This window comes from Myxacorys chilensis, from assembly GCF_059505265.1.
This window is the reverse complement of record NZ_JCACKG010000230.1, coordinates 1-56,598: the sequence shown is the minus strand read 5'-3', so window position 1 is coordinate 56,598 and position 56,598 is coordinate 1. Positions and strand designations below refer to the sequence as shown.

The window sequence follows — 56,598 nt, the reverse complement described above, 5'->3', positions numbered from 1 at the left end:
TTTAATCAATTGATTGTTTAGGCTAAGCACAAGGCTACATTCTCATATTTGCCTGCATGAACACCGCTGACGCTAGACTAATGACCTTAGATTCTTGTATTGGAAAGGTTTACCTCGTGGGGGCGGGACCAGGTGATCCTGGCTTATTTACCCTCAAAGGAAAAGCTTTGTTAGAGTGTGCGGATGTGGTAGTGTACGACGCGCTAGTGAGTGCGCCAATTTTGGCCATGATCAATCCAACTGCTGAGCGGATTGATGCTGGAAAACGACGTGGACGCCACTCGATGGCGCAAGACGAAATTAACCAAGTTTTGATTGATAAGGCGCAAACTGCCGCGATCGTGGTTCGGCTTAAAGGTGGTGATCCGTTTATCTTTGGGCGGGGCGGCGAGGAGATGCAGGATCTCATCAGCGCTGGGGTTCCAGTCGAAGTTGTTCCGGGAATTACGTCTGGAATTGCGGCTCCTGCTTATGCTGGAATTCCGCTGACTCATCGGGCGTATAGTTCGTCGGTGACATTTGTGACGGGTCACGAAGAAGCCGGAAAATATCGTCCAGCGGTAAATTGGAGTGCGATCGCGCGTGGATCTGAAACGATTGTGATCTACATGGGCATTCACAACTTGCCTTACATCATCGAACAATTGGAGAGCGCAGGATTGGGGTTAGACACACCGATCGCGCTCGTGCGCTGGGGCACTCGTCCTGAACAGGAACAGTTGATTGGCACGTTGGCGACGATTGTTGAGCAAATGGAAGCGGCAGAGTTCGCGGCTCCTGCAATCGCGGTAATCGGCAATGTGGTCAATCTCCACGAAATCTTGTCAACTAGTCGCCCGAAATTTTTAGCAGCAAATGTCTTGAATTGTTGATATCTTGCGTTCTCGAATCTTCCGGATGGCTAGATCTTTGGGCTTTCTTCTCGCCTCAACCCTTAGGAGAAGCCCAAATGAATCTTTGAGCCAGAGATGTTTGCGCCTTAGCATCATTTCAGATGCATCGCTTAGCTGAATCTGATTAGCTTGATTTTGAGATTCTGGAATATTGATGCAGAAACTTGTAGTGATACACAAGATCGTCTCTCCACAATGGCTGCGATATCACTACTGCGATCTTAAAGAACTTGATCGATAGGGCTGCACTACCCGTTTTCTACGTATTGAAAATTCTGAAATATATATTAGGAGGGGACATATGGCAGTCCTCACAACGTTTTTGCGCCCTGCTCGGCTGTTTAGAGCTTGGCGGAACCGATCGCTCTTAATGACTTTAGTGCTGAGTTTTACGATTTTAGAACCTACGATCGCTCCAAGCTCTGCCCTGTCCGCGAATTCGACTACAAGTAATATTGCGGCGTTAAAACAATCAAATCAGCGTTGGATTGAAATTCGGCTCTCTACTCAGCGGCTCATAGCTTGGGAAGGGAAGACAATGGTTCATGCGGTAATTGTCTCTACGGGGAAAGCAGCGACTTCGACGCCTGTAGGTAGTTTCGAGATTCAATCGAAACATCGAATTGCTCGAATGCAGGGCGATGACTATGACATTCCAGATGTGCCCTACACCATGTATTACTCAGGAGGCTACGCGATTCACGGGGCTTACTGGCATCGCAGTTTTGGTACTCCTGTCAGTCATGGTTGTGTGAATGTTGCTCCAGATCATGCACAGTGGTTATTCAATTGGGCAAAGATTGGAACCTCAGTTGTTGTACGTCAGTGACGACTCTAAGTCATCTGATGTCGAACTCAGTTCCGCTGCCCTCGATACGACTCGTCGCACACCGCGTGAAAGAACCCGAATATTAGCGATCGCACCTCGCGACGGCGTGACCAAAATGATTCACATGTTGTATTGGCTCGGATTTGCAGAGGGAGGATTTGTTAACTATGAGGGCGGTTTTTTTCGACTTTAACGAAATCGCCCTGTCGTTATGATGAAAACAGTCTGACGTGCTAAACGCTCGGAGAAACCTTATGACTCCTCAATCAAATCTCATCACTGATGCCGAGTCCGATCAAGACGTTGAAGACATTCCGCCTCTGCCGCCGTGCGATCTCTATAGCGATGAACCCGAAATGGAATCCGACTTGCATCTTCGGCAAATGGTCTTGCTGATTAGCTGCCTAGAGTGGTTATGGCGCGATCGCACTGATTACTTTGTCGGGGGAAACCTCACCGTTTATTACAGTCAGAAGCGAATTAAAACTCGCGACTTTCGAGGACCTGATTTCTTTGTCGTGCAAGGCATTGAGCCGCGATCGCGTAAAAGTTGGACGGTTTGGGAAGAAGACGGCAGATACCCAGATGTGATTGTCGAGATTCTGTCAGAATCAACCGCAGAAGTTGATCGAACGACCAAGAAGAAGTTGTATCAAAATACCTTCCGAACGCTTGAGTATTTCTGGTTTGATCCAGAAACGTTTGAATTTGCAGGGTTTTCTCTCAACCGGAGTGGTTATCAACCGATTCAGCCAAGTTCTCAAGGTCAATTGTGGAGTGAGCAACTGCAACTCTTTCTGGGAGTACATCAAGGTAAGCTTCGGTTTTTCGCGCCGACAGGTGAGTTAGTTCCAACTCCCGAAGAAGCCGCTTTATCTGAGCAGCAACAGCGCTTAGCCGCAGAGCGACGTGCCGAGCAAGAAGCTCAACGGGCGGAGCGACTCGCCGCGAAACTTCGAGGGTTGAATATTGATCCAGAAAATGTTTAAACCGCAAAGCTGTTTCCACCCTTGTTGCAGGAAGTCTCAGGAACCAGAACGCCTAACTTTAGAACCTGACTTCAGAATGAGTCTTCATCCGTTGCATTCACTATCAATATCTGCTGCATCGTCACAGGAATTCATTTCAAAATTTGCTTGATGGACTGCAAAGCGGCGTCCTCGGTTTCTCTCAAAAGCTTTAGCGTAATGGTTTTATCGTTGGGACTATGATAGTTCGGTTCATAGCCTCGATTGAAGAACAGCACCGGAACATTCTGTGACTTAAAGGAAGCATGGTCGCTGCTGCCAAGACGGAGGGCAGGATTCTTCATCATCGTCTCATCGACTTTGGTAAATGATTTCAACGATAACGATCCGTCCATTTGTAGGGTTGGATTCACAGCAACCATATCAAAGTTGAGCATTCCTTTCAGGTTTGAGAGAAACTGAGGAGTCGCTCGATTGACAAAGGCCTGCGATCCTTGCAGTCCGTCTTCTTCCCCATCAAAGGCGATAAACCAGATTTGGCGTGAGAGCGACGATTGGCTATGTCCAAAGGATGGCGAAAGTTGGCGCGCGATCGCTAACACAACTGCCGTTCCTGAAGCGTTATCATTCGCTCCTGGTGAGCCGGGAACCGAGTCATAGTGTGCGCCTAAAATCAATTTGGGTTGTGTGACGCCAGGTAAATGAGCAATGACGTTCCGCGCCACGGCATCTTTCTGAGTATTGACGGTTAAGGTCGCGCTCTGGGCTGCGGTTCGAGCGCGTTCTATCAGCGGATCTCCTGCGGCTCCAGACAGTCCTAACACCGGAATGGCGGGTTCGCTCGTCAGTGTGCCGTGCACGTTCTTGAGTTCATTATTGACGATCACGATTGCGATCGCGCCTGCGTCCGCCGCATGTTTGACTTTCTCAGAAAACGTCATGCCGCCGCGACGGGCAATTGCGATCGCGCCTTTGACCGGAACGCTAGCAAAATCATTCGGCTGTCCATTGTTTGGAATAGCAACCAATCGCCCACTGATTTGGCCTGCAATCGAGCCGTTGTAGGCCCATCCTTCTAGAGCCTGACCGCCAATCTCTAAACTTGAGCCTAGATCCCTAAATTTAGGATACGTGAACGTCTGAATGTCCGTTTCATACCCTGCTTTGTGATACTGGTCGATCAGATATTGACTCGCCTTCTCAGTTGCCAACGTTCCTGCTACTCGCGCACCTAAACTCACTAGGGCTTGCACATCGGTCAATGGATCGATCGGATCGGGAGGCGTTGCTTGAGCGTTGGATGCGGTTCCTTTGAAGTTGTGCCCGGCGCTAATCACAATTGCCCCTGCAATTAAAATCGATAATCCTAAAGCGAAGTAACGTTTCAAGAGCTTCTTGAGGCTTAACGCTCGACTCATATCCTGCCCGACTCCCAGTTTGTTCATCTCACTGTAGCGGGATCAACAGCAGATCTCTAGTTAAACAACCGCTAAGGCTTCCTTTTAGCTATTCCTTTTCGATAGTTTAAAGATGCTGTGATCTCACTTCCTCCAATAGAGTTTCCAGATACAACACTTAGGTTCGTAATTTCTTCAACGAAGTTCCCGCTTGCAGTAATGGAGTTCTCCGATACAACACTTGAGTTCGCCATTCCTTCAATAGAGTTTCCGCGTGCAGCAATAGAGTTCGATGAGCGATCGACACTCCTGCAAGATCAACGAAACATCTTCTCAAGTCGTCCTACAATGAGTCTTGGGAATACACGCGCAGTACTGTTTAAGATGACGAATACTTACACCGTCGAGATTTTACATAAGGGGCAAACCCACACGATTGAAGTTCCAGACGATCGCACCATTTTAGAGGTTGCCAACGAAGATCACGGCTTGAATTTGCCGAGTTCTTGTACAGCAGGCGTCTGCACGACCTGTGCCGCACTGCTTTTAGAAGGAACAGTCGATCAATCTGATGGGATGGGCGTCAGCGCGGATTTGCAGGAGAAAGGATATGCGTTGCTTTGTGTAGCGTATCCGCGATCGCCGATCAAACTCGAAACGAATCAAGAAGACACCGTGTATCAACTCCAGTTTGGACAGGGTTAACCGGGATTGCACTGTCCATGACAACTCACTTGATCACCGCAGAAATTGATCTTAAAACTGTTGCAACTGACTTAAACAGAGCGATCGAATCAGAGTTGCGAATATACGGAGAGCCGTTACGATGGGCAATCACAGACGTTGATGCAGATCAAATTGCCAAAGTTGAAGCGGTTGTAACTCGTGACTAATCCCTATACTGTTGCTCTGATCGTTCCTACTGGCATTGGCGCGTCCATTGGTGGATATGCGGGCGATGCTTTACCGCTTGCAAAAGCGATCGCGTCAACGTGCGATCGCCTGATTACTCATCCAAACGTACTCAACGGCGCACAGCTTTACTGGAACCTACCCAACGCCGTCTATGTAGAAGGGTTTGGACTCGATCAGGTCGCGGCGGGACGCTGGGGCTTACGTCCGGTTCGTCAAAATCGAATTGGCATCGTGTTCGATCAAGGAATTGAGCCTGACTTGAGAGTGCGCCATCTACAAGTTGCAGACGCGGCGAGAGCAACATTAGGGTTAACCCTGACCGACTATGTAGTGAGCGATCAGCCGCTCAATGTTGAGCTTAGAACCGCCATATCCGGGGCAACCTGGGGAACGATTCAGCATCCCGATAGTTTGCTGCGAGCGGCAGATCAGTTAATCCATCATGCGGGAGCAGACGCGATCGCAGTTGTGGCACGGTTTCCAGATGATACGAGCAGCGACGCTTTGCAAGATTATCGTCATGGTCAAGGCGTCGATCCGTTAGCTGGGGCCGAAGCCGTGATCAGCCATCTCATTGTGCGAACCTTTCACGTCCCCTGCGCTCATGCACCTGCCCTTTCACCGTTGCCGCTCGACCCCCATTTGTCACCCAAGTCAGCCGCTGAAGAATTAGGCTATACCTTCTTGCCGTGTGTTTTAGTCGGCTTGAGCCGTGCGCCTCAGTTTGTGACGGGCAATCCTGATCGTCACGATATTTGGGCAAATGAAATCGATGCGATCGTGGTTCCAGAATCAGCCTGTGGCGGCAGTGCCGTGATCAGCCTCAATGGATCTAACACTCGAATCATTGCTGTGCGAGAGAATCTGACAAAAATGCAGGTTCCGCCCGAAGCTCTCGGCATCAATGCCACAATTGTGAATTCTTATTTAGAAGCGATCGGCGTGATGATGTGCGATCGCGCGGGCGTCAATCCATCTGCGATCGCCTCTACGATCTCGCCTTTGGCTGCTCTCACCACAGAAGGGGCAAACTTCAAAGAAAATGCTTCACAAGCTCTCAGCAATCGCATCAAAAACTGAGTGCAGCAATCAAAGCGTGGGCAATGTCAGAGCGATCGCCAAACCTAGAGTGATAAAAGAGAGTTGTGCCGCCTCAGCTATCTGTTGGGATAGTACTTGAGTCTGTCAAGGTGGATGGTTGATGTCAATGACACCGATCGTTTTCTAAAAAGCGACTAGCTAACTCGTTATATATCAACATTCTGTCCGTTTCAGATGCTCCTGCCCCCAGCTACAGAGAGGTTCCAACACGGGAATAATACTTCTTCCATAAGCTGTGAATGAGTACTCAACTCTTGGAGGTATGTCTGATTGAACGTTTCGATTAACGATTTCATCTTTCTCCAGTTCTCGAAGCTGTTGTATCAGCATCTTCTCAGTAATCTCAGGAATTAAGCGTTTAAGTTCACTAAAACGTTTTGCTCCATCTTTCAAATGCCATAAAATCAAGAGTTTCCATTTGCCACCCAAAACCTTTAGTGTAGTTTGCACGAACACGGTGCCTTCAGGGTGCTCGACTGCCACTTGTCTTTCCTCCTCGTCAACTCACCAGACTTACAAAAAAGTAAGTACTTCCCAAAAAGAAAGCGGAAGCCTATCCTACTGTAAACGTGTAGTCACAACGAAGGAAACCCAGAATGCAGATTGAAGGTGCAATTGCATTAGTTACAGGAGCAAATGGCGGGATCGGCAAGTACTATGTTGAGGCGCTACGAGCGGCAGGCGTCTCTCGGATCTATGCAGGTGCCAGAAATCCAAACGCTCTTGCTAACCTAGCAGCAATTGACTCACAACGAATTATCCCGATTTCGCTGGATATTACCGATGAGCAATCCGTAAGTGCTGCTGCTAGCGAGTGCAAAGACGTTAATCTGTTGATTAATAATGCTGGAATTGGGCTTCTCAAAGGATTCATTTCTGCCACTGACCTTTCCAGTGCGAGAGCAGAAATCGAGGTCAATTATTTTGGCACCCTGACAATGTGCCGTGCCTTTGCTCCCGTCTTGAAAGCAAACGGTGGAGGCGCGATCGTCAATATGCTGAGTATTTTAGGGAAAGTTAATCTTCCCATGAATGCTTCCTATAGTGCTTCCAAAGCAGCAGCACTCTTGATGACACAAGGCATTCGGGCTGAATTAGCAGCACAAGGTACACTGGTTACGGGTGTGATGCCTGGAACAGTAGATACTGAAGTCAGCAAAAACTTTCCTCCGCCTAAAGTTTCGCCAGAAGTTGTCGCACAGGAAGCTTTGCAAGCCGTGATCGACGGAGTTGAGGATATTTATCCTGGAGAACAAGCCAAGGAGATGGCGGCACAGCTACTCGGAGATCCAAAAGCACTTGAAAAAGCAATGGCGATGATGTTGCCTAACTCAACACAAGGGTAAAGACAGGAGAATGAAGATTGGTATCGTGGGCTGTTGCAAGCCAGTTGTTTTCAAACCTTGGACTGAAAGCACTGCGAGGTTAAGTGACCTGAGAATAAATAAGTCTTGAAAAGATTGGTACAGAGATAAGGGAATCAAATCGAAACCTGTATTCCTGCCCTATAGCCTTTCTGACTCTTAAGCTATACTGTGAGGCTCGTTCCCCCTTAATATTAAATTCTCGTGGCTGAACAAAATTCTGACACGCCCGAAGCAGAGCCTCTGACCCGACTGCAAGTTCTCATTGCAATGGGTGTCACGGCAGTTGTTTTATTATTTATTGCCAAAGCATGGATTTACTTTGGCTCTGTTACCTTAATCCCCGTTAAATTTTCTTTTGAAGCCGTTCTTCAAGGTATTGCCCTTGGTTTAGCCATTACTGTTGCAAGTTCTATTACCTATCGCATTTGGGGTGCTTATCGTCGCAGTGCAGATTACTATCTAGAGTTAATTCTCAAGCCGCTCCTATTTCCCGATCTGATTTGGCTTGGCTTACTGCCCGGACTGAGTGAAGAACTGATTTTTCGAGGCGTCATGCTGCCCGAGTTTGGGTTGAACCTCGAAGGCATTCTAATTTCAAGCTTGTGCTTTGGCGTGCTGCACATGAATGGTCTGAAACAATGGGCATACATCGTTTGGGCAACCATCATTGGCATTGCGCTAGGCTATAGCGCCGTTTGGACGGGAAACCTACTAGTGCCGATTGTGGCGCACGTCTGCACTAACTTTGTTGCAGGATGCGTCTGGAAATTCAGTGATTAGCGCAAAGTGCAATACAGCCATAGCAGATGTCAGGCTTGGAGTTAAACCCTTTCCTTAAAACGCCTTCACAGCATCGTGGGCAAAGCAGAGATGGCAGATGCAACCCCAACCCACAGCACAAACCGCTCAAGATCAAATTCGTCGAGGGCATTTCTGATCTCGAACATGACGCTAATCATCGCGACCAAAACGCAGGGCAGGATGAGTGTGTAGCTGAGGGTGGGCATAGATGTATCCTCGATTGCATTGTTAATTGCATTGTTGCCATGATGCGATATACCCCGCTCATGAAAACTCTCTCGCAAGTCGAGTGTTTTTTGCCGTCTCTAGTCAATTTTTCCATCCTCATTTTGAACATCCTCATTTTGGAAAAGTAAGGACGCTGCGATCGCGATTTGGCTGAAGGGCGTGTTTCCTTTAATATGATGCATTCCGCTGATCGCTCTTGGCAGCATGGGCAGACTGACGACGGTCTGTTGAGGAAAAAGCTGAGGATCGAATGCGTGTTCTGGCTCGAATCGATTATTCACAATGTAGCGCTGAGAAATACCCATCCCTTTCAATGATTCGGTTAATCGTTGTGTTTCTGCCAAAATCGCTGATCGCGCCTGACAAACGCCGATAAATTCTGTATATTGTGGGTCTTGTAATTTCTTCTGAGCCTGCATCACGCGCTGTCGCAATGTTCTTAAGCGCCCCATCAGTTCGGTTCGTCCTAAAACATTTTGGTATTTAATCCAAAGCTTGAAAATCCAAGCCAACCAATCGCCTAATGCAGTGGGCATCTCCAGAAAGCGCAGCAGATGACCCGTTGGAGCAGTATCTAAAATTACGAGGTCTTGCGATCCCGATTCAAGCAGTTCCATCACTGCGATCAGCGACAGCATTTCATCAATTCCGGGTAAGGATTGAGAGACAATTCTGCGCCATGCTTCCGGGCTATAAGCAACTCGTAACGTTGTGTCGGCAGTATTTGATTCGCCGCTCATCATCTCGGCAAGCTCCCACAAATAGTCTTCTCGAAACTGATCGAGGACTTGCTTCGCGTCCATTTCTTGACCACTGAGATTGGCGGTGATGTCAGTGGCGTTATGTTCAAGATGCGTTCCCAACGCATCGCCTAAGGAGTGAGCCGGATCAATCGAGATGACGCGAATCTTTTTATCAGGGTGTCGTTGTGCCATACCAAGCGCGATCGCAGCCGCTACGGTCGTTTTACCCACGCCTCCCTTTCCACCCGTCAAAATCAGCTTCCGTCCTTCTAAGATAAAATCGCTGAATCCCGGCGGAATCGCTTCTGGTAGGCGAGTTTGAACTTCGATAGAGACCCGTTGAGCGTGAGCCACTTGAATTTGACTCATCACCCGATCGAGCGCTTCCTTGCCAATCGGTTCTTGAGCCTGTTGAGGAACAAGCAACGTAGCAGGAACAGTGAATTCTAGAAATTTTTCAATCAGCTTCTGTTGGTCGCTGTAGATATCTGTATCGCTTGAGTTATCTGAAACTTGGTTGATTAAAAGTCCGCCAACTGGAATGTTGAGGACGTTGAGCGCGCTGAGAAAGCGTTGGGTTTCGAGCAGACTCATCCACTCCGCGATCGCCACCACGAGACACGCTGTTCTTGTCTCGTCTTGCAATAATTGCCGACCGTCGCCTAAATCAGACTTCATCTCCAGCAAAAAGTGATCAACCTCATCCGGGGTGTAGCGACCTCTAAAAGACTGGCTAATCACTTGATGCTTTTGTTGAAACAGTTCTAGCGCAGACAGAAATTCGTCCAAAAAATCCATCAGACCAAAAAGCGCCAGCGTATGACCACTTGGAGCCATATCAACCACAATGCGATCGACGACATTTTCTCTTAGCAAACGCTGAATCTCTAGCACGCCCATTAGTTCATCGAGTCCGGGCCAACTCAAATCCCAAACGGGCGATAAATCTCCTTTCTCAACAAAGCTGCCCCGCTCAACCAGCAACTCTAGAATTGAGCCATACTTTGCTTTAAAGTCCTGCAAAAGGTCTGCTGCCGCGATCGCTCTAATGAACAAATTCGGCAAATCCTCAAGCGTGCGAGCCGTGTTGCTCACCTCGACTTGCAAAACATCGCCAATTGAATGAGCCGGATCGGTTGAAAGCAGCAGAATGCGTTCAGTAGGAAATTGCTGCGCCCAATGCCGCGCGAACCCACACGCGATCGTCGTTTTACCCACTCCACCTTTACCACTAAACATGGCCAATTGCAGCGCATCCAACGGCTTCACAGCGCAATCCACCGTCTCAAATCGTTCATTCCTCATGGTCTCATCCCTCCTTGCGTTAGCGTTGCCGTCAGGCGCGTTCTGCCTGCAAAGCCCATTACCCCAGGTATCCCTGTTTCAGAACTTCGCCTTTGGGCACACTGCTGGATGTAGTCTTCCCCATCTCGCGAAGAGGCTACACCAACGCACCCTCTGTGGTAAGGCAATGAGTGAATTATTTAAAGGCTTTGAGCAACTGATAGAACTGGCGAAAGCTTTAGAAGAAAAGGCTGAGAAGGGCGACCTGAAGGCGAATATTCAAATCAATAGCCGCAGTCTCAGTAGTATTCCACGTCAAGGCAGCATTCCTAACGGAGTCGGGGTCGGTCGAGGAACCCCCCATTCTGGCAGTTCTGAATCCGATCCAATCGTTACGCCTCCGCCTAAAGACAATGCAACTGCTTCTTTAAAGGATTTGGGCGGACTAGGCGATGTGTTGAGGGAATTGCGAGAACTGGTCGAACTTCCGTTAAAGCGTCCTGATTTACTAGCAAAACTCGGATTAGAACCCGTTCGAGGCGTACTGTTGATGGGACCTCCCGGAACCGGAAAGACCTTGACCGCGCGATCGCTCTCCCAAGAATTAGGCGTGAATTACATTGCGATCGCAGGCCCCGAAATTATGGGCAAGTACTACGGGGAAGCTGAAACCCGTCTGCGCAATGTGTTCGAAAAGGCGGCAAAAGCGGCTCCCTGTATTATATTTATCGACGAAATTGATAGCCTCGCTCCCGATCGCTCCAAAGTCGAGGGCGAAGTCGAAAAACGGGTCGTCGCTCAACTGCTGACCTTGATGGATGGGTTCGCCCAATCGACGGGCGTAATTGTGCTCGCAGCGACGAATCGCCCGGATCATCTCGATCCAGCGTTGCGCCGTCCCGGACGGTTTGATCGCGAAGTGCAATATCGCGTCCCCGATCGCGCAGGACGATTAGAAATTCTAACGATTCTGACTCGGGCGATGCCATTAGCTCAGAGTGTGCAGTTGGATGCGATCGCAGATCTTAGCGTCGGCATGGTCGGCGCAGATCTCAAAGCGGTTTGTCAAAAAGCTGCCTATGCTGCTCTGCGTCGCCAAGTTCCTTCTCTAACTGAGCCACTGCCAGACGCGATGACCCTAGAGCAATCTGACTTTCTACAGGCGCTCAAAGAAGTGAAGCCATCTGTCTTGCGCTCTGTCGAAGTGGAATCTCCAACTGTGGATTGGGATCAAATTGGCGGCTTAGAAGAGATCAAGCGCACCTTACAAGAAGCGGTAGAAGGCGCACTGTTGTATCCCGAACTCTACAAACAAACGGGGGCAAAAGCGCCCCGTGGCATTCTCCTTTGGGGATTGCCCGGAACGGGAAAAACGCTTTTAGCAAAAGCGGTTGCCTCCCAAGCGCGAGCTAATTTCATTGCGGTAAATGGTTCTGAATTAATGAGCCGTTGGGTGGGCGCAGCAGAACAGGAAGTTCGCGAGTTGTTTGCAAAAGCCCGTCAAGCCTCTCCCTGTGTCGTCTTCATCGATGAGATTGATACCCTAGCGCCAGTGCGCGGGAAATTTAATGGAGATTCGGGTGTGAGTGATCGCGTGGTCGGTCAATTGCTCACCGAACTCGACGGACTAGAAGACTGCACCAACGTCCTTCTAATTGCCGCGACTAACCGCCCAGATGCGATCGATCCTGCGTTGTTAAGAGCAGGACGGTTAGACCTGAAACTGGAAGTAGACCTACCCAATGAGCAGAGCCGCCTCGATATTTTGCGAGTGCATAACCGCGATCGCCCTTTGCATGACGTTGATCTCTTCGTCTGGGCATCCCAAACCGAAGGCTGGAATGGTGCAGATCTGGCTCTTCTCAGCAACCAAGCAGCACTGCAAGCCGTCCGTCGCTACCGCGATCAAGGACACGATCTCTCCACAATCTACATCACCGTGGATGACTTTACCCTCGCCCATCAAGCGCTGCAAAGCCAGCGCTCATCCAGCTAATCCCTAACCCTTATTCCCCAATTCCTATGTTCTCTCAAGCCAATACCGATCTCGTTCGTCAACAAGCTCTCGCTGCATTGACGGCTGCGTTTCTCGCTCAAGGTCATCCGGTTGAATATGCTAAGCACATGGCAACCGCCGCAATTTTTCAGACGGATTTAGAACTGAGAAATGCTCAACTGTCGCGGCTGATTGCTTGGCTTAAGCAAGACTATCCTGCTGTTCATCAGGAGGCAATTTTGCTGATCGAAACTACTCGTGAAGAATTTGAGCGTCGGGTTCAAGGGTAGTACTTTATCAAGTGAAGGATTGAGAGAGATTACTGACCCGCTGCACGACGAAAGAGGCCTGCGGCGGGTCATCTACATCTATCAATCAAAGACTGACAGCATCGCTCATGCGAATTTCAGGCTACCTAACATTCAGGTCCGTAAATCTGCGACCTTCTCTCAAGACCCAACGTGTAGGTTCCGTGTTTACGCTAGAAAGTCTCTGTTCCAACCTGTCCACTTTATTAACTACGGAAGCCGAATCTGAAGCAAGTCTAACGTCCCTATTCGGTAACCCATTAACCAAACTGTTTAAGGAATAACACCATGGCTGTTGAAAAAGTAAACTCTTCTTCTAGCTTGGCAGAAGTTGTCGATCGCATTCTCGACAAAGGCATCGTGATCGATGCTTGGGTTCGTGTTTCGTTGGTTGGTATCGAACTGCTGGCGATCGAAGCTCGTGTCGTGATTGCCTCGGTTGAGACTTACTTGAAGTATGCAGAAGCGGTCGGTTTAACCTCTCAAGCGGCTGTTCCTTCTGCCTAAACCTTGAAACTGGGGAAGTCAATTCCCCAGTTTTTTCCTTCAACCTTTTCAAAACGTAGATAGGAAGTCTGCTAGTTACAATGGCTTTAAAAACATCCTGGCAACACTTGCGGCAACAACGGCAACAACACATCATCCAACGCCGTCAACAGGTCGCTTCAACGTTAGAAAATATTCAAACCTATCGTCAAGAAACCGCCTCTGAGCTTCGCTGCGATCTCAGTCTGTTTCGAGATAGTTTAATGAGAAACGGCACGGTTTGCCGTCAGGAGCGTCAACGCGATCGCACTGAGTTGCATCATCAGACTCAAACATTTTTACGTCAAGCCCGCGATCGCAGACAGGTTCAAGCCCAAGAAGGCGCTCAGCAACTCACGGCCTTCGTCATTCAACTCCGATCAGAAACGTCAGAATTTTTAGCGGTCACTCACGCCAACCGCGAACTAATGGCGCAGCAGTTAGCGTACGATTTAGCGGCATTTCGAGCGGCTTTAGATCAAGCATCAACCCTTCTTCGCCAAAAGATTCGAGCCGATATTCAAACGTCCCAAACTGAAACTTCTTTACTGTTAGAAGCAGCACATCAACAGCGAATTGCAACCCGAATTCAGCTTAATCAAGAGTTGGCCGACGTTGCCGAACAGGAGCAACCTGCGCTCCCAAGCATCGAATCTTCAGAAAGAGCAGATGTCCGTGTAGGGAATGAAAAACAAAGTGCCGAGCAAATTCAGCCGAGTGCTGCTAAGCCCGCTCCCATACAGCCTGCCCCTGCTGTTTCAGAAGAGCGGCTGCAAGAAGAGCGAATTTTTCAATACATCGATCTCATGCAAAGCGTGCGGCTGACCGAGCTTGAGACATCGCTTAGTATGAGTCGATTTCAGGTCGTTGAGGCACTGCGATCGCTGATCCAAAAGGGCATGATTACCCAGCGCGATCGCATGTATTGCGTTTCAGAAGAAGTTTATTAAGGTCGTTTGTTTTAGGAATTACTCACTGTGACTACTGTTCTCCGTGCAAGCCCCCGTCGGTTCGTCAGTACTCCCTCTGTAGAGCGGCTCGCCCTTCGAGCGTTGCGCTATCTTCAATCTGGTTTTTCGGTGCATCTGCGCGGCCCTGCTGGAACAGGTAAAACGACGTTGGCATTGCATTTAGCCGATTTATTGACTCGTCCAATCATGCTGATCTATGGAGATGATGAGTCGAGATCGTCGGATTTGATTGGCTCACAAGCAGGCTACACGCGCAAAAAAGTAGTGGATAACTTTATCCATAGCGTTGTTAAGGTCGAGGATGAACTGAAGCATAACTGGGTTGATTCGCGGTTGACGATGGCCTGCCGAGAAGGATTTACGCTGGTTTACGACGAGTTCAATCGATCGCGTCCAGAAGTAAATAACGTTCTGCTTTCAGCGCTCGAAGAAAAGCTGCTTGTGCTGCCACCAACCAGCAATCAGACGGAATACGTCCGCGTCAATTCCGACTTCCGGGCGATTCTAACCTCTAATCCTGAAGAGTATTGCGGCGTGCATGGTACGCAAGATGCGCTGATGGATCGGCTAGTCACCATTAATATGCCAGAGCCAGACGAACTGACTCAGCAAGAAATTTTGAGGCAGAAGACCTCCCTCGATCGCGCCAGTGCCTCTCTCATCGTGCAACTCGTCCGAGCCTTTCGTGCCGAATCGGGAGTGATGGCTTCCGGGTTGCGCTCTGGTGTCGTGATTGCCAAAGTGTGTCATGAACATAATATTCCGGTGTCTCCCAACAATTTAGACTTCCGGGAAATTTGCTCAGATGTATTGCTGTCGCGCTCCGGATTGCCATTGACGGAATCAACAGAATTGCTCTTGCAATTACTCGGTCAGCTTAAACCAAGTGAATCGATTGAGCAAGAGGAAATAAACGCTGAAAGCAATGTCATTTCGGAAGAAGCAGAAACTTCTATCGAAAAAAATGAAATTCATTCTGAGCCGATTTTGCAAACATTAGAGATAGAAGATGATACGCCAATTGTTAGTTCTGAACCATCGATAGAGCTAACGCTAAACGAACAGCTTGTTGAATTACTAAAAGAAATTCCTGTAATTCAAGAGGAAGTAGATACGGAGTTAGAAGGAATTGCTTTTGAAGCATTTTATGAATCCCGGATCTATCAGTATCTGATTGACATGGATGGAGCAGGGCTGTCAGATTTAGAAAGCGAGTTTGGTCTGTCTCGTACTCAAGTTTTAGATGTCCTGCGTACCATGACACGCAACCGTCAAGTGATCCACCGCGATCGTAGGTTTTTTGCCATCGTTCGTTCTGAGGTTGAAGTATGAGTTCAGTAATGCCCACAAGAGCTTCAGCATCTGGAGGGCGTGAGGCTGGAACGATGGCAACGGCCACTCAAGGATCATCTTTAGCCGATGTTCTAGAACGAGTCCTAGACAAAGGCATTGTGATCGCAGGGGATATTTCTGTGTCTGTTGCTTCGACAGAACTACTGAATATTCGCATCCGATTACTGATTTCTTCGGTCGATAAGGCGAAAGAAATCGGCATTAACTGGTGGGAAAACAATCCGCACTTTAGCGCTCAATCCAAAGAACTGAATGAAACTAACCAACGTCTCCTAGACCGAGTTGAAGCGTTAGAGGCAGAACTAAAATCGCTTCGTCAAGCCTCCGTTCAGAAATTGCCTCAATCTACATCCGGCTCCTTAGAATCGCTTCTAAAGGACTTATAAACCTTATAACCAGTGTTCTTTTGTCTGCTTCGCCGAGATTAGTCGAAGGAATTAAGGACAGAAAACCCGCTCCTAGCCAAAATCTGTTGTTTGGTGTAATCTTCAACCCCCTAATTAGCCCCTAATTGTGTCTTCTGAACTTTCTCCCTCTCCCGCAAAAGCTCGTCCTGACGCAGGCTTAGCCCCCTTGCTGCTGACCGTAGTTGAACTCGTTCGGCAACTGATGGAAGCCCAAGTGATTCGTCGCATGGATGAAGGGTGCTTAAACGACGATGACCTCGATCGCGCTGCCGAAAGCCTACAAAAGCTTGAAGAACAAGTCGTTCATCTCTGCAATTTTTTTGAAATTGACCCAGCCGAGTTGAACGTCAATCTTGGTGAAGTGGGCACTCTATTGCCTAAAGCTGGAAGCTACTATCCTGGCAAAGCCTCATCTAGCCCGTCCATTTTGGAACTGCTCGATCGCTTGCTCAACACAGGTGTAGTGCTTCAAGGCAACATCGATTTAGGACTCGCTCAGCTCGATCTAGTTCACGCAAAACTCCAGCTAGTTCTTACGGCAAAGCCAATTTAGAAGTCAGCTCACACTCTGTTTCATTTGCCCCAACCTAACCCATGACCTACGGACTCTATCTCTACGGCATTTTCCCCGCCCCTGGCCCTGCTCTTGATCTTGAAGGGCTAGATCACCAGCCTGTGCAAACGCAGGTGATCGATCGCTTTGCCTTTCTCTACTCAGCCGCCCAACAAGAACGCTATTTGGCCAGTCGGCGTAATTTGCTTGGACATGAAAAAGTCTTGGAGCAGGCAATGCACGCGGGACATCGAACGCTCTTGCCGCTTCAGTTTGGCTTGACTATTGAAACCTGGGACACCGTGACAGAGCAGCTCATTACACCGCATCGTGAGAGCCTTGAGCATCTGTTTGAGAAGCTGTCAGGATACCGTGAGGTGAGCATCAAACTTTTCTGGGATAGCAACGCTGAGCTTCAGGCACTGATGGCAGAAGACGCTAACCTCAAGGAAAAGCGCGATTTCTTAGAAAGCGTGCGGAGCAGTCGCTCAGACGGCAAATCGCTCAGCATGGATGAGATTGTTCTGATTGGACAAGCGATTGAGAAAGCGATGAGCGATCGCAAGCAAACCATCATTCAAGCGTTCCAAGACAGCCTCAATCCCCTTGCGATCGCGCGGGTCGAAAATGAGGTACTGACCGAAATGATGATTTACAACGCGGCCTATCTCATTCCTTGGGAGGCAGAAGCCGAATTTAGTCAACAGGTCGAAGCCTTAGATCATCAATTCGACTCGCGGCTAAAAATTCGCTACAACGACTTCACCGCGCCCTATAACTTCGCTCATCTCGACCAACTCACTTAATTACACCCCCTCTTATGGTTCTGCGTGCCCTTTTCGCTCCGATTACTGGACTCGCTTGGATTGCTGAACAAATTCAAGAACGCGCCGCTGCTGAATTAGATGATCAGGAAAATCTGAGTAAGCGCTTGCTAACGTTGCAGTTGGCGTTTGATATGGGAGAAATCGCTGAAGCCGATTTTGAAGTGCAAGAAGAAGAATTGTTGCTAGCAATCCAGGCTCTTGAAGATGAGGCACGTCAAGCCGCCGTACAGTAGGATCAAGCTGTAGAGTTGAGAGCGTAATCTATGGTGTCTCAAACGGCTGAACCTATTGTTTATCAAGGGCAATTTGGAGAATTCACAGTAGATGACCACGATCGCAGAGGTGTCGTGGTCTACCGGGGTGGCCTAATGGTGGCGGCGGTAAGTTTTGCAATTGCCACTCTTCTTGTCTTTCTCCATGCGTCCCCAACTGCGATCACTGCTTTATACTGGCTCTTCTGGGTGGCGCTGGGCGTTAGCTTATTCACTATTCACATCTATCTTGCTCCGCTACATCGAGCATTGCAGGCATTTTGGGCAATTGGTGGCATAGCGTCTTTGGGAATTGCCGTGCAGAGTTCAGAACCGCTTGCGCTGTACGTGTTCCATCATGCGATCGCGCTCCTCGGGGTCGGATTCACGTTTGCCGCATTAACCGGAATTTTCTTCAAAGAAGCATTTTGCTTTAATCGTTTAGAAACCAAATTTCTTACCCCACTTGTCCCCGCTTTGCTATTGGGACATCTAAGCGGGTTGCTTCCAGTGCAGTGGGAACAACAGCTACTAGGTGGGTGGGCTGTCCTATTTTTAGTCTTTGCGATCCGAAAAGTCATTCAGCCAATTCCCCCAGACATCGGAGATAAAAGCGTGTTTGAATATTTAGAAAAAGAACGATCCCGCTAATTTTTTGTACTACACACGAGCGCGATCGAGTTATGACTAACACTGCCCCGCGATCGACGGTAATGACGTTTGAAGAGTACCTCGCCTATGACGACGGCACAGATACTCAGTATGAGTTGGTGGATGGAGAGTTGGTTGAGATGCCGCCAGCATCCGAAGAGAACGCTAATCTAGCCCGATTTCTCTACAGTGTGTTGTTGCGGCACTTTCCTTTCTATTTGATTGGGCACAAAGACCTCGAAATCGAAGTGAGCGGACGCAGGGCTAGGTGTCGCTTGCCTGACCTGATGGTGCATACTGAAGAATCGAAAGCGGCGCTTGTGGGCACAAAACGCGCCACGATTACTCGCGACATGCCGCCCCCCGCTCTAATCATTGAAGTCGTTTCGCCTGGTTCAACAAATCGTACCCGTGACTACCGACACAAGCATACGGAATACGCGGCTAGGGGAATTGCAGAATATTGGATTGTTGACCCTGAGGAACGTCAAATTACCGTGTGCAAGTGGGTAGACGGTGCTTATGAGGATACGATCGTGAGGGGACGCGATCGCCTTGAGTCTGAAATTGTTTCATCGTTTGGATTGAGTGCTGATCAAGTGTTCGCAATGGAAGTTTGAAGAACCCAATCAGCCAGTGAACTCGCGTTAGCCTAGTTTTAGCGTCCTGCCCGGACATACTTTTGAAACCAGTTTGGGGTCAAGCTTGAGTGCTCTATCTCTGTCGCTTGAACAAACTCTCTAAACCTCACAAATAGCTCAGGATTGCGCCATCCGCGCTGCACTTCCTCGGCAATTATTTCCAGTGCATCTTGAGGTGAAAATGCCTTTTTGTACGGGCGCTCATTCGTCAACGCATCATAAATATCGGTCAGTTGAAAGACTTGCGCCAAAAAGGGAATAGTATGACCCACCAGTCCATCTGGGTAGCCAGACCCATTCCAACGCTCATGATGGTGGCGAATGATTGGCGTAACTCCACGCATTGTTCGTAACGGTAGGCAAATTCGCTCTCCAATCACAACGTGCTGTTTCATAATTTGCCATTCTTCGGGCGTCAGCCGTCCTTGCTTCAGCAACACCGCATCAGGAATGCCGACCTTGCCAATATCGTGCAGATAGCCGCCCCACATCAGATCTCGGACCTGCGATCGCGCTAAACCCAAAAACTCTCCAAACGCTTTGCCCTGAAGAACTAGCCGTTCACAATGATCGCCCGTATCTGGATCTCGGCTCTCAACGGTACGAGCGATCGAGAATAAAACTTGTTCAGCATGATCAAGATCTTCATTCAAGCGCTTTTGCTGAACCAGAGATTTGACTCGCGCTGAAAGCTCTAATCGATCAAACGGTTTCGTCAAAAAATCATCACCGCCCGCTTCAATCCCGCGCACGCGATCGCGGCGATCGTCAAGAGCGGTAATGAACACGATCGGTGTGAGTCTTGTATGCTCATCTCCCTTTAAGCGACGGCACACTTCATACCCGTCCATCCCTGGCATCATCACATCCAGCAGGATCAGGTCGGGCTGAATTTCGGAGACTTGCGCTAAAGCTGCCTCGCCGCTTTCTGCTTCAATTACGTCATATCCCTCAACAGAGAGAAGTGCCACAGCCGCCAAGCGATTTGAGGGATGATCATCAACGACAAGTATTTTGGGTCGCTCCAAGTCCAGGTCATTCACGGCGCGAAAAAACCTAAATTACTGAACGAAAAATGATTAAATAATTAAGCGATTAACTAAAGTAGAACTTACCTGAACTTTGGGTTACACGGCTAAGGCGCACAAAGCTGAAGCAGCATTCTTGCTTCAGTATGGGCAATTAGAGGAGAGGATCAATCAGGGTTTCTACAGAGAATCTAAAGAAAATCTAAAACGCTCCTTAAGAGTGCTGATGGTAAGGAAGGGGATAGCCTGAGTCTAGAGAACCATTATCAGCCGAGGTCTTTAGGAAACAAGGGCACCGGGGGAAGTCTGATTGGCTTACTCGATGGCTTCGTTAACTGGGAAGCGATCGAGGAGTTGAATCGCACGGATTGCATTTGTTCTTAGGGCCTCTGGGATATGAGGAACGTGGGGAATTTGCGATAGAAAATCCAAGGTTCGGCGTAAGATCCGGACAATATCCCCTTCATCTAAGCTGGTATTGCTGCACAACTCCAGCCAATCAATGCCGAGCGCCCACTGTTCGATTAATCCAATCAATTCGTCTTCAAGCCAGACTGGTAGGGCGACCTGATGCCGTCTTTGAAGTTGAAATAGCTGTCTCCGAATGCCCCGTAGTTCACTAAGAGCGCTAAGGACTTCTTCTGAAATGTCGTATCGAGTCCAGCTATCGGGGCGCGATACTTCGGTGACGAGGGCCGCGCAGGCAGTGGCGAGATGGTGCGGATCGAGGTGGTCGAGTTCGCCTGACATGAGCGACAAGCCAAGCCAGAGTTCGTTGTCTCCCCGAATAGCAGCGGTAGCTCGACCAAGGGCCGTTGGTTTCAGGTCATCGAGGCAACCAAAGCTTTGCAGAATATCGAGCAAGGCTAGGAATTCTTCCCAATGACGTTGGGTTTGGCGTCCAAATTTAGCTTGTCGATCGTCAATTTCCACTTGCAAGGTTTGAATCCGCTTTTGACGTTTGAGAATTTGAGCGCGATCGCCCCACCGATTGACAGGATGGGCTTCGATTTGGGCTTGAACGGCCTTCATGCGCTGCTCTTGGGCATAGACTTCTGGCGCATCATTATAACCAGACACGTCGGCAATCTGAGCTACAATCTCTTCGGTTTGCTCGGTTCCTCGGCAAGAATGACCCGATTTAAGAACTAGCTGAGATGGCGGTTCGATGGCATCAACCACAGCAAGGCGAGGTACGTCGCCGTGGAGTTGCGCGACATCTCCCACGCTAACGACATACCACCGATTGTTCTGTCCTAAACAGATCAAATAGGGAAACTGCCCCGCGCCCTGAACCTTCGAGACCAGCACCGCAGGCAGACGCTGAGGCAGACGAACGGCGTCCCCTCTGAGCGTGAGAAAGGTTCCCGCCACTGCGAACGACAGCGCGATCGCAAGTTCTGACGCCTGCATCTCGTCTGCCTGACTCTGCAAGGTTTTGAGCAGTCGCTTTTCTTCTTTGAGCCGCTCTTGCAGTTTTTCGTATTGGTTCAGCAGTTTCCAATCGACGGCTGCGATCGCGGCTTGCTGTTGGGCCAGTTCGCTTTTACAACGATCGATTTCTTCTTGCTGGGGACGCAGATAGAGCGTCGATAAGTACTGTCCGAAACTGCGCTCAATCAGTTCTTTCGCTTCCTCAATCGTGTGAGTTTGCAGCAGATTTAGCACCATACCATAGCTAGGTGTGAACTGGCTGACGAGGGGATCGGCCCCAGACGTGGCGAGGTAAGCCGCTTCTTTTGAGCCTTCAAACGGAGTTTGGACGGTCACAACATATCCCTGTTTATCCATGCCGCGTCGTCCCGCGCGTCCTGCCATTTGCAAAAACTCGGAGGGATTGAGTAATCGATGTCCCGCGTCGGTTCGTTTAGATAGGCTGGAAATCACGGTTGTTCGAGCAGGCATGTTGATCCCAGCTGCCAACGTCTCAGTGGCAAACACAACTTTGATCAGGCCGTCCTGAAACAGCTCTTCGACTAAGCCCTTCCACGCTGGAAGAATGCCGGCATGGTGCGCCGCGATCCCTCGGTAAAGAGGCTCGATTTGTCCCGCTCGTCCGGCTTCAGGGTTGCGATCGAGAAACTCATCAATTCTTGATTTGAGCCGAGCTGCTTCCCCATCGTTCACTAACGACAGGTCGCCCAGCGCTTCTACAGCTTTGTCACAGCCTCGACGGCTAAAAATAAAGTAAATAGCAGGCAGCATATCTTTTGCCCGCAGTTGACTCAGAGTAAAGGCAAGACTCGGCGCTTCCGGTCGGGGTGCGCCGCGTGGGTTCGCTCCTTTCGGGCGATACTGGCTCCGTTTGGGTTTGAGTCTTGGGTTGATTCGTTTTCCACTGTCATCTAAGAGTGGAAATAGCCCTTTTGGATTGCAAAACGAGAACCCAAGCGGCACGGGGCGAAAATCCGAGTAAATTAGCTCAGTCGGTCCGTGAACGTGATCGATCCAGTCTGTCAGTTGGTCGCTATTGGCAACCGTGGCAGACAACGCGACAAGCTGAATTTCTGACGGGCAGTAAATAATCGATTCTTCCCATACTGTCCCGCGCTGGCGATCGTTCATGTAGTGACATTCATCTAGCACCACCGCTTCAACGCCCGTGAGCGACGTTCCTACCTCACCGATCGGCGTGCCGTACAGCATGTTACGAAAAATTTCAGTCGTCATCACCAAAATCGGAGCTTCCCGATTGATCGAGGTGTCTCCTGTCAGGAGTCCCACGTTCTCGGCTCCAAACTCGTCGCGAAAATCCCGGAGCTTCTGGTTCGACAGCGCTTTCAGAGGAGTTGTGTAGAAGACGCGCTTTCCCCCCGCCAAGGCTCGGTGAATGGCGTATTCTCCAATCAACGTTTTTCCTGATCCTGTCGGCGCACAGACCACAACTGACTTTCCGGCTTCTAATGCCGCGATCGCTTGGAGTTGAAACTCGTCTAGCTCAAAGGGAAAAATCGTATGGAGGTCAAGCCGGAAGGAGGGGGCAGTGTTCACAGGGATGAAGGATGAGGGATGAAGGTAGGAGATGAAAAACGTAACGAATGTTTATTACGGAAAGTCTTAAGTTCTGATCCTAGCTTGATTCCTTAAGTTCTAGCCTGAAAAGATTAAACTCCTCTGGGCAACCCGTCGCCGCTATTTTGCCCTTCATCCCTCATCCCTCATCCTTCATCCCTCCCCTCATCCCTTCTCGCGCTAGCGTCGTCACAGTCATCCCTCATCCCTTTTTTAACTTTGCAAATCGCATTTTCCCTAAGCGAAATACAGTAAATTAGTCTATGCTTTAGTCCTTCTGTGAAAACTGGTGAGACGAGGTTTGCCGTGGAAATTGCGATCGATACATTCTGGTCTCAGGTTCTCGACCGTCTCCAACTCAAGCTTAGTCGCCCCACGTTCGAGGCCTGGATTAAAACGTCCACCCCGGAAGAACTGACCGAAACGTGCTTAGTGTTAAGAACGGCGAATCCGTTTGCCAAGAACTGGCTGCAAAAATATTACATGCCCACCATCATCGAGGTGGTTCACGACATTTTGGGGCGTCCCGTGGAGATTCAAATCAAATTTGTTCCCGGTTCAGATGGCACGATCGGAGATGAGGCGGAGTTGTTTTATCCGTTCACCCTCGATTCTGCGCCCCTAGAACCGTTAGCACCGCAGGCGACAAATTCTGACCTCAATTCTAAGTATGTCTTTTCTCGCTTGGTCGTCGGTCCGAATAATCGGATGGCTCATGCGGCGTCGTTGGCTGTGGCAGAGTCGCCGGGTAGAGAGTTTAACCCACTGTTTCTTTGTGGCGGAGTAGGACTCGGCAAAACTCATTTGATGCAAGCGATCGGGCACTACCGACTCGAAATTTGCTCGACGGCAAATATCTTCTATGTCTCAACAGAAAAATTTACAAATGATCTGATCACTGCCATCCGCAAAGACAATTTGCAAAGCTTCCGGGATCACTACCGGGCAGCAGACGTACTGCTAGTCGATGACATTCAGTTTATTGAGGGCAAAGAATATACTCAGGAAGAGTTTTTTCACACGTTTAACACGTTGCACGAAGCAGGACGGCAGGTTGTTCTCGCCTCAGACCGGCCGCCTAACCAAATTCCACGCTTGCAAGAACGGCTGTGTTCACGCTTCTCGATGGGCCTGATTGCCGACATTCAGCCACCCGATTTAGAAACCCGGATGGCCATTTTGCAAAAGAAAGCTGAATACGAAAACATGCGCTTGCCCCGTGAGGTGATTGAATACATCGCGTCAAGCTACACCTCTAACATTCGGGAACTAGAGGGGGCGTTAATTCGCGCCGTCGCCTATATCTCGATCGCAGGGTTGCCGATGACGGTTGAAAATATTGCGCCTGTGCTAAATCCGCCCGTCGAAAAAGTGGAAGCGTCTCCTGAAGCAATAATTGCTTCGGTGGTTGAAGCGCTGGGAGTATCGGCTGAGGATTTAAAGGGCAATTCTCGGCGTCGAGAAATTAGTGTGGCACGGCAAATTGGCATGTATCTTATGCGCCAACACACGGATTTAAGCTTGCCAAAAATCGGTGAGGTCTTCGGCGGCAAAGACCACACCACGGTTTTGTATAGCTGCGAGAAAATGAAAGATCTTAAAGAAAGCGATCCCAATATGGCGCAGACCTTGAGGCAACTGAGCGATCGCATTAATCTCGCTAGTCAGGGACGCAAATAACCAGCGATCTCAAGTCTATAAACTTTGAGGCTGTAGGACACAGGTTCTTTAGCCACTTGGATCAATAGCAGTTAAGCACTGCATTATTTAAGTAAAGTTATTCTATTCGACGATTAGTATCAAATTTTTCTATATGATTTAGTGACCAACCGCAGATCTGTGGAAAACCTACAAGTTTTTGTGGAAAACTTTGTGGGAAACCTGTCAAAAACTTGGTCGTTTCGGTGGAAACTTTAAACTACGGGAGGTGTTAATTGAGCCTTTCCACACGTTTTCCACAGGTTAACGAGGAATAAAGCTCTTTCTCTATAAGAACTCTAAGAGTTTTCCACAGTTTCCACAGACCGTGCGATCGCATTCCTTGTCTTTCGACATCCAAAACTCCCTTAAAGATCTGTGAAACGATCGCTGAAGGAGTGCTAATATTCTCAAACAAGATTCGTCAACACTACATATAGTTTTAAGTTTCTTATTTAACTGCTTATCTAGCGCTTGCTTTAATCTCAATTAGTTTTCCACAGCTTTCTCAACAACTGTCTTTCATTCCCATCACCGCCATGAAACTGGTTTGCGCTCAAAATCATCTCAATGCTCATTTATCGCTGGTCGGTCGTGCGGTTTCATCTCGTCCCACCCACCCTGTCTTAGCGAATGTTCTCCTCAATGCTGACGAGGAAACCCAACAGATTAAGCTCAGCGCTTTTGATTTGAGCCTTGGCATTCAAACAAGCTTCCCGGCTCAGGTGGAAGAAGGCGGCACACTAACGCTTCCGGCAAAGCTGCTGAGTGATATTGTGTCTCGCTTGCCAGAGGGCGACATCACCCTAGACAACGGCTCAAACGATAACTATTTGACCAATTTGACCTGTGCTTCCGGTCAATATCAAGTACGGGGTATGGGCGCAGAAGAATTTCCAGAACTGCCAACAATTGAGGACGGCGAAAAGACTCAGCTCTCGGCTGAAGCCCTAATTGATGGTTTACGTGGCTCTCTGTTTGCAGCGTCTGCGGATGAAACCAAGCAGGTACTCACGGGAGTACACGTCAGCGTCCAGTCCGATGGGTTGGAGTTTGCGGCAACCGATGGTCATCGTCTTGCTGTCGTTCATACCCTGGATCAGGGTGATGAGCAGAGTGCTAGAAATGAGAGCAGCTTGGATGTAACGGTTCCAGCGAAAGCATTGCAGGAACTGATAAAGATGCTCGATCGCCAGGGTAGTAATTCGGTAGATGTCCAGTTTGACCAAGGACAAGTCGTGTTTGAGTGGACAGATCAACGCATTACAAGTCGCTTGCTCGAAGGTCAGTATCCCAACTATCGCCAGCTTGTTCCCCGTCAGTTTGCTCATCAGGTGAGTCTAGATCGGCGGTTGTTTCTCAGTGCGTTAGAGCGAATCTCGGTGCTGGCTGACCAGAAGAACAATATCGTCAAGATGATGTTAGATGGTGCAACTCAGCAGATGACGTTAGCCGTTGATGCCCAAGATGTCGGTAGCGGTCGTGAATCAATGCCTGCTCAAATTACAGGCGACGGGATGGACATCGCCTTCAACGTTAAGTATTTGATGGATGGCTTGAAGGCAATTAGTACTGCCGATGTGCAGATTCAATTAAACACCCCGACTAGCCCTGCAGTGCTATCGCCCATTGGTGCGTTGAAGATGACGTATTTAGTGATGCCTGTCCAAGTTCGTAACTAATACCAAGAGAACAATTTTCTGCGATGAAATTTTAGATTTCATCGCAGAAAATTGTTTATTAAGGTCTGATAGATGCACCAGATTATAAGTCCTGCTAAATCTTAGGACGGCTGAACCCGCATCACCACCAACGTCATGTCATCCGAATGCGTACTGCCAGCGCCGATGAATTGCTGAACGCGATCGAACAGATGCTTCAAGATCAACTGAGGATCGTTATAGTGCCAACACGCCCACCGAAATGCACTCATTAAATTCTCTTCATCGAACCGCTGTCCATACGGATTTGCTGCATCTGTAAAGCCATCGGTGTAATAAATAATCGTATCGCCAGAGTTAAGCTGCACCGTTGCATCCTGATACTGCGTTTCGGCATCCAGTCCAATTAACATTCCCAGCGTATCTAATCGCTTAATCGTATCCGTTGACGCTTGCCACAATAGCGGCGGGTTGTGAGCTGCATTGCTATAGGACAGAACGCGCGTTTGGGGATTGTACTCAGAATAGAACAGGGTCACAAACCGGTTTGAGTTTTCCAGATCGGCATACATGACCTGATTGAGATGCTGCAAGATGCGGGCTGGAGAGTGCCCATTGAGAACCTCTGCTCGCAGCATTCCACGAGTCATGGTCATGATCAGTCCGGCGGGAACGCCCTTGCCCATCACATCGCCGATCGTAACGCTCCAGCGCCCGGTCGAGTTGTCGCTCCCCGTACGTACCTGCCCATAGTCGGCAGGAATGAAGTCGTAATAGTCGCCGCCGACGCGATTGGCAGTCTTACACAGGGCAGCGAGTTCAACGCCTTGAATGGTTGGGCATTGACGAGGCAATAAGCGCAACTGAATATCTGCGCCAATCTCTAATTCGCGATCGAGGCGTTCTTTTTTCCGCAGTTCAACCGTCAGCTCATCGTTCTCGATCGCGACAGCGGTTTGGTCAGCAATCAAGCGCACCAATTTCTGCCGGGTTTCTGTCCACTCATAGTCCTCGTCTCGGCTAAACACATACAGGCGGCCCCGCTCACTGTTTTTAATCAAAATTCCAGTGCCAAAAATCTGAATTCCAGATCCTAGCTGACGTGCCACCTGAGTGTCGAGCATCGTTACTACTTGCGACGATCTCGCCAGGGCTTCTCCTGGGGGTAGCCCGCTCAAGGAAGCCGTCATCTGCCGAGTTGCCGCCTCTAGCGCTTTGCGGACTTCTTGCCCCCAGTGCGTATCCTGACAGTGCAAACGCTCTAGCTTGACTTGTCCATTAGGGCGGAACAAAATCAGCGCGCCGCCGTCCGCATCTGTAACCCGACTCGCCATCAGAGGAATGAGTTCTAAAAACTGATTGAGGTTGCTAAAGCTCCGCAGGGCAAATCCTAGAGAACTCAGCAGATCTTGGATCTTATGTTGCTCTCGATTGAGGCGAGACACCAGTTCTTTGAGCGCAAACACGGGGGTCACGTCCGATGAGCCTGATCCGTCGTTACGATCGGGCGGTTGAGAGGGCTGTCTAGGAAGAGGCACAGCAGTCATTCGATCCGGTGAAGTTAGAGAACACAGTACAGCGAAATGGACTAGAAAATTGTCTCCTTTGAATTAGGAGCAAGATCCGTTGTAGCCATCAATCTTAGCGGAAGAGTTGCGAATCGTGTTGTACGAACATTAATGAATGGTACGAACGGTAGAGGTGCGGTTTTATTACTAGCGGACAGCAATAGAAGAAGTCAGTGCAATTCGCATCCTTCAGAGGAACGACGATGCAGACTGCCTAGCGATCGCGCCCTTAGCAATTAAGACCAATAGCCGAACATGACTCAAGCAGGATAAGACACCTCTTTTAAGAAAGCCTCATCCCATTCGCTGAGATAGTCTCGGCATATTCTACGGGCTCCAAACAATGTTGAGCACATTAATCGTTACAGAGTGCCCGAACTTCACAAAAAACACATGCCAGTGGATCGGGTCTAACCACTGATCAAAGCTTCCACAAATTCATAGCTCGAAAAGGGTCTCAAATCTTCGATGCCTTCGCCTGCACCGATAAAGCGAATCGGCAGACCCAGTTGCTCGACCACCGCTAGGGCAATTCCACCTTTTGCTGTGCCGTCTAGCTTAGTCAGCACAACGCCACTAAGCTGTGCCGCTTCTGCAAACACTTTTGCCTGTTGCAATCCATTCTGTCCCAGTGTCGCATCTAGCACGAGTAGGGATTCTACTTTGGCGTTGGTTGCCTTTTTGTCAATAATTCGGCGAATCTTATTCAATTCGTCCATCAGGTTTTTCTTATTTTGCAGGCGTCCTGCCGTATCGATCAGCAACAGTTCTGTCCCACGAGATTGAGCCGCTGCAATGCCATCAAACACGACAGCGGCGGGATCGGTATTCTGTCCCGGATTAGCAATTACCTCAACATTACTGCGCTGTCCCCAAACCTTGACTTGCTCAACCGCCGCCGCACGAAAAGTGTCAGCAGCAGCAATCAGACAGAGGTAGCCCGATTTTTGAGCGATATGAGCGAGTTTGCCGATCGTGGTCGTTTTTCCTGCCCCGTTCACGCCCGTCATCAGCCAAATGTTAAGGGTGTCTTTCTCTGGTGCAAAGAAGACACTGTGCGATCCTTGCAGAGGACGGTCGAGCAACTCGCGCAAGATTTGTTTGAGGTATGCGATCGCTTGCTCTGGCGGCAGGGTTTCCTCTCGTAACCGACTCTGCAATGCCTGAATCACTCTATCTGTAGCTTCGACACCCGCATCGGCTTGCAGCAGGAGCGATTCAATTTCTAGAACCGCATCTTCGTTGAGCGGACCTTGACCCACGATCGCCTTGAGCTGATTCACCAAACTGCGTCGGGTCTTATCTAACCCTTGGCGCAGTCGCTTTAACCACGTGATTTCTTCGAGGGTAATATCTTGGGCGCGGCGTCCCATCGCGGAAAGGACTTCGGTTGACCACAAGAAGCCTTCGTCAAGAGTGAGCGGAATCCCAGAATCCGATTCTTCGGCGGGGGCGGCATCAGTTTGAAGGCTTGCAGCAACGTCAGGTTCCGCGATCGCAGTGGCTCGCAGCCGCTCTAGACGGGCGGCTCGTTCTTCGGCTTCAGCTTGTGCCCACAAGGGAACATTTTGGGTAATTGGGGATTCAGGTTCGGTTGTGCCTTTGTCTGCCTGAGTCTCTAGGGCTTGAGAAGCGGGGGCTGTCGAGTCCTCTAGAATGTCAGCTTGGACTGATAGAACAGGTTCAGGCGTTGGCTCTTCTGCAATGGTCTCTGGGGTCGAGGTGACGGTTTCTTCAGCGGTAATCGCAGGCTCAGAGACAGGCTCAGACGGTTGTTCAACGTCCTCTTGAATTGAGTCCGCTTGAGCAGATTCTGATGGAGGGACAGGCGCGGCTTCTTGCTGTTTACGTTGTTTAATCGCTTCTAACGCAATTCTGGCACGCTCGATCGCGGCCTGCTTTGCCTGCTCTGAATCTTCAACCGCTTCGGTTGGCTCAGCCTCTAATGTTGGGGCATCCGGCTGAGTCGCTTCAGAGACATCTGCCTCTGCCTTTGGTTGATTGAAACGATTAAACCAGTTGAACGCCATTGCAAGTACCAGAGACTTTCAGAATTAACTTTTAGACTTAAATTTATAGCAGAAAGGGGTGCGGGATGATTCCCATCGCCTATTCTCTCACTCCCGCTTTAAGTTGCTCCGTCACTCTCCTCAGCACACCATTGATGAAGCGGTGTCCATCCTCGCTGCTGTACCGTTTCGCCATTTCGATCGCTTCGTTGATGGCGACCTTATCAGGAATGCCCAGAAACATCATTTCGGTCACAGCAATGCGAAGAATGTCTCGATCGATCGTTGCTAGACGGTCGAGTTGCCAATCAACTAGGGCTTCGTTAAGCAACTGATCGACATGTTGGCGCTCTTCTTGTAGGCGCGTAATGATTTCGAGGGCGTACGTGCGGACATCGGTTTGGTTCGCGAGTTGAATGAATTCGGGAATCTCAATCGCGCTCCCCAACCGATTGATGGCCTTTTCGGTGAGCGCGATCGCATCTTCCACCATCGTTCTAGCACTCCCGACGGTGTTGGCACGCGTTTCACTAGCAAGAAGTTGATTGTTACCTCGTTGAAGCTCTGCCGATGCCGTTTCCAAGGCGTCGCGGGCTTCGGTTGCAAGCGTGCGAACGGCTGCCACAATCAGATCTTGAAGTTTTTGAGTGTTGAGGCGCTCTGTGGTCGTGGGGAGTTGACTAATGCTCAAGAGGGCAAGTTCGCGGGAAATTCGACGGGCTTGCATGGCGGCTGTTTGGCTCGATTCAAGTTAGCTCGCTTATCTTAACAAGTTTAAGGGTGCAAGTTTGGGGCCAGGGTTTGGGCAGAGATGGCTAAACCGATTCTTCTTCGACGATTAGGGGTCGAGTTGCTTCTACTAAGGGTTCTAGAACGCGCTTGCGGCTGGATACAGTTGGAGACGCGAAGGCAGTTGAGTCCGGGCTGACAATGCCACCAGAAATAATAACTTTGAAGGCGTCTTCAATTGGCATCGACAAGGTAATTGTCTCAGCTTCGGGCACGATCGTATACCAACCTGTTGTGGGATTGGGAGTGGTGGGAATAAAGACGCTCAGCATCTCCGCTGAAAAATGAGACTGAACTTCAGCCCCGATCGCGCCTGTGACAAATCCAAGCGACCAGATGCCTGGCCGAGGATATTCCACTAAAACAACACGGCGAAACTTCCCACCTGTGTCTCGTAACAACGTTTCTAACAGTTGCTTTAGAGTTTTATAAATCGCACCAGCCAGCGGAATGGATTGCAGCAACCGTTCGCCAAACTCTAAAAGCCACCGTCCAGCGATGTTACGCGCCATCAACCCGATGAAGAGAATGGACAGCAACGGCACCGCTAAACCAACGGTGAAGTTTAAAAAGCTGACTAGGATTGGGTTCAGGCCGTCAAAGGGGCTGATTTGCTTGGGTACTCGCGTGAGAAAATCGATCACCCAAGTTGCGATCGTATAGGTTAACCAGATCGTTGTGGCTAGAGGAATAACCACTAGCAGACCTGCAATCAAGTCATTTTTGAGATCTTGTTTGAGACGTTGGATCACAGATAGCCTACTCTCCATCTGGCTACAAACGCTGAATGCTTCAATCGTGTTCTTATAGTCCGATCATAAACAATGATTTGAACAATAACATCAGGCTAGAGGTGGTTTAATTCTTGTCTAAACAAGTGATCCCCACTTCATTACTGTTGTCTTAGCCTACTATCCTACTCGTAAAGCATGTAAGGAGTGTCGCAAGCTAATTTTAATTCAGATAAAATTTTCCTATCCTAACCGTTATGCCTCACAGAAAAAGAACTGAGGCATTACAACTCTTGATGAGCGTCCACACAAGCGTCTCTGCCGAAATACTAGAGGGACGCGGACGCTTCAGGAGATATTTCTTGAAGCGGTGAGGCGTCGAGCTGAGGAGGCGCGATCGGCATGTGCTTCATCTCCCATACTTTCAGCAAAATGAGATATTCGTAAAACGCTTGCAGCACACACCAGGTAAACCCTGCTCGACCATCTAGCAGTCCACCTAAAACGAAGTACATATAAACAAATCGAATTAAGGGGCGAAACGGGAGGCGTAAGGAGAGATCTTTCAGTGCGCGACGGCGTTCGACTTCTGATTGCCCCCAAACTAAGTCTTTCCACTCCACTGATCCAGTTTCGAGTTGTCGGACTGTCTCGATCGCTTCGTTAGTAGAATACAGATTATGTTTCTCAATCCAGCGGCTCATGCCCTTGCCGCAGGTGTAATGAGGATAGGTTTCTTGAATAAAGCCCGTTGAGCCGTCGACAACTTCTCGCTCGGTGTGCCCATAGTCTGTAAACCACACCTTGTCTTTGCGAAACAGCCGAAGCTGATAGCGGGGATATTGCGTGCTGCGACGAATCCACTGCCCCATGAACATGACCCGTTCTGCTACATAGTAGCCGTCATGTTCAGGACGTTGAACGATGTCGAGGCATTCCTGAAACAACTCCGGCGTCATGCGCTCATCGGCTTCGAGAATGTAAACCCAGTCGTGCTTCGTCGGAACCGATTGCAGCATCCAGGTTCTCTGTTTACCGTGGCTCTCAAACTCGTGCTGAATGACGCGCACTGGGTAGCAATTGGCAATCTCAACAGTGCGATCGCGACTAAACGAATCAACCACAACGACATCATCAGAGAGCAACGCCGACTCAATACAATCGGCGATATCAATTTCTTCGTTGTGGGTCAGGATGTAGATTGAGAACATGGAGAATTAGGGATGAGGGATGAAAGGTCGTGATTTCTGAGGGACTAGAGCCGTAGTGTTAAAACCTCAGCCCTATCACTCGATTCAGCAAATTTCTTCTTAACGTTCATCCCTCATCCCTCATCCCTTTTCTTACCGCAGCGTCGCCTTCCGGCGTCCACCTATAATACCCATCTCGCGCAAACCCATTAAGCTGATAATGCCGTAGCCCAAAGAGAGCAGTAAGCTGCTGAGGCCAACTCGCACTCCTGTTTTCCAAAAATCGCCTTTGGCTTGATTTTCGAGTTGCTGTTTGCGATCGCGAATCTCGATCAGCTTCTGGTTACGGAAATCTTTGGCGCGCCCTTCGATCGCGTTGGGGTCAGACTTTAGGGCTTGCAACTCTTTCAGCGCTTGCTGAGCTTTCGTCTGCTGATCTCCCTTCAGTTGTCCGCTATTGATCGCATCGTTGATTTGTTTGATCTGGTCGTCAAGCTGCTTGATTTGAGCCGGATCTTTGAGCGCTGCTTGAATTTGACCTTGGCGTTGCTGTACCTGGGTATCGAGTTGATTTTCCGCCGTTGTTGATTCTTCGGCAATGCGTTTGAGCGCTTGGTCAGACACTTGGCGCGTATTGTTGAGATGGAGCGGAAAAGCAATCAGAAAAATAAGGCTGAGCAGTCCGGCGAGCAACAACGCCCAAAACCGAATCGTGCTAAATGGCGCTTCGCGATCGCGGGGGGCTAAAGAACCATTCTCAAGAAACGACCCAGCAAACAAAAATGCCAGTCCGACCATCGGAATAATGCCGCGATCGACAATTTGCGTGACGACCTGCGCGAACCAGGCTTTATCTGAAAAATTGGGCGGTACAAGTAGAGCAAAATAGTCAATCAGCGATGACACGATCAAAATTGTACCGACTAACTTGAGAACTAATGGGGCTGAAGGAAGGGAGTTACTAGCTTTCATCCGACTTTAAACGTGGGTAACACTTCAAGGGGGGCTGATGAATAAGATTTGTCGATCGTTTCACTGCTCTTATTCAGAGTTCCGCAAATGAATGAAAAAATGCTAATCAAAATCTGGAACGAAAAATCGATTTTCCAGCAAAGGTAGCAAAAAATTCTTTGGAAACTTGGCTATTCTACCTGAATTGTCTAAGACCCATTCAACGGAAGTAAAAAACAATACGATTGAGTGTTCTTATTCATCTGTCTTTCAACGAGGGTAGCACCCAACCGGAAGAACGGAACCAAGGTTTAAGAAATGACAATCAAGTGAAGGATCTTAAGCGGTGGGGTGATGCTTAATGGCATTGAGGTTATTTTGCTGGAAAGCGAAAGATGTGAACTGCGCCAGTCGGATCATTTGATTCAGAAATCTGTGCCCCAATATCACCAACCATAACCTCATCACTTGTAATCTTGATGCTCTCAAAGCTCTGCTGCTGAGACTGAGCAGAAAGTAACTTGGTTTGCTGCCGCCAACGCTTAGTGGTTGCCTCTTGCTGAAACAAAAACGCCTCTGTGTGGCTATTAGAACCAAATAAGCTCACAAGGTCAGGACTATCTTGCGCGATCACTGCGATGTAGCCGTTGTGAATGGCAACTTGTGCGCCAAAACCATATCGGTACATCCAGTTAAAGATGCCAATATCAATATGACGACCTCTGGGTTTTAACACAGCAACGCGCTGCCACTGATCGTTGTGCCGCTCAAAAACAGAAGCAGATCCATGAAACCACGGAGCGAGACCACGAGTTGAACTACCAACCACAAGTGTATTGTTCTCCAAGGCTAGGGAGTGTCCAAAACCTTGTTCATCTGCACCCTTAGGAAAGAGTTCAGCTTGTCGAATCCATCGCTTTGTCGTTGAATTGCGTGTAAAAATAGTGAGTCTATTTCCACCATCGACGCTATCACCACCAACCGCAAGTGTGGTTTCGCTCAATGCCAGCTGAGGACCAAACTTTACTCTTACTGTATTAAAGCTAGTTGTCCTTGGCTGAGAAGCAGTCAATGTTTCAGCATAGATCCACTGATCGGTTTGGCGATCGCGATTAAAGATGTGAACGGCGTCTTGTTCTCCCACTGCCAGGGTATCTCCCTTTAATGCGACTGATCCCTTGAGATAGCTTTGTGAAGAAGGTAAAGGTGGAAACAGGCGAGCTTGCTGAATCCACTGCTGCCCTCGCCGTTGAAAAATGTAAACAACTCCTTCGCGACCACTAGAAGTAGATGTTCTAAGCGCACTTGCTGCAGATACGGCAATTACATCTCGATCAATCGAGACGCTTCCACCGAATCCCTCAGCAAGCAAACCCTTTTCACTCGGAATCAGTCTTGCTTGCCGACGCCATACTCCTGCTTGTTGAATGAAGACATAAGCGGTTCCTGGATCACCATCAAGTGGCGCTCCAACAACTATGTATGGCAAAGAAATATCAAGTGAAGTTCCAAACCTTAATCGACTTTGAGGAGTATCGCCCAACAAAGACACTTGGGGTCGCCATACGGCTGTTGATTGAGTGATTAGCAATAATGCTAGACCGGAAATTGCAGACACTACGAGAATTAGATACAGTTGTCTGCGGTTCATGTTATTTTTTCCACGTTTAGGTCTCGCGAAGCATCTTTCCAGTTCGTCTTTCTACAGCATTGCTGGATCTATGAAACCTTAATTGCTTAGCGAGGTTCTCGTAGATGTCTGCAACGTTGTAAGCCTCCGCAGCGAAGAATTGCGGTTTACCAGAATGATCTGATAGTCACGACTAATTCAGGCTATCTTCTCAGGCTCTCAACCGGAGAGTAGGTAAAACCTTCATCCACTAATAGCAGGGTCTCTAAGCCGATACCTGTACCTTATGAGAGCCTGACAACTCAAACGCCGCGTGAATTGTTTGCAGCGCCACAACGCCTTGATCTTCCGCCACTACACAACTCACTTTAATTTCAGAAGTTGCAATCATCTGAATGTTGATGCCTTTTTTGAACAGCGCATCAAACATGCGAGCCGCCACTCCTGGCTGTCCGACCATATTAGATCCAACAATGCTGACCTTCGCGATCGCGCTATCTACTACGACTTCGCCACAGTTAAATTCAGCGGCCACGCTTTCTAACGTCGTCCGTGCCGCTTCGCCGTCCATTTGCGCCACGGTAAAGGCGATATCCCGCGTCATTGTGCCATTCACCACGCGACAGCGCTGGGATTGGATAATCATATCGACGCTGATGTTGTGATCAGCCAGCCGTTGAAAAATTTTCGCCGCCATGCCAGGCTGATCGGGCACATGGCGAACGGCAACCCGGGCTTGTTTAAGATCGAGCGCCACGCCCCGCACCGGAGTTTCAGTGACGTCAGGCAGGGTCGCCTCTGGAATGCGATAACCTGACTCATGAATGTCGAAGGCATTGCAGAGAACCGCGATCGCGCGATCGCAATCAACCTGATCAATCACACAACTCACTTTAACTTCCGAGGTCGAGATCATTTGAATGTTGATCCCTGCATCGGCAAGGGTTGAGAACATTTTGGCCGCCACTCCTGGACGCCCAATCATGCCTGCGCCTGCGATCGTCACTTTGGCAATTTTCTGTTCGATCATCACGTCGGGCGTAGCTTCGCTGCTGGGAGGCTGACCCGCCATGAGAGCCGGAATAATCGCACTAGACACCGCTTCTGCACGAGTGAGGGAGTTTTTGATCACGGTAAAGGCAATGTCATTGCTATTGCCTTCGTGAATGGATTGGATAATCAAATCGACATCCAACCGCTGAGAGGCGATTTCACCAAACAATTTTGCGGCAACACCAGGCCGATCGGGAACGCGGAGGAGGGCAACTTTTGCTTGGTCTGTGTCAAATTCCACCGCATCAACAGGACGGGCAATTTCTAACCCTTCGAGCGATCGCGTTTGCGGCGCAGGCGAGGTTACCCAGGTTCCGGGGTCGGTTGTCCAACTCGATCGCACGACGAGCGGAACGCCATAATTTCGCGCAATTTCAACAGCGCGGGGATGCAGCACTTTTGCACCGAGACTGGCAAGTTCTAACATCTCATTGCAGGTAATTTCGGTCATTAGCCGAGCATCTTCGACCAAGCGAGGATCTGCCGTGAGAATGCCGGGTACATCGGTGTAAATCTCACAAAAATCGGCTTTGAGCGCCGCTGCTAATGCGACTGCCGATGTATCAGAACCACCCCGACCCAACGTTGTAATTTCTAAATCTTGAGCATTGCTAATGCCTTGAAATCCAGCCACCACGAGAACTTCACCGTTCTGCAAGTGACGCTTCATGCGGTCAGTGGCAACGTTGAGAATGCGAGCGCGAGTGTGATGGGTTTCAGTAATAATTCCGACTTGTGCGCCCGTGAGCGAGACGGCGGGCTGCCCAGCTTCTTGCAGTGCCATGCTGAGTAGCGCGATCGTCACTTGCTCTCCGGTGGAGAGCAGCATATCCATTTCTCGTCGATTGGGATTGGCAGAAATATCATGTGCCAGTTTGACCAAGCCATCGGTAGTCTTGCCCATCGCAGAAACCACCACTACCACTGAATTTCCGGCTTCAACAGTTTGCTTTACCCGTTGGGCGACTGCCTGAATTCGTTCGACCGTTCCAACTGAGGTTCCCCCGTACTTTTGAACAATGAGTGCCATGACTAATTCCTCACTACCGAAGGCTCAAGCCTCCGAAGCCCGCGTGGTTGTAGGGTTCTGATTGTATCGCGCTTGGGAGGCTGAAGCACATGATTTTCTTCATCATACCGATGAGTCAGCGTCGCGGAACCTAATTTGAGACGGATTAAAACTAGATGGATTAAAACTAGTTGGCTTGTACTTTTGTCACAAAGCTGCAATTGTTGCTTCTAGAGGTCTATAGAATTGTTAGCCTCGATACACCAATCATTCAACATTGATACGCTTAACTCTGGAAGGGATCATGAATAGAACGTTAACAACTGGCTGCACTAAACTCCTAAGGATCGCTGCTTCGGTCATCTTGCTTTCTAGCATTGCGGCTTGCGGTAATAAGCAGGCCAATGCCCCCTCCTCCCAACCAAATGCGGCTGCCCCCCAAGCGAGTACTGCTCCTCAAAATGCAGCCGCTACAACGGTAGAAGTGGTTGAAACCGAAATGGCGATTAAGCTCTCGAAGACTACGGTTCCTCAAGGGCCTGTGCAGTTTGTAGTGAAAAACCAGGGCAAAGTTCCTCACGAGATGGTGCTTTTGAAAACAGATTTACCGCTCGATCAGCTACCTACCAAAAATGACGGCAAATTCGACGAGCAGGCTAAGAGCGTGAAGGAAATCATCGAGATTGAGGAAGATGAGTTGAAGAGCGGCGGCAGCAAATCGGTCAGCGTTCCGCTCAGTAAAGGTCGCTACGTTGTCGTTTGCAATGTGGGTAAGCACTTTGAGAAAGGCATGAAGACAGCACTGACGGTTCAGTAGAGCTTTCTAATGGACAGGCACTCCTCCAGAGCTTGCTACGCCATTTCTTTAACGTGAATTTTACTGAAAAATTTGAATAGTTAAGCCCGGAGAGTCTGAAAGCTCTTCGGGCTTAATTTATGCGTTGAGAGACTGCTCGTGTATTGAGCGTCGATTGAAAATAGATCTTGAGCGTTACATCAAACCTAGTTGTGCCAGGATTCCCTTGCCGGTTATCAACTCAGTTGCAAATCCGATCGCTATTCCAAGCATGGCTAAACGACCGTTCCAAGTCTCAGCAAATGGTGTGAATCCAACCTTTCCTTCTTGCTTATCCATGTTTGAGTCTCCTAAAAGATAGGTTTCTTAACATTATTTAACAGTAGCGCGGTCTGTTTGGCAAGTCTCGCTACCTATCGTCTTTGCCACCAGAAGAATCCAGCCGTTAGAAAACCAAATAGGGGGACAAGCGCGATCGCTAAAACTGCCAAGATAGTCGCCTGCTCAGTATTCAGCGTAATCCGACGGTTTTTAACATCTTTAGGACGCAAAGATAGTGGCTGTTGACCTTGCTGGCTGAGCCAATTGACCGCATTTAGGAATACGTCGCCATTAAGTTGCTGTCCAAAATAGCTATCTGTCACGAAACCAGAGTTTCCCAATACGACTAAGCGCGACTCTTTGGAAGATGGTGTAGGCGATGGGCTGATTGAAGGCGAAGGACTGGGCGATGGACTTTCCAAGGCGGAAGGTGATGGACTAACTGAAGGTGATGGACTGGGTGACGGACTCGGATTGACCGTTCGAGAGAGGGCAACGCCAATGGTTAGCGGTCCTGGGCGATCGCCGCCATCAAGCTTTAAGGGTTGTTCTTTCAGATTGCTTTCTGCCCAGCTTTTCGGGTCAGTTAATAATAACGGCGTATTTTGCACACCCGCGATCGGAGTAATGTCTAACGGACGGGCAAGCGGATAAAACGAGTAGCCATTTCCGAAGTCTTTTGTAATCGGGTGAGTGCCATACTGCGTCACGATTAAGCCTGCCGGACCCACACCCAACACCTTTTGGTCAGGTGAATTAATGGCAACGCGATCGTCTAGTTGCACACCCCACCCATTTAGCAGAGTGTCCAGTCCTGCTTTGATCGTTGGATCGACTGCAACGAATATGTTTCCGCCCTGGTCAAGGTAGTCTTGCAGCGCTTGAACTTCTGCGTCTAGAACAGGACGAGTGGGGCCAACAACCAGCACAACGCCTGCGTCTGCTGGCACTTTTCCAGTTTGCGCCAAATTTAATGGCTGAGTGATAAAGCTTTTATTTCCTAGAGCTTCCACAGCCGTTGAAATTGCGCCTTCTCCCGCTTGCAAGGATTTTTCGCCGTGCCCTTGTAGGAAATAGACTGGAACCTGTCTGTCGTTGCTAATCTGTAAAATTCCGTTTGTGATTCTATTTTCTGAGAGTCGCGTTTGAGAACTGATATTTTGAACGAATTGTCTGCGCTGTTTGGAGGGTAGTTCTAGAAAAACATCACGACTATCATTACTGTTTTTGATGTTAAAGTCTTTCGCTAAACCTGGATTACCTTCAGGGTCAACAAATTCAAATTTGAATCTCTGATTCTGTCGCTGGTAATTCTCTAATAATTGCTGATCTTGAGGATTCTGTTGGTTGTCGAATACCCAAACTTTGACATCCTGATTTAATTCTTGTACGACTTGCTTCGATTCGGGGGATAGGGTGAATAGTCCTCCTTCGGTAAGGTCAACGCGAGCGGAGTGACGAACGGCTAGAAAGTTAATCAATCCTAAGATGACTAATACTGCGATCGTATTCACCACCGCATCTGTACTCGCTTGAGTTGAGCGGCGTTTCCAAAAGTTGGGTTGCAGCGTTTCTTCTCCGCGTCCTAAAAAAACCAGCCACAGTAAGAAGAGCACAACTCCAGCGAGCAGTAACCCTAGCGGAACAGTTCCCCAAACGCCAGAGACAAGACCTGCCACAATCCCCATAATGATCAGAGTGGGAGCAAGCCAAAACAGATATTTCAGAAATTGAAGCTGGGGTTTGAACTTTTTCATGGTCAAAGTATGGGATAGAGGCAGACGAAATCCGGTTTGTACGCGGAGAATTCAAACTAGGATCGCTGGAATCGTAGAGCGTCGATTGATTGAGCGGTGAGAAAAATGCCTAATAGGATGTAACTTGCAAATAAGACCAAGCTTCCCGTATCGACAACGCCTTGCACGAGGTTGGTGTAGTGCTTGAGCAGTGACAGATGCCCGATCGCGTCGGCTAATCCACCTGTAAAGTTTTTTGCGATCAGATCGATAACCCACAGGGCTAATACTAATGCAAATGTAAAAATAGCGGCCAAGATAGTGCTATCGGTGAGGGAAGAGATAAACATTCCCAATGATAAGACGGCGGCTGCTAGTAATATTAATCCGCCGTGACCGAGTAAGAGAATGCTGGGCTGCACGGGAGGATTAACATTTGCAAGTGCGATCGCTTCGTAGACTAACAACGGAAGCGACATCGTGATAAAAAAGGTCAAAACACCAAGCAATTTTCCGATCGCAACAGACCAATTGGTGAGTGGTGATGTTGCTAATAACTCTAATGTGCCGCGCTTGCGCTCTTCTGCATATAGTCCCATTGATAAAATGGGCAACACAAATAGGGATAACGATCCTAAAACGCCTAACACGGCTCGAATAAACTCGTAAGGAATATCGATCGGAGGAACAGACACGCCTGCTCCTGCTTGAGCATCATAGAGCGCGGCTTGCCCCACAATTCCTTCTAGCGTTGCCCAAAACAGAAAGCCAGAGACTAGCCAGAAGATCGCCGCGATCGCATAGGCAAGCGGTGATGCAAAGTAGCTCAATAATTCCCGTCGATAGATCGCCAAAATGTTTGCTAAAACGGTTTTCATCTATCTTGCATCCTCTGATGGGGTTTCGGTGGGCAGTACTTCAGATTGGGTCGATGGAGGTTCGGTGTCAACGTTATCTGTGGTATCTGCGGTTTCTGGCGTGGCTTCTAGCGGTTTTTCTTCGGTTGTGAGTTCTAAAAACACATCTTCTAGGCTGGCTTGAACGCGGCGCATTTCATACAGTCCTAACCCATTGCGAACGAGTGCTGCCGCGATCGCATGTCCGGGTTCAGCGTTTGACTCGGACACGACCCGGACTTTGATTCGATTTTCGGGCAGGTTCTCAATCTGCATCTCTTCAACGTGTTTTACGCCTTCAACTCGCTCCAAGCATTGTTGAACGGCAATTGAATTGCCCGCAATATCCAATTCGTAACCTGAACCGCCCATCAATTGTTCCATCAATAATGCAGGCGTGTTGGTAGCAACGACTCGACCGCGATTAATAATGGCGACGCGATCGCACGTCATGCTGACTTCGGGCAAGATGTGGGTTGAGAGAATGACGGTGTGATCGTTGGCGAGTTGCTTGATTAAATTCCGCACGTCGATGATTTGCCTGGGATCGAGTCCGACGGTGGGTTCATCGAGAATAATCACTGGTGGATCGTGAACGATCGCTTGAGCAATGCCGACTCGTTGCCGAAAGCCCTTAGACAGCTTACGAATGAGCGTCTTGCGTTTCTCGACTAAGTTACATTTTTCGAGTGCCGCTTTGATTCGATCCGCGCGATCGCCTGCACTGACGCCCTTAATTTGCGCTACGAAATTGAGAAACCCTTCTACCGTCATTTCAGGGTAGAGCGGTGGCGTTTCTGGCAAATATCCGATTCGTTGCCGCACTTCCATTGAGTGTTCGTGTACCTCAAATCCTGCGACTTTTGCAGTCCCACGACTAGCAGGCAAGTAGCCTGACAGAATTCGCATTGTGGTTGTTTTTCCGGCTCCGTTGGGGCCGAGAAAGCCGAGAATTTCGCCCGGTGCAACCGAGAAGGTGACATCCTCGATCGCAGGGGTAGAACCGTAGATTTTGCTGAGATGCTCAACTTCGATCATGAGATGAGGAACGAATGAGGGCGTGCAGTCGGTAGAGTAACAAACTTTGGGAGTAACTGCTACTGAATTGACGCAAACCGCAACGTTTTGCTCCTGTGTGGCTCTCGTTTGGGCTGATTTGATCGGGAAGTTTTTGATGGGGGAGTTGTAGAGACGAACATAGTAGGATGGCTCTACAACTCTCTACGCTAATCGGTTTCCGATTCTGATGGCATTGGATCAAATACAATCTGATGTGTTGCTGTTGGTATTAGTCGTCCGACTACTTTGAGATATTCTTCTGCCCCACTTCGTTTGCGAAATCTCGCAATTACGATGCGTTGCATTTGTGGTTGTAATCGAATCACGCACCACGGATGGAGCCGATTCCAGTAATTTGGCGCATCGAAGCTATTCAGCGCTCCGGTTGACGGATGGGCTGATATCATATTGTTCGTCTCCTTCACTGTGGGACAAGTGATCGCTCTTGGTTTTCCAGACGTGAGAGCGATCGCTTTTTAAGACACTTTCATTAAAGAACGAGATCTCGTTCTTGTCAATCATAGAATGGGTCTAGTCAGACTGCGAATTCGAGAACTTGCACATGGGAAAGGATGGACGCTTAAGGAAGTTGCTAAGCGGTCGGGAGTTCCTTACACAACCGTAACGACCTATGCACGCTCTCCGGGAATGGCAATGGCAGACATCAGTGCGTTGATCAGGTTGATGCGAGTGCTTGAAGTGTCGATCGAAGAGTTAGTCGAAATCATTGAAGAGTAACAGTGAGCCTTTGTGTTTGCAGCCTTTCAAGGGTTTAGCACGCTCGACGTTTTGCTTTGAGACAAACTAAAATCGGGGCAAGCCCTCAATGCCTCAGCTAATGCCCGGACAGGATTTCATCAAGCTGATTACTGATCAAGCAGAGTTTCTCAAATCCTTTACGCCGTTGCTTGCCGCCTTAGTGCCTTTCATAGGTGGTGGCGGAGTAATTGGAGTTCTTCTGCTGTGGCTGAAGCATCGGCAGCAGAAGCTAAAACAGAAGCGCCAACAAGAGCTTCCGTCTGGTGATTTTCCGTTTGAAATCATCTCACCGAATACCAGTACCGTTCTCAAACAACTTATGTCAGGGAGCAACGATGACGATCCTTTGGCAGACGCAAACATTCCTTACTTGCAGCGACAGCCCAATCGTAATATTCGTCAAGAGCTAGAACGTGCTTTTGAAGCAAAACCGTGGGTCTTAATTCTGGGGCGGACAGGATTGGGAAAAACGCGAGAAGCGGCACAACTCGCGAAGTTGTTGAACGACGAAGGCTGGACAATCCTGAACTTAGCGGATCAGGCTGGAGCATGGATTGATGAGCCTCGGCAGTTTCCGCCTGAGATTAGCCCGAATGCAAAGCTGCTGTTTTTCTTAGATGATCTTAATCGCTGGGTTTATCGAGGCAAGCCGCGAGAGATTTCAAAAGATGCGGATGATCCGGCGCAGCCGTTGCGGGTGTCGGTGCAAGAGCGGTTGTTGAGAACGCTGGAGTTTTATGAGCGCGAATGCCGAAATCAGGTGCGAGTGATTGCAACAGCACGGAATGAGCGCGATCGTCATCCCGATCGACTACACGAGCTAAGCGAGTTCGAGAAATTGCAGTTTGAGCAATATCCTAATTTTTGGAATCGGTTTGAGCCTTATGAACTTGTAGAACCTTCAGATGCCGCGATCGTGGAGTTGTTAAGCGATCGCGTTGAAGCTGCACATCTGAGAGCGAAAGTTGACGAGTTTCCGCAGATTGCCAGCAGGAACGATCGCACGTTTCGCAATATTGTAGAGAACTTACGCACGGCTACGAATCGCGAGTTAGTGGTGAGTGTAAACGAGCTTTCTGAAACGCTCGATCGAACGTGGCGAGTTCGCTATAAAGCCGCGCTCAAACGCTATCCAACAGCGCAGTATACTTATGATGCCGTAGAGGTATTACAGACGCTAAATTTACTGTTAACCCCTGCGATGGTAGGAGCAACAGCAGAACTATTTATTCATCAGCGCGGTGTGAAGTGGATATGGAAGCAGTGGCAACTTCGACAAGCACTAAAATTTTTAATCGAGTCTGAGAAAATTTTGGAACCTAGAGATGGACAAATTGAGGCGAAGAATCAGCACATTGATGTCAAGCAATTTGTTCCGTTAGTTTTGAAAAAGCTTGTCACGGTTGGAGAAAGGTATTATTCCCAGAACCTCTTAGCCGCCGAATTTCTTGATTGTGGTATGGTACTCAACGATTTAGAACTTTACGAGGATGCAATTAGGAGTTTCGATGAAGTCATTAAATACGAACCTGATAACATTGATGCTTGGTACTTTCGTGGCACGGCACTCAATGATTTAGAACGCTACGAGGACGCGATCGCGAGTTTCGATAGAGCTATTCAACACAAACCGGAAGATCACCATTCCTGGTATCTTCGCGGCATGGTACTCATCCATTTGAAACGCTATGAGGATGCAATTGTAAGTTTCGATGAGGCTATCAAATACGAACCGGAGCATTACTACTCTTGGCACTTTCGCGGCATTGCACTCGTCAATTTAGGACGTTACGAGGACGCAGTTACGAGTCTCGATAAAGCTATTAAGTATGAATCGGATAGCTACTACTCTTGGCACTTTCGCGGCATTGCACTCGTCAATTTAGGACGTTACGAGGACGCAGTTACGAGTCTCGATAAAGCTATTAAGTATGAATCGGATAGCTACTACTCTTGGCACTTTCGCGGCAATGCACTCGCTAACTTAGGACGTTATGAGGATGCAGTTACAAGTTTTGACGAGGCTATTAAGTATGACCCAAACTATTACTATTCTTGGCACTTTCGCGGCATGGTATTTATTAGTTTAGGACGTTGCGAAGACGCAGTTACGAGTTTTGATGAGGCCATTAAGTATGACCCGAACTATTACTATTCTTGGCACTTTCACGGCATTGCACTCACTAATTTAGGGCGTTATGAGGATGCAGTTACGAGTTTTGATCAAGCACTTAAGTATGACCCGAACTATTACTACTCCTGGAATGTTCGCGGCAATGCACTCAGAAAGCTAAACCGCTACGGCGAGGCGATCGCGAGTTACGATGAAGCCCTCAAACACAAACCCGACTATCACGTAGCTTGGTTCAATAGAGCCTCTTTCTATGCTTTACAAGGTAATGCTGAGTTAGCTATTGAAAATCTTAAAATATCGATTGATTTTAGTTCAGAATGTTTAGAAAAGGCAAAAACGCATTCAGATTTCGCCTGTATTCGCAACGACGATCGCTTTCAAGCCTTAATCAACGAGCATCAAAATGGGTAAGCGATCGTGAAAGCCCAATCAACAGAGTTCGTTAAAATTCAGTCGCACAAAGTTAGAGGACTTTATGAGAATAAAAGCGATCGTTCATCCGGCCGAAGAGGGTGGATATTGGGCAGAAGTTCCTGCATTACCAGGTTGCATTACAGAAGGTGACACAATGGAGGAATTAATTACTAACCTCAAAGATGCGATCGAAGGATGGCTAGAAGTCGCAAACACTCGTCATTTCAACGAACTTCAGGATCAAGTCGTTGAAATCACCGTATGAAATCTATTTCTGGTAAACAACTGTGTCGAATTATCGAGCGCAGAGGTTGGTTGCTCAAAAAGATTACTGGCAGCCACCACATTTATGAAAATTCAGAATTCGACCAGATTCTGGCAATTCCTGTTCATCGCAATCAGGACTTAAAAATCGGAACACTCAAAGCACTTATGAAAGTTGCCGGACTAACCGAGGCGGACTTGAAATAGTTCAGACCCTACGATCGCCCATCTACTGCTCTTTTCCCGCCACTTCCACAAACTTGTGAAATAATCGCTGATGTGCCGGATCTTCTCCCGAAAGTTCAGGATGCCACTGCACAGCGACCATCCACGGATGCTGAACATGCTCGATCGCTTCGAGCAATCCATCATCTGCTTGGGCTGAAATCTGCCATCCTTGCGGAACCGTTTTTACCGCTTGATGATGCCACGAAACAATATTGAGCGTAGTTGTTTCTAGTAAATGGGCAAGGCGAGTGTTAGGCAGAATTGAAAGATCGTGATTGATCGGGCGACGCGGATGATCGAGTCGGTGCGCGATCGCATCTCCATACACGTCTGGAACATGCGCGACTAACTCTCCACCTGCCGCGATCGCTAAAACCTGCATTCCCCGACAAATTCCCAACACGGGAATCTTCCTGATCAAAGCTGCCTTTGCCAGCGTCAGTTCAAACGCATCTCGATCTTCATCAATGCCATAGATGGAGAGATGGTTTTCACCGCCGTACAGAATCGGATTAATATCGCCGCCGCCTGAAAACACCAAACCATCTAAGACGTTTAGCAATGCTTCTGGATCAGGTTGGTTAGGAGGAAGCAGCAACGCATTGCCGCCTGCGGTTTGAATTGCATCAATGTAAGTTCCGGGCAAAAGGACTTCACCCGCGCTGTTGCGACTGTGAGTTGTAATTCCAATCAAAGGTGGCTTGGGCATTAAACGAGGATGATTAACCTGTTTAGCCCTCTATCTTAAAGGAGGTTTTCATGCATCGCCATAAAATAATTACGAATTCGCTTGAAGCACTGGTGTAAAACTGGAGGGCAAACGTAGACTGAAGGCAGGAGAAATCAGCGATCGCAACAATGCAACTCAGAATCAACTATCCAGAACTTTTACCTGCTGCCCTTCAACAAACTCCAGAGCAGTTTGAACAAGAAGCGAAATGGGCAATGGCAGTGAAACTATTTGAAATGAAGCGCATTTCTTCAGGAATTGCAGCAGAACTGATTGGAATCGATCGGGTCACATTTCTGCTGAATCTTCATCGTTATGGCGTCGCCATGATAGATCTAAGCGAAGCTGAACTCCAATCCGACCTCGCCAATGGCTAATCCATCTAGGCTTGTGATCAATACAGGTCCAATTATTGCGCTCACTGTTGCGCTTGGCGATCTTCGAGTGTTGCAACAACTCTACGAAGATGTGTTGGTTCCCTTTGAGGTTTGTCAAGAAATTCAGGTTGGAGGTTCAGATGGCTTTGCTATTTCTGAATTTGAAGCGGCGACTTGGTTGACTAAACAAAGGAGCCCACTAGAGATCCTTCCGTTTCTCGCAAACTCCCTTGACCGTGGGGAAGCTGCCGTTATTCAACTGGCACTGAACGAATCGATTCAAACGGTTTGCATTGATGAAGCCGCAGGTAGGCGAATAGCACAGTTGAGCGGTTTGTTGCTCACAGGGTCAATTGGCATTTTGCTAAAGGCATATCAGCAGAAATATCAATTCTCAATGCAAGAAGCAATTCAACGAATGCAAGACAGAGGAATTCGTTTAAGCCCAACAGTGATCAACTTTGCCTTAGAGCAAGCGAGTAAAGAGCAAAACACTGAAGAATGATGAAAAACTACCATATCAACGTTTTTTACAGCGAAGAAGATGAGGGCTATATTGCAGACATTCCAGCTCTGAAATTCTGTTCTGCTTGGGGCGCAACGGCAGAAGAAGCTGTGCGTGAAGTTGAGATTGCAAAGTCTGCCTGGATTGAAGCTGCGAAAGCATCAGGTAAACCAATTCCTGAACCTAAATATCGCCCTGCAATTTACCAACTAAGTTAGAGCAGGATAAAGCTTAATTTCAATATTAATCCAAAATGAAAAATTAGCTTGAAGCACTGGTGTAGAACCGAAGCGCAAATCGCCAAAACCAATGAGCGACGAATAGAAGCGCGATCGCAAGTAATCCGGCAACTACCGTTCCTGCAATTCCCGATCGACCCAACAACGTTTCTGCCGGAGTTGTAGTCAGAAAGGCAACCGGAACTACGAATGTAAAAAAGACTCGATAGGCAGTGGGATAGGCCGCCATCGGAAAGCGTCCTGCTTCTAACAATCCGCGCAATACTTCAGTCACATTATAAATTTTGACAAACCAAATGCTGGTTGCGCCCAACATGAACCACAAGCTATACAGAATCGCCAATCCGAAGATTAGCGGTACGATGCTGACAAAATAAGCAAACGGCTCGATTTCCAGCTTAATGCCCCCATAAAGAATGGTGGCTATCCCAAAAAAAATGTCCGGTAACCCCCACGGAGACACGGTGTGAGCCGAGAGCCAGAATTGAGAGCTAATCGGTTTGAGCAAGACAAAATCTAGCGTTCCTTCTTGCACATGACGGACAATTCGGTTGAGGTTCGGAGCCAAAAAGGTACTAGAAAATCCTTCTAGCAGCGTGAAGATGCCGACGACGATTAGGGCTTCTTCCCATCGCCACCCCGGAAAACTAGAGCCAGTTTGGTAAAACAAAAATAAGCCAAACAAGCTGCCCACCAGTCCGCCCAAACTCGTGAACGCCGCGATCGCAAAGTTGATCCGATACTCTAACTCCGCTGCGATCGCAGTAGACCAAAAGATTCGCAGAATTCTGAAATACCGCTCCATATCACGCCCCCATGCCCGAATACTGTTTTAGTCCTTTGCGCCACAGCCAGCGATTGAGCGCAAAAAATCCGGCACACCACGCCAACATCACCAGAAATCCTTGAATCAGATTTACAGGCAACCCGACCAAGATGCTGGCTGGAAAATTGATCAGATACGGAAACGGGGTGAGTTGAGCGATTGTTCTCACACTCTCTGGAAATACGGCAAGCGGCGCGATTGCGCCAGAAAGAAATAAATAAAACAGAAACCAGAACTCTTGCAGTGAGCTTGCTCGTTCAGTCCAGAATGCAACCATTGCTAACGTGTACTGAATCAAGAAATTTAGCGCAAATGCTAGTCCTGCGGCTAATAAAAACAACGCAATGGTGAGAATGTTAGGAACAAAAATAGCCGCAGGATACAGTATAAAAAATAGAACAATTAATAGAACAGCAAAAGGAAGCCGTGCCAACCGTTCTGAAGCATGAGAGAAGACATGATGCCAAACCGGATCGATCGGTTGTAGCAACCGGAACGACAACTTACCTTCCAACACTTCTCGCTCAAACTCCCAAATTACCCAAACGACTGTAATTTGGCGGACGAGAAACACCGCCATAAAGTAACGAGCAAAATCAACCGGAGACAGTCCAAAATTTCCGCGTTGAGCCGCTTGTGTCCATACACCCATGAGAATAATCGGTAGCGAACCCGACAACACCCACAGCACGAGTTCTGCACGATATTCCACCATATAGGCGTAATACACCGTCGCAAAGGTTTGCATAATTCTAAAAAGCCGCTTCATCTCGCTACCGTTCCTGCTTGAAAGACTCGTCCGATCACTTCTTCGATTGGCGGATCGCTGATTGTCAAATCTATGACTTGTAAATCGGCTAGAATTTTAGCGATCGCGCCTGTTAATCCTTCTTGCTGCACCAAAAATCGCGCATATTGTTTATCAACGTCTTGAATGTCGCCATAAACGCTCAATTCGTGGGCTGAATACGGACGCGCAAACTCTACTTTTACTTCCCGGCAGGGCGAGAAACGGTCTACCAAGCCATCTAAGCTGCCGTCATAAATCAACTGTCCTTGGTGAATCATCAGCACTCGCTCACAGAGCGCGGTGATATCTGCCATGTAATGGCTCGTCAACAGAATTGTTGCTCTGTAGCGCTGATTGTATTCTCGCAAAAACTCCCGCACAGCAACTTGTGCATTCACGTCTAACCCTAACGTCGGCTCATCTAAAAATAAAACGTTCGGTTCATGAAGTAAGGCCGCTAGTAACTCGGCTTTCATGCGCTCACCGAGGGACAACTTACGAACGGGTTGATTGAGTTTTCCGCCAAGTGACAGCATTTCAGAGAGTTCGCCGACCCGATGCTCAAGGGCGCGATCGCTGATGCCGTAGACTGCCGCATTGATCTTAAACGAGTCTAATGCAGGCAAATCCCAGATTAACTGTTGCTTTTGCCCCATCACCAGCGTAACTTGACTGAGAAACGCTGACCGTCGCTGAAAGGGGATGTGTCCTGCCACTTCTACCCGACCCGATGAGGGATGAATCAATCCCGTTAGCATCTTTAGCGTCGTTGTTTTTCCGGCTCCATTCGCTCCCAAAAATCCGACGATTTCTCCAGGTTCGATCTTAAACGAAACATCCTGCACCGCTTTCACCTGACGGTAGGTGCGCTTAAAGAAGTGAGTTAGTGTTCCTTTCAGTCCAGCTTCTTTAACGGCAACGGGGTAAACCTTGCTAAGATGTTCGACAACAATGGTAGACATACAAAAAGTATCAGGAAGATGAATGGCTGAAGAGTAAAATTGCAAATGCAATAGATACTAATTCATGATACAAGATTACTTTGCGATCGACAGGCCGAACATCTCGCTTCTCAAAATTCAACGGAGCAAAGGAAAGATCCCTTGCTCCGAAAATGCGCGTTCCCAATCTTATAAATAAAGGAGCGATCGCTTTCCAACATCTATCTAGAGGAATTCTCGCACCTCAATTTTCCCGCCTCTATGTGCGATCGCTACTTTCTATGTCTTCTGTTCGTAGTACTCGCTGATGTGCTCATAGACATGCTCAGGAAAGTTTAACTCCCGATAGACATTACAGGCATCAGGATCGTCTGAATTGGGGCAGATCGGAAAGTCTTGTTTGCTTTGCCACTCTAAAATGCGATCGCGCTTCGGCGGGTTGTAGTCTTTGCCTTGCACCTGCTGATACAGTGCCTTGGCTTCGCCTTCACTAAAATCCGTGTCTTTCTGCAAATACTCAATCACTTCTTCTTCAGACATAAAATGGCGTGCAATCATCGCAAACACGAGTCGCCCATAGTGCCCAATGTCTTCACCTGCGTCTAGCGCTTCTAGAAGATGCGCCATCATGTTACTTTTACGGAGATCTTCAACAGCCATAATCACAGTTTGCTTACTATCACTCTATCCGTTGTAAGTTCTGTAATTAGAAATGCCGTCTACCGTAAGAGGGCTATCTAAATCCTCTTCAATTATAAGCGTGGTTAATTTAGATACTAGGTTCTGTTGACACTTCAGTGAGGGATGAGACGGATCGGCTTTCAGTAACTTGTAGCAGTCGTCAGCAGTATGTTGCACGTTTTCAGGTAAGGGGTTCTAACAGTTCTAAAACTGCCGGGTTGTGTAATGCATTAAAGCTCTCGACATTGCCTAAAGGTCTAACGGTTGAATTGAGCGGCTGCTAGTAATTTTAAACCAGATTACCAGCGACTTTTTCAGTCGCTCCAATGAAGTGTTAGACCGCGTACAGGGACTTACATTTTATTATGCTGTCGTTGTTTGCGCGCAGTTTCAAAACCTGTAGATGTTAAAGGATACCATTGTCCTCGATCATGTTTTACTAATTTCTTCTCCAGCAATGAATCCAGCGCATCAAGGTACTTTGCTGTATATGCCTTATCTTCTAAATTCAGAAAATCCTTGTTACCTACTCGAACCCATGATCCAGCCTGACTCCGCTTAACATGAATCCCTCCATCTTGTTGTGCATCAGTAAGCAGTTCCATTTCTTGAACAGTCAATTGCGAACACTTTAGTGTTAGCTGGTTTTCTAAAGATCGAATTTTGGCATCTTTGTCTTTGAGTAAACTACTAACGTCATCACTAGATACTGGCTGGTTTTCTAAAAATTGAATTTTAGTATCTTTGTCTTTGAGTTGCTCATCCTTTAACTTGAGCCTCTCTTCCATGGTTTCGACTTTATTCTTTTGAGCCCAGGAACTAGCAAACCAGCCAAAAGCACATCCAATAATGAAAGTAACAGCAAGAAGGGATGGAGCGCTTGAGATTGTGTCCCACTGATTTAAGAAGTAATCGATGATGACTTTGAGCATGAATGAGCAGTGTGATGAATTGAAATACCAGCCTATTATCATCTCTCATATCTACGATCGCCTCGTTCGATAGCCTCAACATTTCTTCCGCTAGAGAACTGAGGTTGTCCATCTAAAATCCTGTTCAAGGCAATTAGGTAGACGGTATGGAGACACCGCCGGAAAAGCTTTTAGACCAAGTTCCGAGACCTTTTACGGGTAAAGCACTACTCGCACCCCACTGTGCAAATCTATGTTCAATGGAGGATTAAGCAGAGTCCCGATCGCGGTAATGTTTCTACTCACGCAGACAATAACCGACCTTTTGGTTCTGGGATAGGTCGCCCTAACGCTTGTGCCGTTTCAATCCATTCTCCAATCACAACTTCCGCATTTTGCACGGCGGCTTGATACGTTTCGCCATCTGCCATGCAACCCGGCAGTTCTGGAACCTCGACGATAAACGCTTGATCCGCGTCGCTCCAGTAAATGATGAGTTCATACCGAATCTTCATCTTGACCTCCAAATTGAGCTTAGTTTACGATTTGCTTGCCAAGCGCTAAAGGATCGCCTCTCCTACAGCAGCCAGTTAAGCACACCTCGATCGCAGCAGCGCTAATGCCAGAAGGAAACAAAGATAGTTCTATTTCCCCTAGCGACGATACAGACTTCCAGATTAACGATCGCAGTAGAAAGCTCAGTTCTCGATCGACCTGGTTTTGTTCTTAAAGCGATTAGCACCAAGGCGCAACTCCAAAGGAACCGCACTAAGAACAGATCAACGTACTTTAGTAACCTATGTTTATTCGGTAAGAACTAAAGTTCCCATTTATGTTATCGATGGACTAACTTTTGTTCTTAATGCTCAAACTTTTGTTCTTAATGCTCAAACTTTTGTTCTTAATGTTCGAGCTTTTGTTCTTAATGTTTGAGCTTTTGTTCTTAATGTTCGAGCTTTTGTAATTTTCCTAGTACAACTACTGATTAGACCTACACATCTTCATCCAAACAATACAAAAAATCTGCGAGATTCGCGCCTCCTAGCGAAATGGTTTTAGCCTAAGCGATCGCGCCTCACTCTGCGAATTCCTTCAATGTTTTGCAAAGCTCAGTCCATGAACCCAAAAAACCGTATATCCACGCCTCTCCGAAAATTGCTTAACCGACGAAGGATGTCCTGCCTAAGCAACGCTCTTTCTCTCCCTCTATCCCCTTGTCCCCTCTACCTCGTAAGATACGGTTGGCGTGTCACCACAACCGAACCGTGAAAGCAATTTCTCTTCTTGGCTCAACTGGCTCAATCGGAACCCAAACCCTGGATATTGTGGCTCAGTACCCAGAGCAGTTTCGGATTGTTGGCATGGCAGCCGGACGCAACGTTGAACTGTTTGCCCAACAAATCCGTCAATTTCGTCCGCAAATTGTTGCTATTTGTGACGAAAGTAAAGAGCAAGACCTGAGAGCCGCGATCGCAGACCTGAATCCACAGCCGATCGTATTAGCCGGAGATGCAGGAATTGTTGAGGTTGCTCGATATGGCGATGCGGAAGTCGTGGTTACCGGAATCGTCGGATGTGCTGGATTGTTGCCGACGATCGCCGCGATCGAAGCTAAAAAAGATATTGCTCTCGCCAACAAAGAAACCTTAATTGCCGGAGGCCCAGTTGTTCTGCCGCTCATTCAGCAACACGGCGTCAAGTTATTGCCTGCCGATTCCGAGCATTCTGCAATTTTTCAGTGCTTGCAAGGCGTGCCTCAAGGTGGATTGCGTAAGATTCTCCTCACAGCGTCGGGCGGTGCGTTTCGAGATTTACCGGTTGAGAAACTGGCAGATGTGACCGTAGCCGATGCTTTGAAACATCCAAATTGGTCGATGGGTCGCAAAATTACCATCGACTCTGCCACCCTGATGAACAAGGGATTAGAAGTAATCGAGGCTCACTACCTGTTCGGCATGGAGTATGACGATATTGAAATCGTGATTCATCCACAGAGCATCATTCACTCGCTCATCGAGTTGCAAGATACCTCTGTATTAGCGCAGCTTGGCTGGGCAGACATGCGGCTTCCGTTACTCTATGCCTTGTCCTACCCAGAACGGATTCACACCGATTGGGAGCGCTTAGATTTGGTCAAAGCTGGCAACCTAACCTTCCGCGAACCCGATCATGCGAAGTACCCCTGTATGCAACTTGCCTATGCGGCTGGTCGCGCTGGCGGATGTATGCCCGCTATTTTGAACGCGGCAAATGAACAAGTCGTTGCTCTGTTTTTAGAAGAGAAAATTCGCTTCTTGGATATTCCGAAGTTCATCGAACAAGTCTGCGATCACTATCAATCTCAAAATAAGCTTGATCCAACCCTAGAAGATATATTGGTTGCAGATCAATGGGCGCGACAAGAAGCGATCGCTCTGCGTGAAAAGGCAAAAACATTAGTAAATTTGTAGTTACAAATAGTTCGTAGTTAAAGACAATTTTTCAGGCTTTGATTTTCTTATTTAAAAGAGAATTAATGAGATTTAATTTTTCTTAGAGAAGCAATGAAACGCTAACAAAATTAAGCTTCCCTTTTTCAAAAGCAATTGATTCAGTGCCATACTTTGCGAATTAGTGATTGTAAAGATCATTCTCCGGATAGGTGACTTACGGTTAGAATCCTATTTGATTCGCAGTTCACTCACACACATGGCATGAACCCTCAATTCCACAACTTCGATAGATTTCCGTTCTGGGCATACTTAAACCAACCCTTGTTTAACGCCAATCAACCTTTTATTCTTAATCCCCGTGAATTTACTCACTGTCACAAAATTCGCCAATTAGAGCACTGCTGGAGGCTCTCAGAACGGCGTCTGCTGGAGCATTGCTGGCGTCAAGATTTGAAGGATAAGAATCCGTAACTCGTTCAGTCGCATGGTACGAACTACTGAAGATGGAGGTTATGGTTCGCTCTAGAGTGGGGATGTGAGCCTCTGCTCTAGAGAACAAAGCGTCATATACCAAGTTTTATTAATGCCCTTGAGCTTTTGCGCTTTAGGGCTATTTTAGTATCAGTCCTGTAAAGTCTTCGCACCACCTCAACATTGTGAGAAATCGTTAGCCTTGGCTGAGACAGCCGCATTGCTCATTTTTCACGCCTTTCCAAACTAATTTCCAGCATTTCCTTTGATCTAGCAGGCTAGTACCTTAGAATAAAGTCATAAGCCTTAAAATAACTTAACTATCGCCCCTGAGTCGGCATGTCCATGACTTCAGCAACATCCTTATTTTCTCCAGTCGAGGCAGATCTTTCTCAATTGACGGAGAACCTTAAAAATTTAATTGGTGCTCGTCACGCAATGCTCTACGCTGCTGCGGAGCATCTCTTTGGCGCAAAGGGAAAACGAGTCCGACCTGCGATCGTGCTACTAGTGGCACGGGCGACGATGCCCAATCAGGACATCACCCCCCGCCATCGGCGGTTGGCAGAAATCACTGAGATGATTCATACCGCGAGTCTGGTACATGATGATGTAGTAGACGAGTCGGAAATTCGGCGCGGCATCCCCACGGTGCATACTAGTTTTGGCAATCGAGTTGCCGTCTTGGCGGGCGATTTTTTGTTTGCTCAATCTTCTTGGTATCTTGCAAATCTAGATAATTTAGAAGTCGTCAAGCTGCTGTCAGAAGTCATTATGAACTTGGCAGAAGGTGAGATTCAGCAGGGGTTAAACCGATTTGCGACCGAACTTACAATGGACGCTTATCTTGAAAAAAGTTACTACAAAACAGCATCATTAATTGCTAACAGTTCCAAAGCTGCAGGCATTTTGAGTGATGTTTCAGATGCTCAAGCGCAAAAGCTTTACAATTACGGTCGGCATCTAGGCTTAGCATTCCAGATCGTTGATGACATTTTAGATTTCACGGCATCTACAGAAGGATTAGGTAAACCCGCCGGATCGGATTTAAAAAGCGGCAATTTAACGGCTCCGGTATTATACGCTTTAAAAGAAAAGCCGTATTTGGAAGCGTTGATCGAACGAGAATTTGCTCAAGATGGTGATTTGGATCAAGCACTAGCGCTAGTTCACGATAGTCATGGAATTGAGCGATCGCGAGAACTTGCTGCGCACCACGCAAAACTGGCAACAGATTGTCTTTCTGATCTGCCTCCATCCCAGTCGCGTCAAGCCTTGATCAAGTTAACTGATTATGTGCTGAGTCGATTGTATTAGCTAATTCAGAATGTCATAACTGGTTTGAACCTTACAATGTTTTAGCAGGAGATGGATGCTAAATCTGTCTCCTAATTTTTTGGTTTTAGAAGCGATGAGTTATTAGTTGGCTCTGAATTTCCTTCTTCTAGAAACGAACGAAACCTTGGATAAGCGAAGAAAACTGTCATTTTAGAGACAGTTTTTGCGTTATTTTGTTACTTCTAAACTTTTACTTAGATTGGTCTTAATGCTCTCAAATTCTGTAATCTATCTAAGTATTAGCAACGTATTACTTAAAGATAAAGGCGTATTACTTTACATACTAAATATCATAAACAGAACATTTTATCTTGTGCAGTTATTGGAATTTTGAGTCGCAAAAACGAACATTAGCTGTTTGGTCGTGTTCTAGACGTGTGGAGCGATAGCTAAATGGGTAATCCAAATTCGT

At 48.1% G+C, this 56,598-nt stretch carries 58 protein-coding genes; 32 read left to right on the top strand and 26 right to left on the bottom strand.

The window, feature by feature from the left end:
• Window positions 1-80 precede the first annotated feature (80 nt).
• The 4 genes from cobA (at window position 81) to AC5JLB_RS23525 (ending at window position 2,711) form a co-directional block, all read left to right on the top strand.
• Window positions 81-872, top strand: a complete 792-nt coding sequence (cobA, locus tag AC5JLB_RS23540) for a uroporphyrinogen-III C-methyltransferase (protein WP_495876260.1) — start codon at window positions 81-83, stop codon at window positions 870-872.
• A gap of 322 nt (window positions 873-1,194) precedes the next feature.
• Entirely contained in the window at window positions 1,195-1,722 is a 528-nt protein-coding gene (locus AC5JLB_RS23535; protein ID WP_495876259.1) for a L,D-transpeptidase, read from the top strand.
• Entirely contained in the window at window positions 1,706-1,915 is a 210-nt protein-coding gene (locus AC5JLB_RS23530) for a hypothetical protein (RefSeq protein ID WP_495876258.1), read from the top strand. Before AC5JLB_RS23535 ends, AC5JLB_RS23530 begins: the two co-directional genes overlap by 17 nt.
• A gap of 61 nt (window positions 1,916-1,976) precedes the next feature.
• Window positions 1,977-2,711, top strand: a complete 735-nt coding sequence (locus AC5JLB_RS23525) for a Uma2 family endonuclease (protein WP_495876257.1) — start codon at window positions 1,977-1,979, stop codon at window positions 2,709-2,711.
• A gap of 131 nt (window positions 2,712-2,842) precedes the next feature.
• Here AC5JLB_RS23525 and AC5JLB_RS23520 read toward each other — a convergent pair whose 3' ends face one another.
• A complete protein-coding gene (locus tag AC5JLB_RS23520; RefSeq protein ID WP_495876256.1) occupies window positions 2,843-4,135 on the bottom strand; it encodes a M28 family peptidase in 1,293 nt (430 codons plus the stop codon).
• Window positions 4,136-4,471: 336 nt separating this feature from the next.
• Here AC5JLB_RS23520 and AC5JLB_RS23515 point away from each other — a divergent pair, with 336 nt between their 5' ends.
• From AC5JLB_RS23515 to AC5JLB_RS23505, 3 genes are read left to right on the top strand one after another with little or no spacing between them, the layout of a single operon-like run.
• Window positions 4,472-4,792, top strand: a complete 321-nt coding sequence (locus AC5JLB_RS23515) for a 2Fe-2S iron-sulfur cluster-binding protein (protein ID WP_495876255.1) — start codon at window positions 4,472-4,474, stop codon at window positions 4,790-4,792.
• Between the two features lie 17 nt (window positions 4,793-4,809).
• Entirely contained in the window at window positions 4,810-4,980 is a 171-nt protein-coding gene (locus AC5JLB_RS23510; RefSeq protein WP_495876254.1) for a DUF8621 family protein, read from the top strand.
• A complete protein-coding gene (locus AC5JLB_RS23505; protein WP_495876253.1) occupies window positions 4,973-6,082 on the top strand; it encodes a DUF3326 domain-containing protein in 1,110 nt (369 codons plus the stop codon). The genes AC5JLB_RS23510 and AC5JLB_RS23505 overlap by 8 nt, the downstream gene beginning before the upstream one ends.
• A 174-nt stretch (window positions 6,083-6,256) precedes the next feature.
• Here the strand turns inward: AC5JLB_RS23505 and AC5JLB_RS23500 are convergent, their stop codons facing one another.
• Window positions 6,257-6,586: a winged helix-turn-helix transcriptional regulator gene (locus AC5JLB_RS23500; RefSeq protein ID WP_495876252.1), complete on the bottom strand. Its 330-nt coding sequence runs from the start codon at window positions 6,584-6,586 to the stop codon at window positions 6,257-6,259.
• A gap of 113 nt (window positions 6,587-6,699) precedes the next feature.
• Between AC5JLB_RS23500 and AC5JLB_RS23495 the strand changes: the two genes are divergently transcribed.
• Together AC5JLB_RS23495 and AC5JLB_RS23490 are read left to right on the top strand one after the other, a co-directional pair.
• Window positions 6,700-7,449 carry an SDR family oxidoreductase gene (locus tag AC5JLB_RS23495; RefSeq protein WP_495876251.1) on the top strand — a complete coding sequence of 250 codons (750 nt, stop codon included), beginning with the start codon at window positions 6,700-6,702 and terminating at the stop codon, window positions 7,447-7,449.
• A gap of 222 nt (window positions 7,450-7,671) precedes the next feature.
• On the top strand, window positions 7,672-8,250 hold the full coding sequence (locus AC5JLB_RS23490; protein ID WP_495876250.1) for a CPBP family intramembrane glutamic endopeptidase: 579 nt from the start codon (window positions 7,672-7,674) through the stop codon (window positions 8,248-8,250).
• 65 nt (window positions 8,251-8,315) lie between these two features.
• Here AC5JLB_RS23490 and AC5JLB_RS23485 read toward each other — a convergent pair whose 3' ends face one another.
• Both AC5JLB_RS23485 and AC5JLB_RS23480 read right to left on the bottom strand, forming a co-directional pair.
• Window positions 8,316-8,477, bottom strand: coding sequence for a hypothetical protein (locus tag AC5JLB_RS23485; protein ID WP_495876249.1), 162 nt, complete (start codon window positions 8,475-8,477; stop codon window positions 8,316-8,318).
• A 99-nt stretch (window positions 8,478-8,576) separates the two neighbouring features.
• Window positions 8,577-10,547, bottom strand: coding sequence for an ArsA family ATPase (locus tag AC5JLB_RS23480; RefSeq protein ID WP_495876248.1), 1,971 nt, complete (start codon window positions 10,545-10,547; stop codon window positions 8,577-8,579).
• Here AC5JLB_RS23480 and AC5JLB_RS23475 point away from each other — a divergent pair.
• The 11 genes from AC5JLB_RS23475 to AC5JLB_RS23425 all read left to right on the top strand — a co-directional run bounded on the left by AC5JLB_RS23475 (window position 10,546) and on the right by AC5JLB_RS23425 (window position 18,988).
• Entirely contained in the window at window positions 10,546-12,522 is a 1,977-nt protein-coding gene (locus tag AC5JLB_RS23475) for an AAA family ATPase (protein ID WP_495876247.1), read from the top strand. The genes AC5JLB_RS23480 and AC5JLB_RS23475 overlap by 2 nt on opposite strands.
• Window positions 12,523-12,548: 26 nt before the next feature.
• Complete coding sequence (locus AC5JLB_RS23470) at window positions 12,549-12,812, top strand: hypothetical protein (protein ID WP_495696412.1); 264 nt, start codon at window positions 12,549-12,551, stop codon at window positions 12,810-12,812.
• Between the two features lie 306 nt (window positions 12,813-13,118).
• A complete protein-coding gene (gene gvpA, locus AC5JLB_RS23465) occupies window positions 13,119-13,337 on the top strand; it encodes a gas vesicle structural protein GvpA (RefSeq protein WP_162425313.1) in 219 nt (72 codons plus the stop codon).
• An 80-nt stretch (window positions 13,338-13,417) separates the two neighbouring features.
• A complete protein-coding gene (locus tag AC5JLB_RS23460) occupies window positions 13,418-14,305 on the top strand; it encodes a hypothetical protein (protein WP_495876246.1) in 888 nt (295 codons plus the stop codon).
• 27 nt (window positions 14,306-14,332) lie between these two features.
• Window positions 14,333-15,658, top strand: coding sequence for a gas vesicle protein GvpN (gvpN, locus tag AC5JLB_RS23455; protein WP_495876245.1), 1,326 nt, complete (start codon window positions 14,333-14,335; stop codon window positions 15,656-15,658).
• Window positions 15,655-16,065 (top strand): gas vesicle protein, encoded by a 411-nt coding sequence (locus tag AC5JLB_RS23450; protein WP_495876244.1) that lies wholly within the window; start codon window positions 15,655-15,657, stop codon window positions 16,063-16,065. The genes gvpN and AC5JLB_RS23450 overlap by 4 nt, the downstream gene beginning before the upstream one ends.
• Window positions 16,066-16,192: 127 nt before the next feature.
• Window positions 16,193-16,639, top strand: a complete 447-nt coding sequence (locus AC5JLB_RS23445; RefSeq protein ID WP_495876243.1) for a gas vesicle protein K — start codon at window positions 16,193-16,195, stop codon at window positions 16,637-16,639.
• Between the two features lie 41 nt (window positions 16,640-16,680).
• Window positions 16,681-17,445, top strand: a complete 765-nt coding sequence (gvpF, locus tag AC5JLB_RS23440; protein WP_495876242.1) for a gas vesicle protein GvpF — start codon at window positions 16,681-16,683, stop codon at window positions 17,443-17,445.
• Between the two features lie 14 nt (window positions 17,446-17,459).
• A complete protein-coding gene (locus tag AC5JLB_RS23435) occupies window positions 17,460-17,699 on the top strand; it encodes a gas vesicle protein GvpG (protein WP_495696418.1) in 240 nt (79 codons plus the stop codon).
• A 30-nt stretch (window positions 17,700-17,729) separates the two neighbouring features.
• Complete coding sequence (locus AC5JLB_RS23430) at window positions 17,730-18,368, top strand: DUF2301 domain-containing membrane protein (protein WP_495876241.1); 639 nt, start codon at window positions 17,730-17,732, stop codon at window positions 18,366-18,368.
• Window positions 18,369-18,400: 32 nt separating this feature from the next.
• Window positions 18,401-18,988 (top strand): Uma2 family endonuclease, encoded by a 588-nt coding sequence (locus AC5JLB_RS23425; RefSeq protein WP_495876240.1) that lies wholly within the window; start codon window positions 18,401-18,403, stop codon window positions 18,986-18,988.
• Between the two features lie 38 nt (window positions 18,989-19,026).
• Here AC5JLB_RS23425 and AC5JLB_RS23420 read toward each other — a convergent pair whose 3' ends face one another.
• Window positions 19,027-20,052, bottom strand: coding sequence for an HD domain-containing phosphohydrolase (locus AC5JLB_RS23420; RefSeq protein ID WP_495876239.1), 1,026 nt, complete (start codon window positions 20,050-20,052; stop codon window positions 19,027-19,029).
• Between the two features lie 300 nt (window positions 20,053-20,352).
• Entirely contained in the window at window positions 20,353-23,028 is a 2,676-nt protein-coding gene (locus AC5JLB_RS23415; protein ID WP_495876238.1) for a DEAD/DEAH box helicase, read from the bottom strand.
• Window positions 23,029-23,328: 300 nt separating this feature from the next.
• On the opposite strand from AC5JLB_RS23415, the gene dnaA reads away from it, so the two are divergent.
• A complete protein-coding gene (gene dnaA / locus AC5JLB_RS23410; protein ID WP_495876237.1) occupies window positions 23,329-24,729 on the top strand; it encodes a chromosomal replication initiator protein DnaA in 1,401 nt (466 codons plus the stop codon).
• 557 nt (window positions 24,730-25,286) lie between these two features.
• Window positions 25,287-26,429, top strand: a complete 1,143-nt coding sequence (dnaN, locus tag AC5JLB_RS23405) for a DNA polymerase III subunit beta (protein WP_495876236.1) — start codon at window positions 25,287-25,289, stop codon at window positions 26,427-26,429.
• Between the two features lie 101 nt (window positions 26,430-26,530).
• Here dnaN and AC5JLB_RS23400 read toward each other — a convergent pair whose 3' ends face one another.
• From AC5JLB_RS23400 to AC5JLB_RS23365, 8 genes are all read right to left on the bottom strand, one after another.
• The gene (locus AC5JLB_RS23400) at window positions 26,531-27,955 is read right to left on the bottom strand and encodes a PP2C family protein-serine/threonine phosphatase (protein WP_495876235.1); all 1,425 of its coding nucleotides are present in this window, start codon (window positions 27,953-27,955) and stop codon (window positions 26,531-26,533) included.
• 431 nt (window positions 27,956-28,386) lie between these two features.
• Complete coding sequence (gene ftsY, locus AC5JLB_RS23395) at window positions 28,387-30,006, bottom strand: signal recognition particle-docking protein FtsY (protein WP_495876234.1); 1,620 nt, start codon at window positions 30,004-30,006, stop codon at window positions 28,387-28,389.
• A gap of 79 nt (window positions 30,007-30,085) precedes the next feature.
• Complete coding sequence (nusB, locus tag AC5JLB_RS23390) at window positions 30,086-30,712, bottom strand: transcription antitermination factor NusB (protein WP_495876233.1); 627 nt, start codon at window positions 30,710-30,712, stop codon at window positions 30,086-30,088.
• An 88-nt stretch (window positions 30,713-30,800) separates the two neighbouring features.
• Window positions 30,801-31,526, bottom strand: coding sequence for a DUF502 domain-containing protein (locus AC5JLB_RS23385; RefSeq protein ID WP_495876232.1), 726 nt, complete (start codon window positions 31,524-31,526; stop codon window positions 30,801-30,803).
• Between the two features lie 308 nt (window positions 31,527-31,834).
• Window positions 31,835-32,716 (bottom strand): glycosyltransferase family 2 protein, encoded by an 882-nt coding sequence (locus AC5JLB_RS23380; RefSeq protein WP_495876231.1) that lies wholly within the window; start codon window positions 32,714-32,716, stop codon window positions 31,835-31,837.
• Window positions 32,717-32,848: 132 nt separating this feature from the next.
• A complete protein-coding gene (locus AC5JLB_RS23375; protein ID WP_495876230.1) occupies window positions 32,849-33,667 on the bottom strand; it encodes an HpsJ family protein in 819 nt (272 codons plus the stop codon).
• Window positions 33,668-34,019: 352 nt separating this feature from the next.
• The gene (locus AC5JLB_RS23370) at window positions 34,020-35,297 is read right to left on the bottom strand and encodes an FG-GAP repeat protein (protein WP_495876229.1); all 1,278 of its coding nucleotides are present in this window, start codon (window positions 35,295-35,297) and stop codon (window positions 34,020-34,022) included.
• Between the two features lie 244 nt (window positions 35,298-35,541).
• Window positions 35,542-37,359 carry an aspartate kinase gene (locus tag AC5JLB_RS23365; protein ID WP_495876228.1) on the bottom strand — a complete coding sequence of 606 codons (1,818 nt, stop codon included), beginning with the start codon at window positions 37,357-37,359 and terminating at the stop codon, window positions 35,542-35,544.
• A 283-nt stretch (window positions 37,360-37,642) separates the two neighbouring features.
• Here AC5JLB_RS23365 and AC5JLB_RS23360 point away from each other — a divergent pair, with 283 nt between their 5' ends.
• Window positions 37,643-38,155 carry a plastocyanin/azurin family copper-binding protein gene (locus AC5JLB_RS23360; protein WP_495876227.1) on the top strand — a complete coding sequence of 171 codons (513 nt, stop codon included), beginning with the start codon at window positions 37,643-37,645 and terminating at the stop codon, window positions 38,153-38,155.
• Window positions 38,156-38,329: 174 nt separating this feature from the next.
• On the opposite strand, the gene AC5JLB_RS23355 is transcribed toward AC5JLB_RS23360, so the two are convergent.
• From AC5JLB_RS23355 to AC5JLB_RS23335, 5 genes are all read right to left on the bottom strand, one after another.
• Window positions 38,330-38,473 carry a high light inducible protein gene (locus AC5JLB_RS23355; RefSeq protein WP_495876226.1) on the bottom strand — a complete coding sequence of 48 codons (144 nt, stop codon included), beginning with the start codon at window positions 38,471-38,473 and terminating at the stop codon, window positions 38,330-38,332.
• 74 nt (window positions 38,474-38,547) lie between these two features.
• Window positions 38,548-40,212: a GldG family protein gene (locus AC5JLB_RS23350; RefSeq protein WP_495876225.1), complete on the bottom strand. Its 1,665-nt coding sequence runs from the start codon at window positions 40,210-40,212 to the stop codon at window positions 38,548-38,550.
• 56 nt (window positions 40,213-40,268) lie between these two features.
• Window positions 40,269-41,069, bottom strand: a complete 801-nt coding sequence (locus AC5JLB_RS23345; RefSeq protein WP_495876224.1) for an ABC transporter permease — start codon at window positions 41,067-41,069, stop codon at window positions 40,269-40,271.
• Window positions 41,070-42,125, bottom strand: coding sequence for an ABC transporter ATP-binding protein (locus AC5JLB_RS23340; RefSeq protein WP_495876223.1), 1,056 nt, complete (start codon window positions 42,123-42,125; stop codon window positions 41,070-41,072). It abuts the gene before it with no gap.
• A gap of 188 nt (window positions 42,126-42,313) precedes the next feature.
• Complete coding sequence (locus tag AC5JLB_RS23335) at window positions 42,314-42,553, bottom strand: hypothetical protein (protein ID WP_495876222.1); 240 nt, start codon at window positions 42,551-42,553, stop codon at window positions 42,314-42,316.
• Window positions 42,554-42,671: 118 nt separating this feature from the next.
• Here AC5JLB_RS23335 and AC5JLB_RS23330 point away from each other — a divergent pair, with 118 nt between their 5' ends.
• From AC5JLB_RS23330 to AC5JLB_RS23315, 4 genes are all read left to right on the top strand, one after another.
• Window positions 42,672-42,884: a helix-turn-helix domain-containing protein gene (locus AC5JLB_RS23330; RefSeq protein ID WP_495876221.1), complete on the top strand. Its 213-nt coding sequence runs from the start codon at window positions 42,672-42,674 to the stop codon at window positions 42,882-42,884.
• A gap of 88 nt (window positions 42,885-42,972) precedes the next feature.
• Complete coding sequence (locus AC5JLB_RS23325; RefSeq protein ID WP_495876220.1) at window positions 42,973-45,450, top strand: tetratricopeptide repeat protein; 2,478 nt, start codon at window positions 42,973-42,975, stop codon at window positions 45,448-45,450.
• Window positions 45,451-45,514: 64 nt separating this feature from the next.
• The gene (locus AC5JLB_RS23320) at window positions 45,515-45,718 is read left to right on the top strand and encodes a type II toxin-antitoxin system HicB family antitoxin (RefSeq protein WP_495876219.1); all 204 of its coding nucleotides are present in this window, start codon (window positions 45,515-45,517) and stop codon (window positions 45,716-45,718) included.
• Window positions 45,715-45,924: a type II toxin-antitoxin system HicA family toxin gene (locus AC5JLB_RS23315; RefSeq protein ID WP_495876218.1), complete on the top strand. Its 210-nt coding sequence runs from the start codon at window positions 45,715-45,717 to the stop codon at window positions 45,922-45,924. Before AC5JLB_RS23320 ends, AC5JLB_RS23315 begins: the two co-directional genes overlap by 4 nt.
• Before the next feature lie 22 nt (window positions 45,925-45,946).
• Here AC5JLB_RS23315 and AC5JLB_RS23310 read toward each other — a convergent pair whose 3' ends face one another.
• Window positions 45,947-46,654: a gamma-glutamyl-gamma-aminobutyrate hydrolase family protein gene (locus AC5JLB_RS23310; RefSeq protein ID WP_495876217.1), complete on the bottom strand. Its 708-nt coding sequence runs from the start codon at window positions 46,652-46,654 to the stop codon at window positions 45,947-45,949.
• A gap of 149 nt (window positions 46,655-46,803) precedes the next feature.
• Between AC5JLB_RS23310 and AC5JLB_RS23305 the strand changes: the two genes are divergently transcribed.
• From AC5JLB_RS23305 to AC5JLB_RS23295, 3 genes are read left to right on the top strand one after another with little or no spacing between them, the layout of a single operon-like run.
• On the top strand, window positions 46,804-47,052 hold the full coding sequence (locus tag AC5JLB_RS23305) for a UPF0175 family protein (RefSeq protein ID WP_495876216.1): 249 nt from the start codon (window positions 46,804-46,806) through the stop codon (window positions 47,050-47,052).
• On the top strand, window positions 47,045-47,557 hold the full coding sequence (locus tag AC5JLB_RS23300) for a PIN domain-containing protein (protein WP_495876215.1): 513 nt from the start codon (window positions 47,045-47,047) through the stop codon (window positions 47,555-47,557). Before AC5JLB_RS23305 ends, AC5JLB_RS23300 begins: the two co-directional genes overlap by 8 nt.
• Window positions 47,554-47,775 (top strand): type II toxin-antitoxin system HicB family antitoxin, encoded by a 222-nt coding sequence (locus AC5JLB_RS23295; RefSeq protein ID WP_495876214.1) that lies wholly within the window; start codon window positions 47,554-47,556, stop codon window positions 47,773-47,775. The genes AC5JLB_RS23300 and AC5JLB_RS23295 overlap by 4 nt, the downstream gene beginning before the upstream one ends.
• Before the next feature lie 43 nt (window positions 47,776-47,818).
• On the opposite strand, the gene AC5JLB_RS23290 is transcribed toward AC5JLB_RS23295, so the two are convergent.
• The 6 genes from AC5JLB_RS23290 to AC5JLB_RS23265 form a co-directional block, all read right to left on the bottom strand.
• A complete protein-coding gene (locus AC5JLB_RS23290) occupies window positions 47,819-48,601 on the bottom strand; it encodes an ABC transporter permease (protein WP_495876213.1) in 783 nt (260 codons plus the stop codon).
• A gap of 1 nt (window position 48,602) precedes the next feature.
• Window positions 48,603-49,391, bottom strand: a complete 789-nt coding sequence (locus AC5JLB_RS23285) for an ABC transporter permease (protein WP_495876212.1) — start codon at window positions 49,389-49,391, stop codon at window positions 48,603-48,605.
• Window positions 49,388-50,374, bottom strand: a complete 987-nt coding sequence (locus tag AC5JLB_RS23280) for an ABC transporter ATP-binding protein (RefSeq protein WP_495876211.1) — start codon at window positions 50,372-50,374, stop codon at window positions 49,388-49,390. The genes AC5JLB_RS23285 and AC5JLB_RS23280 overlap by 4 nt, the downstream gene beginning before the upstream one ends.
• A 258-nt stretch (window positions 50,375-50,632) precedes the next feature.
• Window positions 50,633-51,013: a hypothetical protein gene (locus AC5JLB_RS23275; RefSeq protein WP_495876210.1), complete on the bottom strand. Its 381-nt coding sequence runs from the start codon at window positions 51,011-51,013 to the stop codon at window positions 50,633-50,635.
• Between the two features lie 374 nt (window positions 51,014-51,387).
• Window positions 51,388-51,966, bottom strand: coding sequence for a LapA family protein (locus tag AC5JLB_RS23270; RefSeq protein WP_495876209.1), 579 nt, complete (start codon window positions 51,964-51,966; stop codon window positions 51,388-51,390).
• A gap of 281 nt (window positions 51,967-52,247) precedes the next feature.
• Window positions 52,248-52,460: a type II toxin-antitoxin system HicB family antitoxin gene (locus tag AC5JLB_RS23265; protein ID WP_495876208.1), complete on the bottom strand. Its 213-nt coding sequence runs from the start codon at window positions 52,458-52,460 to the stop codon at window positions 52,248-52,250.
• A 750-nt stretch (window positions 52,461-53,210) separates the two neighbouring features.
• Between AC5JLB_RS23265 and dxr the strand changes: the two genes are divergently transcribed.
• Both dxr and sds read left to right on the top strand, forming a co-directional pair.
• Window positions 53,211-54,395 (top strand): 1-deoxy-D-xylulose-5-phosphate reductoisomerase, encoded by a 1,185-nt coding sequence (gene dxr / locus AC5JLB_RS23260; protein WP_495876207.1) that lies wholly within the window; start codon window positions 53,211-53,213, stop codon window positions 54,393-54,395.
• Window positions 54,396-55,187: 792 nt separating this feature from the next.
• A complete protein-coding gene (gene sds / locus AC5JLB_RS23255; protein ID WP_495876206.1) occupies window positions 55,188-56,165 on the top strand; it encodes a solanesyl diphosphate synthase in 978 nt (325 codons plus the stop codon).
• Window positions 56,166-56,598 lie beyond the last annotated feature (433 nt).

Excerpts from the sequence above, each read along its gene's own strand:
- AC5JLB_RS23350 (WP_495876225.1), bottom strand. The coding sequence starts at position 40,212 with ATGAAAAAGTTCAAACCCCAGCTTCAATTTCTGAAATATCTGTTTTGG.
- ftsY (WP_495876234.1), bottom strand. The coding sequence starts at position 30,006 with ATGGCGTTCAACTGGTTTAATCGTTTCAATCAACCAAAGGCAGAGGCA.
- AC5JLB_RS23325 (WP_495876220.1), top strand. The coding sequence starts at position 42,973 with ATGCCTCAGCTAATGCCCGGACAGGATTTCATCAAGCTGATTACTGAT.
- AC5JLB_RS23520 (WP_495876256.1), bottom strand. The coding sequence starts at position 4,135 with ATGAACAAACTGGGAGTCGGGCAGGATATGAGTCGAGCGTTAAGCCTC.
- AC5JLB_RS23335 (WP_495876222.1), bottom strand. The coding sequence starts at position 42,553 with ATGATATCAGCCCATCCGTCAACCGGAGCGCTGAATAGCTTCGATGCG.
- AC5JLB_RS23425 (WP_495876240.1), top strand. The coding sequence starts at position 18,401 with ATGACTAACACTGCCCCGCGATCGACGGTAATGACGTTTGAAGAGTAC.
- AC5JLB_RS23365 (WP_495876228.1), bottom strand. The coding sequence starts at position 37,359 with ATGGCACTCATTGTTCAAAAGTACGGGGGAACCTCAGTTGGAACGGTC.
- AC5JLB_RS23355 (WP_495876226.1), bottom strand. The coding sequence starts at position 38,473 with ATGGATAAGCAAGAAGGAAAGGTTGGATTCACACCATTTGCTGAGACT.
- AC5JLB_RS23275 (WP_495876210.1), bottom strand. The coding sequence starts at position 51,013 with ATGGCTGTTGAAGATCTCCGTAAAAGTAACATGATGGCGCATCTTCTA.
- AC5JLB_RS23290 (WP_495876213.1), bottom strand. The coding sequence starts at position 48,601 with ATGGAGCGGTATTTCAGAATTCTGCGAATCTTTTGGTCTACTGCGATC.
- AC5JLB_RS23265 (WP_495876208.1), bottom strand. The coding sequence starts at position 52,460 with ATGAAGATTCGGTATGAACTCATCATTTACTGGAGCGACGCGGATCAA.
- AC5JLB_RS23510 (WP_495876254.1), top strand. The coding sequence starts at position 4,810 with ATGACAACTCACTTGATCACCGCAGAAATTGATCTTAAAACTGTTGCA.
- AC5JLB_RS23340 (WP_495876223.1), bottom strand. The coding sequence starts at position 42,125 with ATGATCGAAGTTGAGCATCTCAGCAAAATCTACGGTTCTACCCCTGCG.
- gvpA (WP_162425313.1), top strand. The coding sequence starts at position 13,119 with ATGGCTGTTGAAAAAGTAAACTCTTCTTCTAGCTTGGCAGAAGTTGTC.
- AC5JLB_RS23450 (WP_495876244.1), top strand. The coding sequence starts at position 15,655 with ATGAGTTCAGTAATGCCCACAAGAGCTTCAGCATCTGGAGGGCGTGAG.
- gvpF (WP_495876242.1), top strand. The coding sequence starts at position 16,681 with ATGACCTACGGACTCTATCTCTACGGCATTTTCCCCGCCCCTGGCCCT.
- AC5JLB_RS23495 (WP_495876251.1), top strand. The coding sequence starts at position 6,700 with ATGCAGATTGAAGGTGCAATTGCATTAGTTACAGGAGCAAATGGCGGG.
- AC5JLB_RS23380 (WP_495876231.1), bottom strand. The coding sequence starts at position 32,716 with ATGTTCTCAATCTACATCCTGACCCACAACGAAGAAATTGATATCGCC.
- AC5JLB_RS23535 (WP_495876259.1), top strand. The coding sequence starts at position 1,195 with ATGGCAGTCCTCACAACGTTTTTGCGCCCTGCTCGGCTGTTTAGAGCT.
- AC5JLB_RS23485 (WP_495876249.1), bottom strand. The coding sequence starts at position 8,477 with ATGCCCACCCTCAGCTACACACTCATCCTGCCCTGCGTTTTGGTCGCG.
- AC5JLB_RS23470 (WP_495696412.1), top strand. The coding sequence starts at position 12,549 with ATGTTCTCTCAAGCCAATACCGATCTCGTTCGTCAACAAGCTCTCGCT.
- AC5JLB_RS23475 (WP_495876247.1), top strand. The coding sequence starts at position 10,546 with ATGGTCTCATCCCTCCTTGCGTTAGCGTTGCCGTCAGGCGCGTTCTGC.
- AC5JLB_RS23345 (WP_495876224.1), bottom strand. The coding sequence starts at position 41,069 with ATGAAAACCGTTTTAGCAAACATTTTGGCGATCTATCGACGGGAATTA.
- AC5JLB_RS23430 (WP_495876241.1), top strand. The coding sequence starts at position 17,730 with ATGGTGTCTCAAACGGCTGAACCTATTGTTTATCAAGGGCAATTTGGA.
- AC5JLB_RS23330 (WP_495876221.1), top strand. The coding sequence starts at position 42,672 with ATGGGTCTAGTCAGACTGCGAATTCGAGAACTTGCACATGGGAAAGGA.
- AC5JLB_RS23400 (WP_495876235.1), bottom strand. The coding sequence starts at position 27,955 with ATGACTGCTGTGCCTCTTCCTAGACAGCCCTCTCAACCGCCCGATCGT.
- AC5JLB_RS23270 (WP_495876209.1), bottom strand. The coding sequence starts at position 51,966 with ATGCTCAAAGTCATCATCGATTACTTCTTAAATCAGTGGGACACAATC.
- AC5JLB_RS23300 (WP_495876215.1), top strand. The coding sequence starts at position 47,045 with ATGGCTAATCCATCTAGGCTTGTGATCAATACAGGTCCAATTATTGCG.
- AC5JLB_RS23305 (WP_495876216.1), top strand. The coding sequence starts at position 46,804 with ATGCAACTCAGAATCAACTATCCAGAACTTTTACCTGCTGCCCTTCAA.
- AC5JLB_RS23360 (WP_495876227.1), top strand. The coding sequence starts at position 37,643 with ATGAATAGAACGTTAACAACTGGCTGCACTAAACTCCTAAGGATCGCT.
- AC5JLB_RS23515 (WP_495876255.1), top strand. The coding sequence starts at position 4,472 with ATGACGAATACTTACACCGTCGAGATTTTACATAAGGGGCAAACCCAC.
- nusB (WP_495876233.1), bottom strand. The coding sequence starts at position 30,712 with ATGCAAGCCCGTCGAATTTCCCGCGAACTTGCCCTCTTGAGCATTAGT.
- AC5JLB_RS23525 (WP_495876257.1), top strand. The coding sequence starts at position 1,977 with ATGACTCCTCAATCAAATCTCATCACTGATGCCGAGTCCGATCAAGAC.
- AC5JLB_RS23320 (WP_495876219.1), top strand. The coding sequence starts at position 45,515 with ATGAGAATAAAAGCGATCGTTCATCCGGCCGAAGAGGGTGGATATTGG.
- AC5JLB_RS23310 (WP_495876217.1), bottom strand. The coding sequence starts at position 46,654 with ATGCCCAAGCCACCTTTGATTGGAATTACAACTCACAGTCGCAACAGC.
- AC5JLB_RS23370 (WP_495876229.1), bottom strand. The coding sequence starts at position 35,297 with ATGAACCGCAGACAACTGTATCTAATTCTCGTAGTGTCTGCAATTTCC.
- AC5JLB_RS23460 (WP_495876246.1), top strand. The coding sequence starts at position 13,418 with ATGGCTTTAAAAACATCCTGGCAACACTTGCGGCAACAACGGCAACAA.
- sds (WP_495876206.1), top strand. The coding sequence starts at position 55,188 with ATGTCCATGACTTCAGCAACATCCTTATTTTCTCCAGTCGAGGCAGAT.
- AC5JLB_RS23280 (WP_495876211.1), bottom strand. The coding sequence starts at position 50,374 with ATGTCTACCATTGTTGTCGAACATCTTAGCAAGGTTTACCCCGTTGCC.
- AC5JLB_RS23435 (WP_495696418.1), top strand. The coding sequence starts at position 17,460 with ATGGTTCTGCGTGCCCTTTTCGCTCCGATTACTGGACTCGCTTGGATT.
- cobA (WP_495876260.1), top strand. The coding sequence starts at position 81 with ATGACCTTAGATTCTTGTATTGGAAAGGTTTACCTCGTGGGGGCGGGA.
- AC5JLB_RS23480 (WP_495876248.1), bottom strand. The coding sequence starts at position 10,547 with ATGAGGAATGAACGATTTGAGACGGTGGATTGCGCTGTGAAGCCGTTG.
- AC5JLB_RS23295 (WP_495876214.1), top strand. The coding sequence starts at position 47,554 with ATGATGAAAAACTACCATATCAACGTTTTTTACAGCGAAGAAGATGAG.
- AC5JLB_RS23375 (WP_495876230.1), bottom strand. The coding sequence starts at position 33,667 with ATGAAAGCTAGTAACTCCCTTCCTTCAGCCCCATTAGTTCTCAAGTTA.
- AC5JLB_RS23315 (WP_495876218.1), top strand. The coding sequence starts at position 45,715 with ATGAAATCTATTTCTGGTAAACAACTGTGTCGAATTATCGAGCGCAGA.
- dnaN (WP_495876236.1), top strand. The coding sequence starts at position 25,287 with ATGAAACTGGTTTGCGCTCAAAATCATCTCAATGCTCATTTATCGCTG.
- AC5JLB_RS23285 (WP_495876212.1), bottom strand. The coding sequence starts at position 49,391 with ATGAAGCGGCTTTTTAGAATTATGCAAACCTTTGCGACGGTGTATTAC.